Source organism: Cupriavidus sp. FW305-46, assembly GCF_058787075.1.
The window spans coordinates 1-56,049 of record NZ_JBYSZI010000040.1 but is presented as its reverse complement, the minus strand read 5'-3'; the positions used below and the strand labels follow the sequence as shown (position 1 = coordinate 56,049).

Annotated in this window: 53 protein-coding genes and 2 pseudogenes (1 of these 55 only partly in view); 28 read left to right on the top strand and 27 right to left on the bottom strand. The window is 65.6% G+C overall.

Translation table 11 applies throughout. The features are described from left to right. The 3 genes from AC3WON_RS19785 to AC3WON_RS19775 all read right to left on the bottom strand — a co-directional run. Positions 1-575 carry the 5' portion of an HdeD family acid-resistance protein gene (locus AC3WON_RS19785; RefSeq protein WP_492352541.1) on the bottom strand. 874 nt of this gene lie to the left of the window's left edge, so the window shows 575 of its 1,449 coding nt (coding positions 1-575); its start codon is at positions 573-575; the stop codon falls past the left edge of the window. Positions 576-676: 101 nt separating this feature from the next. Continuing rightward, the gene (locus AC3WON_RS19780) at positions 677-1,177 is read right to left on the bottom strand and encodes a potassium transporter Kef (protein ID WP_010814410.1); all 501 of its coding nucleotides are present in this window, start codon (positions 1,175-1,177) and stop codon (positions 677-679) included. Positions 1,178-1,356: 179 nt separating this feature from the next. Next, entirely contained in the window at positions 1,357-2,388 is a 1,032-nt protein-coding gene (locus AC3WON_RS19775) for a collagen-like protein (RefSeq protein ID WP_492352540.1), read from the bottom strand. A 487-nt stretch (positions 2,389-2,875) separates the two neighbouring features. On the opposite strand from AC3WON_RS19775, the gene AC3WON_RS19770 reads away from it, so the two are divergent. Then, the gene (locus tag AC3WON_RS19770) at positions 2,876-3,124 is read left to right on the top strand and encodes a PA2433 domain-containing protein (RefSeq protein WP_492318996.1); all 249 of its coding nucleotides are present in this window, start codon (positions 2,876-2,878) and stop codon (positions 3,122-3,124) included. An 85-nt stretch (positions 3,125-3,209) separates the two neighbouring features. Here AC3WON_RS19770 and AC3WON_RS19765 read toward each other — a convergent pair whose 3' ends face one another. After that, positions 3,210-3,548 (bottom strand): RcnB family protein, encoded by a 339-nt coding sequence (locus AC3WON_RS19765; RefSeq protein WP_492352539.1) that lies wholly within the window; start codon positions 3,546-3,548, stop codon positions 3,210-3,212. 398 nt (positions 3,549-3,946) lie between these two features. Here AC3WON_RS19765 and AC3WON_RS19760 point away from each other — a divergent pair, with 398 nt between their 5' ends. Continuing rightward, positions 3,947-5,119, top strand: coding sequence for a GGDEF domain-containing protein (locus tag AC3WON_RS19760; protein ID WP_492352538.1), 1,173 nt, complete (start codon positions 3,947-3,949; stop codon positions 5,117-5,119). A 27-nt stretch (positions 5,120-5,146) separates the two neighbouring features. Here AC3WON_RS19760 and AC3WON_RS19755 read toward each other — a convergent pair whose 3' ends face one another. Further along, positions 5,147-5,755 (bottom strand): BMP family lipoprotein, encoded by a 609-nt coding sequence (locus AC3WON_RS19755; RefSeq protein ID WP_492352537.1) that lies wholly within the window; start codon positions 5,753-5,755, stop codon positions 5,147-5,149. Positions 5,756-5,935: 180 nt separating this feature from the next. Here AC3WON_RS19755 and AC3WON_RS19750 point away from each other — a divergent pair. The 3 genes and pseudogenes from AC3WON_RS19750 to AC3WON_RS19740 all read left to right on the top strand — a co-directional run. Further along, positions 5,936-6,214: pseudogene (locus AC3WON_RS19750) on the top strand (NAD(P)H-binding protein); the annotation flags it as partial. Positions 6,215-6,380: 166 nt separating this feature from the next. Continuing rightward, positions 6,381-6,896, top strand: coding sequence for a flavodoxin family protein (locus AC3WON_RS19745; RefSeq protein WP_492352536.1), 516 nt, complete (start codon positions 6,381-6,383; stop codon positions 6,894-6,896). Positions 6,897-7,212: 316 nt separating this feature from the next. Beyond that, the gene (locus tag AC3WON_RS19740; RefSeq protein ID WP_492318991.1) at positions 7,213-7,992 is read left to right on the top strand and encodes an IclR family transcriptional regulator; all 780 of its coding nucleotides are present in this window, start codon (positions 7,213-7,215) and stop codon (positions 7,990-7,992) included. 39 nt (positions 7,993-8,031) lie between these two features. Here AC3WON_RS19740 and AC3WON_RS19735 read toward each other — a convergent pair whose 3' ends face one another. The 6 genes from AC3WON_RS19735 to AC3WON_RS19710 all read right to left on the bottom strand — a co-directional run bounded on the left by AC3WON_RS19735 (position 8,032) and on the right by AC3WON_RS19710 (position 13,209). Next, a complete protein-coding gene (locus AC3WON_RS19735; RefSeq protein WP_492318990.1) occupies positions 8,032-8,835 on the bottom strand; it encodes an IclR family transcriptional regulator in 804 nt (267 codons plus the stop codon). Between the two features lie 70 nt (positions 8,836-8,905). Next, positions 8,906-10,072: an acyl-CoA dehydrogenase family protein gene (locus AC3WON_RS19730; RefSeq protein WP_492352535.1), complete on the bottom strand. Its 1,167-nt coding sequence runs from the start codon at positions 10,070-10,072 to the stop codon at positions 8,906-8,908. A gap of 24 nt (positions 10,073-10,096) precedes the next feature. Continuing rightward, positions 10,097-10,558: a MaoC family dehydratase gene (locus AC3WON_RS19725; RefSeq protein WP_492352534.1), complete on the bottom strand. Its 462-nt coding sequence runs from the start codon at positions 10,556-10,558 to the stop codon at positions 10,097-10,099. Between the two features lie 26 nt (positions 10,559-10,584). After that, a complete protein-coding gene (locus AC3WON_RS19720) occupies positions 10,585-11,460 on the bottom strand; it encodes an HpcH/HpaI aldolase/citrate lyase family protein (RefSeq protein ID WP_375790502.1) in 876 nt (291 codons plus the stop codon). 180 nt (positions 11,461-11,640) lie between these two features. Continuing rightward, positions 11,641-12,111, bottom strand: a complete 471-nt coding sequence (locus AC3WON_RS19715; protein WP_492318988.1) for a MaoC family dehydratase — start codon at positions 12,109-12,111, stop codon at positions 11,641-11,643. Between the two features lie 162 nt (positions 12,112-12,273). After that, positions 12,274-13,209: a LysR family transcriptional regulator gene (locus AC3WON_RS19710; RefSeq protein ID WP_492352533.1), complete on the bottom strand. Its 936-nt coding sequence runs from the start codon at positions 13,207-13,209 to the stop codon at positions 12,274-12,276. 429 nt (positions 13,210-13,638) lie between these two features. Between AC3WON_RS19710 and AC3WON_RS19705 the strand changes: the two genes are divergently transcribed. Both AC3WON_RS19705 and AC3WON_RS19700 read left to right on the top strand, forming a co-directional pair. Beyond that, complete coding sequence (locus AC3WON_RS19705; protein ID WP_492318987.1) at positions 13,639-14,982, top strand: MmgE/PrpD family protein; 1,344 nt, start codon at positions 13,639-13,641, stop codon at positions 14,980-14,982. An 81-nt stretch (positions 14,983-15,063) separates the two neighbouring features. Next, positions 15,064-15,765: a nitroreductase gene (locus AC3WON_RS19700; RefSeq protein ID WP_492352532.1), complete on the top strand. Its 702-nt coding sequence runs from the start codon at positions 15,064-15,066 to the stop codon at positions 15,763-15,765. 81 nt (positions 15,766-15,846) lie between these two features. Here the strand turns inward: AC3WON_RS19700 and AC3WON_RS19695 are convergent, their stop codons facing one another. Next, positions 15,847-16,830 carry a Bug family tripartite tricarboxylate transporter substrate binding protein gene (locus tag AC3WON_RS19695; RefSeq protein WP_492352531.1) on the bottom strand — a complete coding sequence of 328 codons (984 nt, stop codon included), beginning with the start codon at positions 16,828-16,830 and terminating at the stop codon, positions 15,847-15,849. Continuing rightward, positions 16,827-17,981 carry a CaiB/BaiF CoA transferase family protein gene (locus AC3WON_RS19690; protein ID WP_492352530.1) on the bottom strand — a complete coding sequence of 385 codons (1,155 nt, stop codon included), beginning with the start codon at positions 17,979-17,981 and terminating at the stop codon, positions 16,827-16,829. The genes AC3WON_RS19695 and AC3WON_RS19690 overlap by 4 nt, the downstream gene beginning before the upstream one ends. Before the next feature lie 299 nt (positions 17,982-18,280). Here AC3WON_RS19690 and AC3WON_RS19685 point away from each other — a divergent pair, with 299 nt between their 5' ends. Further along, positions 18,281-19,252 (top strand): Bug family tripartite tricarboxylate transporter substrate binding protein, encoded by a 972-nt coding sequence (locus AC3WON_RS19685; RefSeq protein WP_492352529.1) that lies wholly within the window; start codon positions 18,281-18,283, stop codon positions 19,250-19,252. A 61-nt stretch (positions 19,253-19,313) separates the two neighbouring features. Here AC3WON_RS19685 and AC3WON_RS19680 read toward each other — a convergent pair. Further along, positions 19,314-19,895: pseudogene (locus AC3WON_RS19680) on the bottom strand (LysR substrate-binding domain-containing protein); the annotation flags it as partial. 45 nt (positions 19,896-19,940) lie between these two features. Between AC3WON_RS19680 and AC3WON_RS19675 the strand changes: the two are divergent. Next, the gene (locus tag AC3WON_RS19675; protein WP_492352528.1) at positions 19,941-20,165 is read left to right on the top strand and encodes a hypothetical protein; all 225 of its coding nucleotides are present in this window, start codon (positions 19,941-19,943) and stop codon (positions 20,163-20,165) included. A gap of 74 nt (positions 20,166-20,239) precedes the next feature. On the opposite strand, the gene AC3WON_RS19670 is transcribed toward AC3WON_RS19675, so the two are convergent. The 5 genes from AC3WON_RS19670 to AC3WON_RS19650 all read right to left on the bottom strand — a co-directional run bounded on the left by AC3WON_RS19670 (position 20,240) and on the right by AC3WON_RS19650 (position 26,954). After that, a complete protein-coding gene (locus tag AC3WON_RS19670; protein WP_492318982.1) occupies positions 20,240-21,205 on the bottom strand; it encodes a tripartite tricarboxylate transporter substrate binding protein in 966 nt (321 codons plus the stop codon). Positions 21,206-21,303: 98 nt separating this feature from the next. After that, positions 21,304-22,548 carry a CaiB/BaiF CoA transferase family protein gene (locus AC3WON_RS19665; protein WP_492318981.1) on the bottom strand — a complete coding sequence of 415 codons (1,245 nt, stop codon included), beginning with the start codon at positions 22,546-22,548 and terminating at the stop codon, positions 21,304-21,306. Between the two features lie 230 nt (positions 22,549-22,778). Further along, on the bottom strand, positions 22,779-23,963 hold the full coding sequence (locus tag AC3WON_RS19660) for a CaiB/BaiF CoA transferase family protein (protein ID WP_492352527.1): 1,185 nt from the start codon (positions 23,961-23,963) through the stop codon (positions 22,779-22,781). A 131-nt stretch (positions 23,964-24,094) separates the two neighbouring features. After that, positions 24,095-24,925 (bottom strand): enoyl-CoA hydratase/isomerase family protein, encoded by an 831-nt coding sequence (locus AC3WON_RS19655; protein ID WP_492352526.1) that lies wholly within the window; start codon positions 24,923-24,925, stop codon positions 24,095-24,097. A gap of 88 nt (positions 24,926-25,013) precedes the next feature. After that, positions 25,014-26,954 carry an AMP-binding protein gene (locus AC3WON_RS19650; RefSeq protein WP_492352525.1) on the bottom strand — a complete coding sequence of 647 codons (1,941 nt, stop codon included), beginning with the start codon at positions 26,952-26,954 and terminating at the stop codon, positions 25,014-25,016. A 331-nt stretch (positions 26,955-27,285) separates the two neighbouring features. Here AC3WON_RS19650 and AC3WON_RS19645 point away from each other — a divergent pair, with 331 nt between their 5' ends. The 4 genes from AC3WON_RS19645 to AC3WON_RS19630 all read left to right on the top strand — a co-directional run bounded on the left by AC3WON_RS19645 (position 27,286) and on the right by AC3WON_RS19630 (position 32,182). Next, complete coding sequence (locus AC3WON_RS19645) at positions 27,286-28,374, top strand: porin (protein ID WP_492318977.1); 1,089 nt, start codon at positions 27,286-27,288, stop codon at positions 28,372-28,374. A 355-nt stretch (positions 28,375-28,729) separates the two neighbouring features. Next, the gene (locus tag AC3WON_RS19640; RefSeq protein WP_492318976.1) at positions 28,730-29,698 is read left to right on the top strand and encodes a Bug family tripartite tricarboxylate transporter substrate binding protein; all 969 of its coding nucleotides are present in this window, start codon (positions 28,730-28,732) and stop codon (positions 29,696-29,698) included. 72 nt (positions 29,699-29,770) lie between these two features. Continuing rightward, positions 29,771-31,198, top strand: a complete 1,428-nt coding sequence (locus tag AC3WON_RS19635) for an MmgE/PrpD family protein (protein WP_492352524.1) — start codon at positions 29,771-29,773, stop codon at positions 31,196-31,198. 540 nt (positions 31,199-31,738) lie between these two features. Then, entirely contained in the window at positions 31,739-32,182 is a 444-nt protein-coding gene (locus AC3WON_RS19630) for a YybH family protein (RefSeq protein WP_492318974.1), read from the top strand. 170 nt (positions 32,183-32,352) lie between these two features. On the opposite strand, the gene AC3WON_RS19625 is transcribed toward AC3WON_RS19630, so the two are convergent. Next, a complete protein-coding gene (locus AC3WON_RS19625) occupies positions 32,353-32,907 on the bottom strand; it encodes a single-stranded DNA-binding protein (RefSeq protein WP_492318973.1) in 555 nt (184 codons plus the stop codon). Positions 32,908-33,090: 183 nt separating this feature from the next. After that, a complete protein-coding gene (locus AC3WON_RS19620) occupies positions 33,091-34,341 on the bottom strand; it encodes an MFS transporter (RefSeq protein ID WP_492318972.1) in 1,251 nt (416 codons plus the stop codon). 366 nt (positions 34,342-34,707) lie between these two features. On the opposite strand from AC3WON_RS19620, the gene uvrA reads away from it, so the two are divergent. Beyond that, positions 34,708-37,572: an excinuclease ABC subunit UvrA gene (uvrA, locus tag AC3WON_RS19615; protein ID WP_492318971.1), complete on the top strand. Its 2,865-nt coding sequence runs from the start codon at positions 34,708-34,710 to the stop codon at positions 37,570-37,572. Between the two features lie 4 nt (positions 37,573-37,576). Here the strand turns inward: uvrA and AC3WON_RS19610 are convergent, their stop codons facing one another. Further along, a complete protein-coding gene (locus tag AC3WON_RS19610; protein WP_492318970.1) occupies positions 37,577-38,170 on the bottom strand; it encodes a histidine phosphatase family protein in 594 nt (197 codons plus the stop codon). Positions 38,171-38,311: 141 nt separating this feature from the next. On the opposite strand from AC3WON_RS19610, the gene AC3WON_RS19605 reads away from it, so the two are divergent. Beyond that, positions 38,312-38,797, top strand: coding sequence for an adenosine-specific kinase (locus tag AC3WON_RS19605; RefSeq protein ID WP_010814398.1), 486 nt, complete (start codon positions 38,312-38,314; stop codon positions 38,795-38,797). A gap of 9 nt (positions 38,798-38,806) precedes the next feature. Here AC3WON_RS19605 and AC3WON_RS19600 read toward each other — a convergent pair whose 3' ends face one another. The 3 genes from AC3WON_RS19600 to AC3WON_RS19590 all read right to left on the bottom strand — a co-directional run bounded on the left by AC3WON_RS19600 (position 38,807) and on the right by AC3WON_RS19590 (position 41,916). After that, positions 38,807-40,486 (bottom strand): Na/Pi cotransporter family protein, encoded by a 1,680-nt coding sequence (locus AC3WON_RS19600; RefSeq protein WP_492318969.1) that lies wholly within the window; start codon positions 40,484-40,486, stop codon positions 38,807-38,809. Between the two features lie 202 nt (positions 40,487-40,688). Further along, the gene (locus AC3WON_RS19595) at positions 40,689-41,300 is read right to left on the bottom strand and encodes a LysE family translocator (RefSeq protein WP_492352523.1); all 612 of its coding nucleotides are present in this window, start codon (positions 41,298-41,300) and stop codon (positions 40,689-40,691) included. Positions 41,301-41,343: 43 nt separating this feature from the next. Continuing rightward, a complete protein-coding gene (locus tag AC3WON_RS19590) occupies positions 41,344-41,916 on the bottom strand; it encodes an adenine phosphoribosyltransferase (protein ID WP_010814395.1) in 573 nt (190 codons plus the stop codon). 216 nt (positions 41,917-42,132) lie between these two features. On the opposite strand from AC3WON_RS19590, the gene AC3WON_RS19585 reads away from it, so the two are divergent. Together AC3WON_RS19585 and AC3WON_RS19580 are read left to right on the top strand one after the other, a co-directional pair. After that, complete coding sequence (locus AC3WON_RS19585; protein ID WP_010814394.1) at positions 42,133-42,711, top strand: DJ-1/PfpI family protein; 579 nt, start codon at positions 42,133-42,135, stop codon at positions 42,709-42,711. 101 nt (positions 42,712-42,812) lie between these two features. Then, positions 42,813-43,187 (top strand): ribbon-helix-helix domain-containing protein, encoded by a 375-nt coding sequence (locus AC3WON_RS19580; RefSeq protein WP_492318967.1) that lies wholly within the window; start codon positions 42,813-42,815, stop codon positions 43,185-43,187. Positions 43,188-43,205: 18 nt separating this feature from the next. On the opposite strand, the gene AC3WON_RS19575 is transcribed toward AC3WON_RS19580, so the two are convergent. Next, complete coding sequence (locus AC3WON_RS19575) at positions 43,206-45,185, bottom strand: monovalent cation:proton antiporter family protein (protein WP_492318966.1); 1,980 nt, start codon at positions 45,183-45,185, stop codon at positions 43,206-43,208. A gap of 141 nt (positions 45,186-45,326) precedes the next feature. On the opposite strand from AC3WON_RS19575, the gene AC3WON_RS19570 reads away from it, so the two are divergent. The 11 genes from AC3WON_RS19570 (at position 45,327) to AC3WON_RS19520 (ending at position 54,849) form a co-directional block, all read left to right on the top strand. Beyond that, positions 45,327-46,310, top strand: coding sequence for a KpsF/GutQ family sugar-phosphate isomerase (locus AC3WON_RS19570; RefSeq protein WP_010814391.1), 984 nt, complete (start codon positions 45,327-45,329; stop codon positions 46,308-46,310). A gap of 42 nt (positions 46,311-46,352) precedes the next feature. Further along, the gene (gene lptC / locus AC3WON_RS19565; protein WP_492352522.1) at positions 46,353-46,982 is read left to right on the top strand and encodes an LPS export ABC transporter periplasmic protein LptC; all 630 of its coding nucleotides are present in this window, start codon (positions 46,353-46,355) and stop codon (positions 46,980-46,982) included. A 67-nt stretch (positions 46,983-47,049) separates the two neighbouring features. Continuing rightward, entirely contained in the window at positions 47,050-47,700 is a 651-nt protein-coding gene (lptA, locus tag AC3WON_RS19560; protein WP_492318964.1) for a lipopolysaccharide transport periplasmic protein LptA, read from the top strand. Between the two features lie 68 nt (positions 47,701-47,768). Further along, entirely contained in the window at positions 47,769-48,569 is an 801-nt protein-coding gene (gene lptB / locus AC3WON_RS19555; protein WP_492318963.1) for an LPS export ABC transporter ATP-binding protein, read from the top strand. 134 nt (positions 48,570-48,703) lie between these two features. Further along, on the top strand, positions 48,704-50,185 hold the full coding sequence (locus AC3WON_RS19550; RefSeq protein ID WP_439671233.1) for an RNA polymerase factor sigma-54: 1,482 nt from the start codon (positions 48,704-48,706) through the stop codon (positions 50,183-50,185). Between the two features lie 48 nt (positions 50,186-50,233). After that, complete coding sequence (gene hpf, locus AC3WON_RS19545) at positions 50,234-50,584, top strand: ribosome hibernation-promoting factor, HPF/YfiA family (RefSeq protein ID WP_010814386.1); 351 nt, start codon at positions 50,234-50,236, stop codon at positions 50,582-50,584. 456 nt (positions 50,585-51,040) lie between these two features. Further along, on the top strand, positions 51,041-51,496 hold the full coding sequence (gene ptsN / locus AC3WON_RS19540; protein ID WP_010814385.1) for a PTS IIA-like nitrogen regulatory protein PtsN: 456 nt from the start codon (positions 51,041-51,043) through the stop codon (positions 51,494-51,496). 81 nt (positions 51,497-51,577) lie between these two features. Continuing rightward, complete coding sequence (hprK, locus tag AC3WON_RS19535) at positions 51,578-52,549, top strand: HPr(Ser) kinase/phosphatase (RefSeq protein WP_010814384.1); 972 nt, start codon at positions 51,578-51,580, stop codon at positions 52,547-52,549. Between the two features lie 162 nt (positions 52,550-52,711). Next, positions 52,712-53,104: a PsiF family protein gene (locus AC3WON_RS19530; protein WP_492318961.1), complete on the top strand. Its 393-nt coding sequence runs from the start codon at positions 52,712-52,714 to the stop codon at positions 53,102-53,104. 118 nt (positions 53,105-53,222) lie between these two features. After that, entirely contained in the window at positions 53,223-54,107 is an 885-nt protein-coding gene (rapZ, locus tag AC3WON_RS19525) for an RNase adapter RapZ (RefSeq protein ID WP_010814382.1), read from the top strand. 82 nt (positions 54,108-54,189) lie between these two features. Beyond that, entirely contained in the window at positions 54,190-54,849 is a 660-nt protein-coding gene (locus AC3WON_RS19520; RefSeq protein ID WP_492318960.1) for an LON peptidase substrate-binding domain-containing protein, read from the top strand. A 31-nt stretch (positions 54,850-54,880) separates the two neighbouring features. Here AC3WON_RS19520 and mutY read toward each other — a convergent pair. After that, a partial coding sequence (mutY, locus tag AC3WON_RS19515; protein WP_492352521.1) for an A/G-specific adenine glycosylase occupies positions 54,881-56,049 on the bottom strand: 1,169 nt, incomplete at its 5' end.

Sequence of the window (56,049 nt, the reverse complement as noted above, 5' to 3'; positions counted from 1 at the left end):
GCATCGTCCATGCCGGGGTTGCGGTCCAGCCGGCGCAGGCGTGAGGCCAGCAGCAGCATGTTCCAGCCGCCGAAGATCAGCCCCAGGGCCAGGCAATAGGGCACGGTGCCGACATAGTGGGTCGGGTACGGCTGGTAGAAGAAGATGGCCAGCGCGATCTCGAACACGCCGACGGCTACCGCCAGGCGCCAGGTGCGGAACCGTATCACCCGGGCGGATACGACCTGCAGCAGCCCGTCCGCCAGGAACAGCGTGCCGAAGATCATCGACAGCACGAAGTTGCCGTGATGATGGCCGGCCAGGATCAGCACCGCGGCAAAGCAGAACGACACGCCCTTGACCTGCCGCAGCGTGCGCTGCCCGCCGATGCCGGTGCGCGCCACCACCAGCGTTGCCAGCCCTTCCAGCAGCAACACCACCGCGAACGGCGTCATCGGGAAATAGATGGCGTTGTCCAGCGCATCGACAAACATGGCCAGCCCCAGCAGCACGCTCAGGCAGCCCAGCCGCAGCAGGCCGCGCCAGCGCGTGCGCAGGTAGTCTACGCCCAGCAGGATCATCACCAGTCTTGCCATGTCCGGTCTTCCTCCTTCCGTTGCCGGCCGCCGCCGAGGGCGGCCCGTGGTTGGGCCACAGGACAATACGGCCAACAGCAAGCTGTGGCGCGGAGATTCCGCTAGGGCGCGCGGCGCCCGCCGCCCTCGTCGCGCTCGAGCTCCCAGTCGCGGCGCATCATGACATAGGTGAACGAGGTGGACCAGCCGATCAGGATCAGGCCGACCAGAGGCTCGATGCTGGCGATCAGGCGGCTGGCGCCCACCGGGACGATGTCGCCCAGGCTCTGCGTGGTGAAGGTCTCCAGCGCAAAGTAGGCGTAGACCAGCGCGCCTGGCTGCGTGTGGACGCCGGACACGCCGGCAACGCCCATCGCGGTCAGTCCGCCCAGGCCCAGCACCTGGTCGGCGAACCAGAAACCCAGCGCGAACACCAGCGCTTCCAGGCAATGGACCACGATGATGCAGACGATCAGCACGCCGATGTTCATGCGCCCGCTCCAGCGCCGGGGGTGTATCGCTGACAGCAGCCGCAGCGCCTCGTAGTGGATGCCGACCACGGTCACGGTCAGGACGGCGGCGCACAGCAGGGCAAGCGAATAGTGTTCGGCGGAGGTTTCCATGCGCAGCGGCAGGCCTGGTCGGTGTCCGTGACGATCGGGAACAACGCGGAAAAAAAAGCCGCCCTCCAAAATAACACTGGAAGGCGTGCAGGAAAACCAGGGAGCGGGTGCGGCTGGCGCGCGGCCGTGCTCGTAGCCCTGGCAGAGGGTCGGTGGCGGCCGGGTGGCCGCCGCATGGATCAGCTGCTGCTCTTGCAGGAGAGGTTGACGTACAACCCGCCGCCCCATTTGAAGTTGCGGTTGCCACTGACCTGCACCTGGACAATGTCGTTGGCCGCCACCGCCGTCGTGGCCGGCGCCGAGCAGGTCCGCACGGTGGCGCCGAGCGAGCAGGCGGACGCGTCGGTGATGGCAAGCGGGGCGATCGTTTCCAGCGCCGCGCCGCTGGCGACACGGTATGCCACCAGGGCGTACTTGACCTCGTCATCGGGCACGGGGCCCGCCAGGCTCGCGTTCAGGGTCAGGCCGCCGCTGCAGCCCACCGGCATCACCGCGCCGAAATTCGGATCGTTGCTTTGCCGGTCCAGCGCGGTGCCGGTCATGACATAGGTGCCATTGCCATCCGGCGAGTCGTACACAGCGAAGTTGGCGGTGTAGATCGTCGCTCCGGCGCCTGTCTCTCCTTGCTGGCCCTGGGGGCCGGTGGCGCCAGTTTCGCCGGTGTCGCCCTTTTCGCCCTTCTCGCCCTGCGGACCTTGCGCCCCGACCGGACCAGTCAGGCCAACCACGGAGACCCCGGCCGGCCAGCCCTCGGCCGTCTTCGGGCCGAACAGCGTATTGGTGGCCGTATTGAGGTAGAAGCTGCCTTCGCTGCCATCGGCAGCGGTGGGATCTGCCGCGCCGTGCAGCAGCACGGCGCCGGGCGCCCCGGCCACGCCTTGCGGGCCGACCAGCGACACGCCGGCAGGCCAGGCCCCGTCAGCCTTGGGTCCGTAGAGCGTCGAGGTCGAGGCATTGAGGTAGAAGTCGCCGTCCGTGCCAGCGTCCGCCGCGGGCGCATTGGCGCCGGACAGGATGGTCTTGCCGTTCGCGCCGGCCGGGCCGGCCGGGCCGGCCGCGCTGGCGGATGGCGCGGCGCTGGCTGGCGCGGAATCGCCGCCGCCGCCACCGCATCCTGCGAGCAGGATGGCGAGGCAGGCGAGCGGGATCGCCGCGAGTTTCAGGTCGATGTGTTGCACGATGGAAGCCCCCCGGTTTCTCACGAATGGCATGCCCGGATCCGTGCCGGGTGAGTTCAATCTAGAGATCGCGGCGATTCCGATAAATCGTGCATTTGCACGGGCTGTTTCATTAATGAAGCGCGTTTCCCGGAGCAGCGAAAAGCTGCCACCGCCCTAATAGCGTCAACGCCCGTTTGAAATCCCGGATGACTCGGGATAATGATTATGAAAGTACCCGGGTTGCCGCGCCTGGCGGTAACACGGCGGGCACCTGGCCCGATTCAGAGCGGGCGAATTCAAGCACCACACAACCGCATCCGTGCGCGCCGGTGCGGCCAGGAAATACCGGCAATATCTCGCCCAAACGGTTGATTTGCGGATGGGATAGCATGGCTCCGGGCTGTTCAAAGGAGAAACGAATAATCGCCATTTACCCCTTCGTGGGGGGGTATGCGCGGCACCGGCAAACGGCCAGGCGCAGCATGGCGCGGCGATGGACTATGCTGGAAATCCCAACAGCGTCCTCGCGGAGGCCATCGTGCGCAAACCTGTCCTTGTCCTTACGGCACTGCTGCTGGCCGGCGCCCCCGGCCTGGCGCTGGCCCATAACTGCCCCAACGAGATGAAGGCGATCGACGCCAAACTGTCGACCAAGCCGGCGCTGTCGCCGGAAAATTCCGCCAAGGTTGCCAAGCTGCGCGCCGACGGCGAGGCCTATCACAAGGCCGGCAAGCATGACGAATCGATGAAATCGCTGCTCGAAGCGAAAAAGATCCTGGGTATCTGACACCCATCGCAAAGAAGAGCCGCCACGCGCCCAGGCGTGGCGGCTTTGTTTATTTTTCCCGCGGTCGTCGCCGCTGCAGGCCGGGTCAGGACCCCGATCCGACCTGCTGGACCACACCGTTGGGCGCCACCAGGTAGTATTCGGCGCCAATCCCGACCCAGCGCGTGCCCTTGCGCGGCGCGGGCAGGTTGTATTGCTTGTAGTCGTCGACCACATACTGGCGGTCCCTGAACTCGGTGGGCAGCCGGTCACCCTTCTTCCACTGCTGCACCTGCATATAAGGCGAGTTCTGCGCCGCCGGCGCGGAGGCGGCCATGGGATCTGCCATCGGCTTGGACTTGGCACCACCCTGCGCCATCGCAAACGGCGCCGCCAGCACGCTTGCCGCCAGCAACAGTGCCGGCATCGCTTTCTTGGTCTTCATCGTGATCTCCTTGCGTACGGGAAAACCGAACTGCCGGAGGATCCGGACAGCATCTACCAGATTAGTCACAAATGCGGACAACTGCGGCATCCGCCGTCCATGCGCCGGCACTCGATATGACCGACGGGGCATTCGCGCCCTGACAGATTGTTCACAATTGTTTGCCGGTTCGCACCCATTGGGGGGGAGCCGCCGACGCCACCCGTGACTAGAATGGGTCCTGACAGAAACAATTTGTTACGGGCGGCCGCTACTCAGTCTGTCAGCGGGCCGCGGCCCCGCGGCCCGCGCCGCGGGCGCGTACCGCCCTCGATGTTCCCTGGCTTACGCCCTGTTCACGGCGCTTCGCACGCGGGCACCCGTCCCTGCCAGAGAACCATAAAAACTGGGGACTCTCCGTGTTGCACGATACTGGTCAATTCCTGGCCCTGGTCAATCCCGCCATGGCCATCCTGCTTTCGCTCTGCTTCCTGCTGGCCTGGAACCAGGGGCGCACGCGGCACTACCTGCTGGAGCTAGGTGCCTGCTATTTGCTGTACGCGGTTGCCATCACCGTGCAGATCATCTGGCAGCCGCGCAACGGCGGCGGCAACGCCACCGTCACCGGTGCGCTCTACCTGGGCAGCGCCGTGCTGATGCTGCGTGGCATGCTGGCGCGCATCGGCGCGCGCGTCGATACCTGCGCGCTGGTGTCGCTGCCGCTGGCCCTGTTTGCTGCGCTTGCCTGGTTTGATTTCATGCAGCCCCAGCTGGTCGCCCGCATCTACATCCTGAATGTCGGCATCGCGCTGATCCTGCTGCTGGGCATCGCGCCGCTGGCCCGCCTGCGCACAGGCAGCACTGCGGACCAGGTGCTGTTCTGGGTCTTCCTGCTGTTTGCCCTCCATTTCCTGCCACGCACCGTGCTGACCATTGCTCCGGTCATCGGACAGGACGCTGCCGCCCTCACCCGCTCGGCCTACTGGCTGTGGCTGCAGGTCACCATGGCATTGCTGCTGCTCACGCTGGCGCTGGCGCTGCTGGCGGCGACCACGCTGGACGTGATCGACGGCCTGCGGCATGAACGCGACACCGATCCGCTGACGCAGCTGCACACGCGCCGCAGCCTGGAGGCGCTGGCCGCGCGGGAAATCCCGCCACCTCAGGGCAAGCCGCTGAGCGTGCTGCTGTGCGACCTCGATTTCTTCAAGTTCATCAACGACAACTACGGCCACAGCGCCGGCGACGCGGTGCTGGCGCAAATCGGCCGGATCATCGCCGCCGGCATCCGCCGGCGCGATATCGCCGCGCGCCTGGGCGGCGAGGAGTTCGTCGTGCTGTTGCCCGATACCCCGCCCGATGCAGCCTTGCATCTGGCCGAACGCTTGCGCCAGACGCTGGAGAGCACGGAAATGGACGTCCTGCCGGGCATGCACACGGTGACCGCCAGCTTTGGCGTGGCCACGCTGCGGCCCGGCGAAGGCCTGGAAGCGCTGCTGATGCGCGCGGATAACGTGCTGTATGCGGCCAAGAACAAGGGCAGGAATTGCGTGGAGTGGGAACGGGAGGCCGGCTTGCCGGTGCTGGCATGATGCTGCCGTGCCTCCCATCCGGCGCGGCTAAGCAACCGTGGGCGTGCCCGCCACCGCAAACTCCGGCCCGTCATAGCCCTGCGCCACGGACACGCCGCCATCGAGCAACCGCTGGCTCCAGTGGTCGATCGCCGCGCGCGCGGCCTGGCTGACATCGCGGCCCAAGGCAAGGCGGACGGCCGCCGGCGCTTCCAGCCCGAAGCTGCGGGTGGTTCCCCACGCAATTTGGTCCCGTTCGAAATCCCCGATCGCCTGCTCGACGCACAAGCCGCTGTCGGCCACCGCGGAAGCCAGGAAGACATCGGGATGCCTGCTGGTCCAGTCGACCACGTTGCCGATCTGGCGGATGCCCGCGGCACGGCAGGCGGCGATGGCGCCGTCGCGGCCGCCGTCGATCATCGCAAAGACGATATCGGCACCGGCGCGGGCCTGCGCGGCAACCGCGTCGGCGGCCAACGCCGGATCGTGCTGGTTGCCGCAGAAGGTCGTGAGTGCCGGCAGGCCAGGCACCACGCTGCGCACGCCATGGAGAAACGCCGCGCGCCCCTTCAGCCCGGGGCGCACCTTCTCGCCCGACAAATGGGCGACCACGCCGGTGCGCGAATCCGTCGCCGCCAGCACGCCGGCAAGCGCCATGGCGTGACTGCGCCTTGTGTTCTCGGACTTCACGCACCACCCTCCGTTTTGCATACAAATTAAGAATGCAAAATATAGGGTGTGGCCGCACATCCGCATACGAATGTGTGCGCATGAGGAAATACGGTTTGCGCGGAAAATGCGGACGCAAAAAAAGCCCGCTTATGCGGGAACCGGGCCACCGTCGGTGAAGACCTCAAGCCGTTCCGCCGCGCCGCCGACGCCATCGAAGCCTCGGGCCTGGATTACACCATCCTGCGTCCGGCCTGGCTGACCGACGAGGATGAGGTGGACTACGAGTTGACTGAGCGCCATGAGCCTTTCAAAGGTACCGTGGTGTCGCGCAAGAGCGTAGCGGATCTGATCGTGAAGGTCATCGAATCGCCCCAGTTGCATTCCGGCGCCAACCTCGGCGTGAGCAAGCCAGACAGCGATAGCGACAAGCCATATTTCATGTAAGCCTGTACGGATGAAATCCTGTCACGATGGCCGCAAATGTGAGAAAACCGATGTCCATCATGCAATGGCTATTCACCGCACTGGGGCTGGCCCTGGTCGCTGCGGCACTGGTGCCGATCACGGTCACCTGGATCGAGAATCGCCAGGCGCGCCACAGACTGCGGTGGTGTACTTCTCTCGCTCGGGCAACACCGGGCTGGCCGCACGCCATGTGGCGCAGCGGCTGAACGCCCGACTTTTCCAGTTGCATTCGACCGACTATGCACTTGGCCTGGCGGGTTGGGTACATGCGATGAACGACGCGCGCGGGCACGTGGCGGACATCACGCCGCGCACCATCGACTTGACGCAATTCGACACGGTCTATCTCGGCTCGCCTGTCTGGCTCTACAGCCCGGCTCCGCCCATGTGGGCCTTCGCGGAAAACAACCGCTTCGACGGCAAACGCGTCGTCCTGTTCAACACCTTCAACAGCCATTTCGGCCCTGAGTACATCGAAGCCTTCCGCGCGACGGTGATGCAGCGCGGCGCCGGCTCCTTCGAGCACCGTTACATCCTGCGAGGGCGCATGGGCCAACAGATTACGCATGGCGAGATGCTGAAGGCGATCGATGCCGAGTGGTTTTCGGATGGAATCACCGCCTCGAGCACGGAGTCGGGATACCAAATGCAACGTCCCTAGCCCACTGCTCCTTATTGGTCGCGGCGGCGGATGCCATCGCGATAGACGGGCGGCCCGGCACCAGGGCAGGACGGATACTGGACTCGGATAAGCCGTACCGCATCGCATCAAAGGATAATCGGCGAAACCATGATTCGCTCCCCGCGAATACCGTTCGCGTTCCGGCAATCGCCGGCTCGTGAATTGGCATTTGAGCCGTGCGGTTGCCGCCTCTACCATCGATTCCAGTGGTATGGAAAACGCCGCGCACGACGGCGCCGACAAGAGATCAGACAAGCACCCTCCCGGACTGGTACGCTGAAAGGGCAACACATTCATGACACGTCCCGCACAGATCACGATGACCTTGGAACGGGGCCTTCATGTGCTTCGCGCCTTCCGTGCCGAGCGTGCCTCGCTCACAAACAGTGAGATCGTCAAGCGCACCGGCCTGCCAAAAGCGACGGTGTCGCGCCTGACCACCACCCTGATCGCGCTGGGCTTCCTGCGCCGCGTTGCCGGCAGCACGCAGTTCGAGCTGGCCCCGGCCTCCCTCCACATCGGGGACACCTACCTGGAAACCAACCCAGTCACCGATCGCGTGAATCCCTTACTGCAGGAGCTGGCGGACCGGCTTAATGTGTCGGTCGCCCTTGCCGTGCCTGATCAGCTCGACATGCTCTATATCGCACATCGAACCAGTTCGCGCATTGGAACGCTACGCCTCGGCGTTGGCTCGCTGCTGCCGATGGGCTGGACGGCGACCGGCCGCGCCTGGCTGTGGGGCTTGCGCCCAGAAGCTCGCCATGGATACCTGGAATCCCTCAAGCGCGTGGACGGCGCGCGCATCGCCGAACTCGAACGCGGCATCGCTGGGGCCTTCCAGGAACTTCAGACCCTCGGGGTCTGCACTTCCCTGGGCAAGTATCAGCGCAATGCTTACGGGATTGCCCTCCCTGTCACGGTGGGACGTTCGGCCACACTGATGTCGCTGAGCTGTGGCGCTGTTGAGTTGGAGCCAGACATGGCAGCCATCACCGAACGCCTCGCGCCTGTGCTGAAGGCCGCAGCTGCCGATCTCGTGGAACTGCTGCGGGATGTTGATACGCAGATCTGACGGTCAATCCGCGGCGCCTTTGAGGGCGCCACTGCGGCACTAGTGATGGGTGCTCAAGCGCTCCTCCAAGGCATGTGCCGTCGCAGCGAGCCTCGGACCCAGTTCCCGCTCCATCCTGGCGCGATTCATACCCGCGCTGCGGCCAACGCTGGCAAGCACCACCGACGGATGTCCCGGCACGCTGACAGGCACCGCAACCGAAGCCAGTTCGCGCCCGCATGGCGACATGCAGAACCCGTACTGGTGGAGCTGTGACATGCCCTCGGCCATCTGCCTGCGCAGCAAAGGCCAGTCACGGCCGCTCTTGCGTTCGACGTTGCTCTGGAGGTAGAAACGCTCCCGTTCCGGCAATGCTGCGAGCAGCGCCCAGCCCATCGGGGACGAAGCGATCGGCACGCGGATCCCGGCAGCAAGGTGGGTATCGAGACAGGCGTTCTTGCCAACCTGCGATTCGCTGACAATGACATCGAGCCGGTCGCGCGCACCCAGGATGACATGGGTATCGCTGGCGTCGGCAAATTTCTGCATCTCGATGCGGGCGGCGCGTTGCACGCTGTCGCTCGAGACGGCCGCGTAGCCCAGGGTCAATGCGGCCGAGGCAAGCCGGTACTTGCGCCGGCTCCCGTCGTAGCGCAAATAGCCCAGTGCTGCCAGAGAATGCAGCATCCGGGACACGGTAGGCGCCGGAATGTCGGTCTCCGCGGCAATCTCCTGGTTGCCCATCCACGGATGCTCGGCGCTGAACGCAGCCAGCACGGCCAGGCCGCGGGCCAGCGGCACCACCCGCACGTCATCCTTGTGGATATCACGGTTCGATTGCTTCACCGCCTGAATGGTTGCCATGGCTGTCTCCATCTTTTCCGGCCCGGCCTTCATTGGGCCGAGCCGTTATTCCAACTGCCTGCCCGGGACCTCAGTACGACTTTGGCAGTCCGAGCTTGCGCTCGGCAATGTTCGAAAGGATAAGCTGCGGGGTGACGGGCGCAATGTAGCCAATCCAGGCTTCGCGCATGAATCGCTCCACGTGATACTCCTTCGCGTAGCCGAAGCCGCCATGCGTGAGAATCGAGGTCTGGCAGGCATTCATGCAGGCTTCGGATGCCAGCAGCTTCGCCGCGTTTGCCTCGGAGCCGCAGGAGATTCCTTTGTCGTAGAGGTCGGCAGCGGCGAGCAGCATGTGGTTGGCAGCCTCGAGCTCCGCCCAGTTGCGGGCCAGCGGATGCTGGACACCCTGGTTCTTGCCGATCTGACGTCCGAAGACGACGCGCTCCTTGGCGTATTGCGTGGCAAGCTTGAGCACGGCGCGGCCGATACCGACCTGCTCGGCGGCAACAAAGACACGCTCGGCGTTCATGCCGTGGAAGATATACTTGAGGCCCTTCCCTTCTTCACCGATCAGGGAGTCCTTGGACACCGGCAGATCGTCGATGAACAATTCGTTGGTGTCGACAGCGGCACGGCCAAGCTTGTCGATCTCCCGGATTTGGACATATTTCCGGTCAAGCTTGGTGTAGAACAGGCTCAATCCTTCGCCGTGCTTCTTGACGTCCTCGATCGGCGTGGTGCGCGCGAGAATCAGCATGTGGTCGGCGACCTGCGCGGTCGAGATGAAGACTTTCTTGCCCGAGAGCAGGTAGTTTCCATCGGGCTGCTTCTTCGCCACAACCTTGAGCTTGGTGGTATCAAGGCCGGTGTCCGGCTCGGTGACCGCGAAGCAGGCCTTGTTCTCGCCACGGCCAAAGGCCGGCAACCAGGCCTTCTTCTGCGCCTCGGTACCGAAATGCACCACCGGCTGCAAGCCGAAGATGTTCATGTGGATGGTGGAAGCTGCCGCCTGCCCGCCGCACTCAGCCACGGTACGCAGGAAGAGCGCGGCTTCGGTTACGCCAAGGTTCGCGCCGCCGAATTCCTCGGGCATGCAGATTCCGAGCCATCCGCCGCTGGCAACGGCCTCGAAGAATTCGTGCGGAAACTCGTGATTCTTGTCCTTGTTCCGCCAGTATTCGAGCGGGAAGTCCGCGCAGATCTTTTCCGCTGCATCGACAATGGCGAGCTGATCGGCGCTGAGTTGGTAGTCCATCGCAATACTCCTGCAGGTATGAAATCAGGCCCTGTCGGCAGGACGCAGCATCATCAGGCCGGTGCGCACGGCAGTGCAGACGATTTCATCGCGCTGATTCCTGGCAACGTGCTTGAAGGTGACGATGCCAGAGTCTGTGCGGCTCTTGGAGATGCGGGTTTCGATGATCTCGGTTTCGACGCGGATGGTGTCGCCGTGGAAGGTGGGCTTGGGGAAAGCAATCTCGCCAAAGCCCAGGTTGCCCAGTGTGGTGCCCAGCGTGGTCTCGTACACCGTGATGCCGGCCACCAGCGCCAGCAGGAACATGCTGTTGACCAGGCGCTGGCCGTAGAACGTGTTCTTGCTGTATTCGGCGTCGATGTGCAGCGGTGCACAGTTGTAGGTCATGGCCGAGAACAGGACGTTGTCGGTCTCGGTTACGGTGCGGCGGATGGCGTGCTCGATCACCATGCCTGGCTTGAATTCTTCGAAGTAAAGGCCTGCCATTTTTCTATCTCCTTGAGTGGTCGCAATCAGCTGTTGAACGAGCGTGCGAGCTCGATAATTTCGCGCGCCGTCTTCACATGTGCGATGTCGATGTGCTCGCCGTCATAAATGCACGAGGCACGGCCCTCGGCCTGGGACTTTTCCAGTGCATCGATCATTCCCTGGTAGAAGGCCACTTCTTCCTCGGTGGGACTGTAGGTCTGGTTGACGATCTCGACGTTGGAGGGGTGCAGCACTAGTTCACCGCTCATGCCCAGTTGGCGGTCGTTGGCAGACGAGACCTTTAGCCCTTCCAGGTCATGCACCTGCTGCCATACGCCGCCGATGGGCAGCTTGCCCGCGGCGCGCGCGGCCATGACGATGCGCGATTTCAGGTACAGGGTCTCGCGTCCTTCGAGCGACCAGACTGTCTTGAGGGCACGGGCCACGTCAGCGTTCTTGGCCGTGGCGCCGACGATGGCGGGCACGCGCTCGTGCTGGGCGATCTCGTAGGCGTATTGCAGCGAGCGGGCGGTCTCCAGCAGCGGAATCACCCGGGTGTGGCCGACCGGCACGCCGGCGCGGTACTCTGCCTCAGCCAGCATGGACGAGACGGTATGGATGTCCTCGGGCCCGCAGGGCTTGGAGATCACGATGCCTTCGACCACAGGATTGACGATGGCCAGGATGTCATCGAAGTCATATAGATGTGCGCTGCGATTGATGCGCACCCAGATGCGCGGTTTCTGCCCTGCCAGCCAGTCCAGCCTGGACTTGACGATCTCACGCGCCTCGGCCTTCTGGGCCGGCGGCACGCTGTCCTCCAAATCCAGGATCAGCGCATCCGCTTTGGCTGCCACCGATTTTTCAATCCAGCCCGGCTTGTTGCCCGGTACGAACATCATGGATCGCATCGGTTTCATGGCACTCATACTCATCCTCGTCTCCTGGTAATGATTGTGGCCTTACAATCGTTAGATAAACAGCAAAAAATTTTTGGGAATCCCGTGGCCTTGATGCTAGGTGGGTCAGACGGTTTCACTCAAGTGGTGACTGGCGAACCACCGATTCGCGTTGCGCGAATCGGCGATGCATGGGTGGGTTCAGCCTGCCGGATAGCGTCTCGGCAACCGTTGCAGGCAGCGAAACTTGGCCACCACCTCGTTGCGCTGGTTATAGGCGCGACGCTCCAGCTCGACCAAGCCGGCGTCGGCGCGGGCGGGATCGTCGTGCTTGTCCAGCACCTCGCTTTCAACATGGATGGTGTCGCCGATGAAGACTGGCCGCGTGAATCGCACGTCGCTGAAGGCAATGGTGCCTGACACCAAGCTCCGTTCCAGTCCGGCCGCACAGATGCCGCTTGCCAGCCCCAGCAGGAGGATGCTGTTGACGGCACGCATGCCATATGCCGCGGCTTCGGCATACGCCTGGTCCACGTGCAATGGCTCCATGCCATAGGTCAGCGTGCTGAACAGAAGGCTATCGGCCTCCGAGATGGTCTTGCGGATGGCATGCCGGCAGGCGCTGCCAATGACAAAGTCCTCGAAATAACGGCCGCTCGCGGCGTCGGGCATGGGTGCATTCCCTTGAAAGACGGGACTTGCATGTGCATGCCACGACGCAGCGTCCCATTACGCTTCAAGGGTAATCAGCAGGCGGCGATGCGCCAAGTGGTGTTCCGCGACGGGGCGCTTCGCCATCCGCGATCCGGCATTCAGGTGTGCCGGACGGCGGACTCAGGATGACGCCGGCTCAGGCTGCTCGGTCAACTGGCGGATCAGCGCGCGTGTCGCCGCCGTGATCGCCTTGCCGCGGCGCGTGCCGATCCGCACGCTGCGGATCGTCCATGGTTCGGGAATCCGCAGCACCGTCGAGCGTGTACTGGCTTCTAGCGAGACCATGCACTCCGGCAGGATTGTCACGCCAAGGCCCGCCTCAACCAGGCTGCGCGCCGCCTCGGGACCATTGATCGTGAACTTGGGATGCACTACCTGGCCGATCTCGCGCGCCGCGCGGTTGACGTCGGACATCAGCGTGGTGTTCGGGTGCATGGCGATGAACGGCTCGCGGATCAGGTCTTCCAACGCCACCTCGGGTTGCTCGCCAAGCGCGTGGCCATGGGGTACCAGCGCGACCAGACGGTCGACGCGATACGGGAGGCTGTCCAGCGGTCCATCATCGATATCGGGGCTGACGATATACACCGCCAGGTCGACATCACCCGCCAACACAGAACGCACCAGATTCGTGTTGGCGTCCTGTTTCAGCTCCAGCTCGACCAGCGGGAAGTTGCGGGAAAACTCGCCGATCTCGCGCGCCAGGTACTGGATGATGACGGCGCCTGTAGTGCCCACAGTGACGTGGCCACGAACGCCTTCGGAGAACTCGCCGAGTTCCCGGCGCATGTCCTCCAGATTATCGAACAGCAGGCGCAGATGGCGCGCGAGGACTTCGCCGGCCGCACTCGGCGCCACGCCGCCGGGATTGCGCTCGAACAACTGCACGCCCGCGATATCTTCCAGGTCCTGGATGCGCTTGGTTGCCGCGGAAGCGGCAATGTTCTCGCGGATGGCGGCGCGGCGGATCTGGCGCTCTTCCACCACGGTCAGGAACAGCCGCAGGGTAAACAGGTCGACCCGCCGGGTCAGGCCATGCACGCTCAGCGTGCTCATGGTGTCTCCTTTATTTCTGGCGCCGGTCTGCTGCCGGGCCGGGCGGCATGCGCATGCTGCGCAGCAGCATCGCGCTACTCAGGCCGAATCCCCCCGCGAGTATACCGTCATGTCCGGTGAGCCGGCACTGCCGCGGCCCAGGCGCGTACACGCTTGATGCAAAGGCTCTTGTTTTCGATTTCCGGAACCATCCGGCGAATAACCCCGTCACCCGGGGCGCGGCATCCGCTCAGTGTACGGAACCGGAGCCCGCCTCGAATTGACACGCCCGATGCTTGCGAGGAATCTGGTCGCCAAGCCAATGCACATCGCTCGTCAAACGAGCGATGCATCCACGACAATTTCCTCAGGGACGCTTCTGTGACTACCAGCCAACCCGATTCCAGTTCGCCGGCCAACTGCCCACCCCTTGAGCAGGCAGTGGTTCGCATGATTCTCGAGCTGACCTCCGATCAGCTCGACGCGCCGGCGCATGCCGGGGTAAGCCGCCTCATGCGCGACCAGCTCGCGCTGCAGATCGGCACCTCGCAGATGCCCTGGTCGCAACAGGTGCTGGCCTTCGCCACCGCGCAGCAACGACCCGGGCGCAGCCGGGTTGCCGCCAGCACCGCCACAATGAGTGCCGCGGACGCCGCCTTCATCAATGGCGCCTATGGTCATGGTTTCGAGTACGACGACGCCCACGGCGCCAGCGCCAGCCATCCCGGCAGCTGCGTCATTCCCGCAGCGATCGCGATCGGTGAGGAACTGGGTTCGACCCTGGAGGAAGTCATTACCGCGATCGTGGCCGGCTACGAGGTCTACACCCGGATCGGCGTGCTGGCGGCGCCGGACCTGCTCAAACGCGGCTATCACCCACATGCCGTACTGTCCAGCTTCGGCGCCGCGGCAGTCTCGGCCAAGTTGCGCAAGTTCGATGCGGAAACCACCCTGCACGCGCTCTCCATCGCGCTGAGCCATGCGGCCGGCACCACCGAATACACCTCCACCGGCGGCTCGGTCAAGCGCGTGCATGCGGGCATTGGCACGCGCAGCGGCATGATCTCCGCGGACATGGCGCAAGCTGGCATCACCGGACCGCGCGCGTTCCTGAGCGGCAACAAGGGCTTCTTCCGCACCTTCCTGCAGCGTGGCCCTGGCGATCGGGCCGAGGAACGGTTCCGCCTTGACCAGCCGTTCGAAATCGGCACGGTCTGGCTCAAGGCGTACTGCGCCTGCTATTGCACCCATGCATACATCGACGCGATCCGCCCGTTCGCCGGTCGCCGCGCCGACATCGCCGATATCCAGGCCCGCATCCACCCCGCCTTCAACGTGGTGGTCGGCACCGCCAACGCCAACGCGTACGAGCCGAAGAACATCGAGCACGTCCAGTTCAGCCTGCCAACGCAGATGGCATTCGCCGTGCTCGGCATGGGCAATGGCTACAAGGTGCATCGCGACTACCTGGACGGCAAGCTCGACATGGGCCTCGTGAAGGAAGTGGCGCGCGGCATCGGCATTACCGAGGCGCCGGAACTCGAGCAGCGCTACCCGGGCAAGTTCGTTGCCGATGTCACCGTGACCTTCCGCGATGGCACGTCCGAGCATGTGTTCGTGGAAGATCCGATCGGCTCCCTGGCGAACCCCATGTCGGAAGCCGAGCAGGACACGAAATTCATGGAGCTGACGGTTGACGTGCTTGGCGAAACCCGGGCGCAGACGCTGTTGGCCACGCTCAGGAAGATGGATCCGCGCATCAAGGCTGCAGATCTGATGGCGATGACGCACTAAGTAGTCATGGCATTAGGCAGTAAGCGCGCCGACCCGGCACAGTGGGCCAGGTCGCCGCTCATGATAGTCAGGAGATCAGCAATGCAGCAACACCCCGCCAGCAGCCCGCCCGGGAGCGACGTCGACACCCTCGCAAGACTGATGTCCGAGCGCTTCACGTGCCGCGCATACCTCGACAAAGCCGTGCCGGATGCGATGATCCGAAGCATCGTCAACGTTGCCAAGAAGAGCGCATCCTGGTGCAACGTGCAGCCCTGGCATCTGGTCATCGGCTCGCAGGCGACCACGGAGCAGTTTCGCAATGCGCTGGTCGAGCACGCCGCCGGCTCACCCGAGGTCGATTCGGACCTGCCATTTCCTGAGGAATATCGCGGCGTCCACGCTCAGCGCAGGCAGGAAACGGGTTACCGGCTCTATGAAGCGCTGGGCATCGAACGCCACGACCGGGAGCGCCGCGCCAGCCAGGGCTTCGAGAATTTCAGGCTGTTCGGGGCGCCGCATGTGGCGATTGTCACGATGGCCGCGGATCTCGGGCCGTACGCCGCTGTCGATTGCGGCGGGTTTATCGCATCGTTCCTGCTGGCCGCGCACGCGCATGGTGTTGCCACCACGCCGCAGGGGGCGCTGGCACGGCATGCCAGGTTCGTGCGCTCGCACTTTGGCATTGGCGACGACCGGAAGATGATCTGCGCGATTTCGTTTGGCTACGCGGATCCCGATCATGCGGCGAACAGCTTCAGGACGAGCCGGGCGCCTGATGAGGAGATCCTGCGACTGGTGTAGCCACCGGCGTTTTCGTCATAAGGCAAGCGAGCCGACCCTGGCTCGGCTCGCTCTCCTTGTCGGAGACTTATCGGCCGGCTTTCAGCCGGCCTTTGACTTGGCTTCCGTCAGGGCCACCAACTTTTTCCAACGTTCCAGTTCAGCCGGCGCACTGGCGCGCACCGCAGCGGCATCCGCGATATCGACCTCCAGGCCCTGCCCGATGCAGTAGGACTTGAAAGCGGGCGTCGCAGCCGCCGCGGTCATGGCCCTGGACAACTGCGAGACTATGGCAGGCGGCGTGCCCCGCGGCGCCATGACCCAGATCGGCGAGATCAGCTTATAGCCCTTTAGCCCGGCCTCGTCCATCGTCACGACAGCCGGTAGCTGGCTCGAGCGCTGCAGGCTGGTGACAGCTAGCACACGCAAGCGTCCCGCCTTGACCAGAGCCAGCGACGAAGCCACGCCCCCGATGCCGATGTCGATTTGGCCGCTCGCCGTATCGACCGCGACCTGCGCCGGCCCCTTGTAAGGGACGTGGGTCATCTCAATGCCGGCCATGCTGCTCATCAGCGCCGCGGCCATGTGCGACGTGGTGCCATTTCCGGAAGACCCGAATGACACGCTCCCGGGCTTGCGCTTCGCCGCCGCGATGACATCCTGCACCGTGCGGAACCGCGAATTGGCCGCGGTCGTCAGCAGCAGCGCCGACATGCCCAGCCGCGCGACCGGCTCGAAGTCCCTGACCGCATCGTATGGCGTCTTCTCGACCCACTGGTTCGAATAGTGCGCGGCATAGGTGCACAGCAGCGTGTAGCCGTCCGGTGCCGCCTTGGCCACGAAATCCGTTCCGATGATCCCGCTCGCGCCAAGGCGGTTCTCCACGACAAATGCAGAGCCCAGGGCCTTCGTCAGCTCGGCGCTCATATAGCGCGCCACGACATCGCTGCCCGAGCCAGGGCTGACGGGCACGATGATTCGCACGGGGCGGGAGGGATAAGCCTGTGCGAGCACTGAAGCCGGAAATGATGCCGGGATAGCCGCCAGCGCCGGCAGCGACTGCAGGAAGGTACGGCGTGTCATCATCGCGTTGCCCCCTTCTGGACGAGGCCGACGGTAAACTTTTCGAGTTCCTCTTTGGAAAGCCATTCCGCCAGCGCCAGTGCAGCGTTCTCCGGGGTGGCCGCAGCCGGGGGAACCGGATCAGCCGGTCTGGTACGCGAAAAACGCGGCGCCGGGCGCGGCTGCACTACGCCATCCACCTCGACAAAGGTGCCGCGCGCCTTCAGGTGCGGATGTTCAAAGGCCTCCTCCTGGTCGAGCACTGGTGCGAAGCACACATCGCTGCCTTCGAGCAGTTCGGTCCACTGCGCGCGGGTCCGCGTCCTGAACTGCGCTGCAAACACGCGGCGAGCGGCGGGCCAGTCGGCACGGTCCGCCTGCTTGCCCAGCGCGGACGCATCCAGTTCAAGCCGTCCGAGCAGTTGCTGGTAGAACTTGGGCTCGATCGGGCCGATCGACACGTACTTGCCGTCGGCACACTCGTAGACGTCGTAGAAAGGCGCGCCCGAGTCCAGCAGGTTGGTGCCTCGCTCAGATCCGGTCAGGCCGGCCGCGCGCAGCCCGGTATGTACAGTCAGCAGCGACGCCACGCCGTCGACGATTGCCGCGTCGACGACCTGACCCTTACCGGAGGTACGCGCCTCCAGGATGGCGCTCACGATGCCGAGTGCGGCATAGACCGAGCCGCCGGCATAGTCGCCGACGACATTGAGCGGTACCGTCGGCGGCTGACCCTCACGCCCGATCGCATTAAGCAGTCCGGTGATCGCGATGTAGTTGATATCGTGCCCCGCCGTCTGGGCCAGCGGGCCGTCCTGGCCCCAGCCTGTCAGCCGGCCGTACACCAGTCTCGGATTGCGCGAGAGGCATGCATCAGGCCCCAGTCCGAGCCGCTCGGTGACGCCGGGCCGGAATCCCTCGATCAGTGCGTCCGCCTTGTCGATCAGCGTGCGAACCAGCTCCAGCTCAGCTGGGTCCTTCAAATCGACCTGGATCGACTTTCGGTTGCGCAGCACTAAGTCAAACTGCAGCGGCCGTGACAGGCCGAGCCCTGATGGCTCTTTGCGGTCGACGCGGATGATCGTCGCGCCGAGATCGGCGAGCAACATGGCGCAAAAGGGAGCCGGCCCGATGCCTGCCAGCTCCACGATGCGCACTCCAGCAAGTGGTCCCACGATGGTCTCCTGATAGTTATGCCCGGTTTCCGCGCGCCACCTATATTGGGCGCGAGAGCGGTCCGAATTGTCGGGGGGCCGATCCGCCTGACTCGGGCTCGCGGATGCCCGCGGCGCGTACTTCCGCCACATGCCGATCGTGCGCGCCCTCTCCGTGGAACTCAACTCGCCAGCCCATGCCGTTCCGTGCTTTGAGAGGTGAACCCTGCGCCTGCTCTCAAAGCACGGAACGGTGCACCGGCGCCGATTGCCCAGTCCACCTGCCGCGCCTATCTTCGAGACATAAGAGAGGAGGCATTATGTTTAGCAGAAGGCATTTCCTGAAATCACTGGCGTCACTAGGGGCAATCGCCTGCGCGCCAGCAGCGTTTGCGCAGCAATATCCGTCGCGGCCGATTCGAATCGTCGTGCCAGCCTCTCCAGGCACAGCGGTCGACATTACTGCACGCTTTGTTGCCGAAGCACTGGCAAAGAACCTGAAAACCCCGGTCATGGTGGATAACCGTGCTGGTGCCGGCGGGCTCATCGGCACGGACACCGTCGCCAAGGCTCCCGGGGACGGCTACACGCTGCTGTTCGCCGGTGTTCCCCACCTGACCACGCGGTGGTTCGCAGATGGTCCGGTCACGTTCGATCCGGTCAAGGACTTCGTGCCGATTGCCAAGGTGAGCAGCTCCGCGCTTGGCATCGTGGTCAAGGCCGACTCGCCTTACAAGACCCTGAGCGACCTGGTCGCGGCAATGAAGCGCAAGCCGGGCGAGATCACCTACTCATCCGGCGGAGCGGGCAGCACCTCTCATCTTTGCGCAGTGATGCTGAACGACCTGACGAAGACGCGCGCGCGGCATATCCCTTACAAGGGCAACGGCCCGGCCGTGACCGACGTCATTGCCGGCCAGGTGGACTTTACATGCCAGGGTGCACCCAGCGTGGTGCCGATGATCAAGGCGGGCAAGCTGCGCGGTCTGGCCGTCACGAGCGCCGGGCGGTGGGGCGAGATTGCCGATGTCCCGACATCGGCGCAAGCGGGGGTTGCGGGCTTTCAGGTCGCGTCGTGGATCGGCGCCCTGGCACCCGCTGCGACACCGGCCCCCATCGTCGAGCGCCTGTCCGAAGAACTGGTACGAATCGCCCAGTCGCCCGCGTTCGAGGAGTTCTGCGCCCATCAGTCGATGTACGTTGATATCGCGGATCGCCGCCAGTTCCTGGCTGACTTGCCGAAGGAGGACGCGCACTGGAAGCGCATCGCGCAACTGTCGAAGGAGTCCTGAGTTCGCGTCTGCACTGGTCGCGACCTCACCTACTCTCAGCTGTGGGGCATCTGGGTGCCCTTCAGTCCTGCCGCCCGACGCCATCTTCGACCAGCAGGTCCACCAGCTTGCGCGCAAACAGCGGCAATGCGCCGAGGTCCGCGACGCATATCTGCAGCTTGCGCTCGGCCCACTCGTCGTTGAGTTGGACGATCCGCAGCGCCATCGTACCCGCGTGACGGGCGGCAGTGCTCTCCGGCAGCACGCCGATGCCGACATTCGCCTCGATCATCCGGCAGGCGGTCTCGAAGTTGCTGACCTGGACGCGCCAGCGCAACTCACGCTGCAAATCCGCGGCGGCCCGCTTGAGGAAACTGTGGATCGCGCTTGCTTCTGGCAGGCCGATGAAGTCGTAGTCCAACGTCTCGATGAAATCCACGCTGTTGTGCTCGGCCAGGGGGTGGCTCAGCGCGGTGGCAAGGACCAGGCGGTCGCGCCGGTATGGCATGACCTCCAGCCCTTCGGTACGCACGTTGCCGGCAATGATGCCGATGTCCACCATCCCCTCCTGCACCGCGCGCACGATGTCCGGACTCAGCCGTTCGTGCATATCGATGGTCACGTCCGGATGGTTTACGAGGTAGGTGCGCAGCACGGCCGGGAGCGGCAAATCAAGCGACGGGCCCAGCATCAGGACTTCTGGAACGGCATGCTGGAAGACCTGCGCGCCGAGGGCCGCCTGCGCGAAGACATCGACATCGCCTTGTGCCGGGTCTTTGTCCTGAGCACGATTGCCTCGGTGCAGACCTGGTTCAACCCCAGGAAGGGTTCGCCCGAAAAGGTGATCGACGAACTGTGCACGATCCTGTTTGAAGGGGTGCGGCCCAGGGAGGTGCGCAAGCCAGCGCGGCGGGCGCAGGCCGTGGCTTCGTAAGCCGGCCGCTTCTGCGCCCCCTTGCCGGCTGGGTTCTCTCTCCATTTGCCGGAGAGAACCTCAACCTTGGCGCGTCACCCCGCCTTCACCTGGGAGAGTGCCACGAGCTTCTTCCAGCGCTCGAGTTCGGCCGGTGCATCAGCGCGGGCTTGCGCGGCGGACTGGATGTCGACCTCCAGTCCCTGGCTGGTACAGAACGCCTTGAAGGCGGGCGCGGCGGCAGCCTTGGTCATGGCGCCAGACAATTGCGTGACGATGTCCTGCGGCGTACCGCGCCGGGCAAACGCCCAGATCGGCGTTTCCAGCGCATAGCCTTTCAGGCCAGCCTCATCCAGGGAGGGGGCGTCCGGAAAATAGCTCGACCGGCGTAGGCTGGTGACCGCAAGCACCCGCAGGCGCCCTGCCTTCACCAGTGGCAGCGATGTCGCCACACCGCCGAAGCCGACATCCAGCTGCCCGCCCGCCACATCGACCACGACCTGCGCCGGCGCCTTGTAGGGAACGTGGGTCATCTGGATACCGGCCATGTTGCTCATCAGGGCCGCCGCCATGTGTGGGGTGGTACCGTTGCCTGGCGAACCGTAGGTCAGCCCGCCCGGCTTGCGCCTGGCGGCGGCGATCAGGTCCTGCACCGTGTGCAGCGGCGAATTGGCGGCCGTGACCAGCACCATCGCCGAGGTCGCCAGGCGCGCGATTGGCTCGAAGTCACTGACCGCGTCGTATGGCGTCTTGTCGACGAACTGGTTTGAGTAGTGGGCGGCGTAATTGAACAGGATGGTGTAGCCGTCGGCGGGTGCCTTGGCGACAAAGTCAGTGCCGATGACCCCGCTTGCACCGGCACGGTTCTCGACGACGAACGAGCCGCCCATCGCTTTGGACAGTTCGCTGCTCATGTAGCGCGCAACGACGTCCGTACCCGACCCGGGGCTGAGCGGTACGATGATGCGGACCGGGCGCGCCGGGTAAGACTGCGCGAGCGCCGTAAGCGGTAGCGTGGCCAGCGCTGGCAAGAGCTGCAGGCAAGTACGGCGTGACATCATTGTTCTTGTCTCCTTTATGTTCGGTGAGAAGCAGGCGGTTTGCTCGCCTCGCCCATCAATGGAAGAGGCGAGCAAACAAGCTGCCGTCGGGCGGCCGCTTAGACGACTCCCTCCTCGCGCAATGCCGCAATCTCTGCGCGACTGAGCTTGAGCAAGCCCCCGTAGATCTCTTCATTCGCGCCGCCCAGCGCCATCGCGGGCTTGTCAAACTGCGAAGGCGTGGCCGAGAACCGGATCGGCAAGCCCATGCCCACGGCATCCACCGGGCCGAACTGGGGGTGGGCAAGGTTCATCAACGCGCCGCTGTCATGCAGGCGGCGGTCGTGCAGCACCTCGTTGGGCTTGCGCACCGGCGCGCAGGGTACCCCGCGCTTGTCGAGCAGCTCGGCCACCACATCGGCAGTGCTGCGCTGGCTGGTCCAACCCGCGATCGCCTCGTTCAGCACCGAGGCATTGCGCATGCGCGGCCCACGGCTGCTGAAGCGCGGGTCGTCGAGCAGATCGGGCTGGCCGATCGACTCCAGCAGCCCGCGCAACCAGTCCGGCTGGAACGCCACGATCGCCACATGCCCTTCCTGCGTCGGGTACACCCCGAACGGCGCCAGCCGGTCGTGGTAGTTGCCGGTGCGCGACGGGTAGCCTTCCCGCCCCATGACGTCAAAGTGCTCTTCGGCGACCCACGACGCCAGGCAATCCAGCATCGACACCTGCACGCGCTGTCCCTCGCCGGTGCGGCCGCGGTGGATCAGTGCTGCCAGAATGCCGTTGACGGTATACATCGGCGCCACTAGGTCCGCGATCGGCAGGCCGCAGCGCGTCGGCGGGCCGTCGGCGTAGCCGGTCACTTCCATCAGGCCGCTGAGGGCCTGGACGATGATGTCCATGCCCTTGAGTCCGGGGAAGGCACTGGGCTCCCCCATGGCCTTGATCGACGCATAGACGATGCGCGGGTTCCGCTGCCTGACCTGCTCGTAGTCGACACCGAGCTTGGCGGTGGTGCCCTCGCTGAAGTTCTCCAGCACCACGTCGCATTCCTGCGCCAGCCGCATGAACAGCTCGCGACCCTGTTCGGACTTCAGGTCCAGCGTAATGCTCTTCTTGTTGCGGGCCCGGTTCAGGACCGTCAGAGATACCTCGTCGTCCTCACGCTGGCCGAAGTGGATGCCATGGCTGCCCACGAAAGGCGGGTTGGTGCGTGCAATGTCGCCACCGCCCGGCGCTTCCACGCGGATCACCTCCGCGCCCATCCCGCCAAGCAGCAACGAGCCATACGGCCCGGCAAGCGCCACGGTCAGGTCCAGTACACGAATGCCCTCGAGCGGCCGTGATTGATTTGCTGGCACTACTGTCTCCTTTCTTGTCGGCCCGCCGTCATGCGGCCGGGCCCGTGTCACTTCCATTGCCTTACAACTGTTAGCTAGGTGCCGGCGCCGTGCTTTCCCGGCCTGGCTTGGCTCGGGCAGCCCCCTTTGCTTTGGTTCAATGCTAGTGGAGCCGGCCGGTTGCGCTCAAGTAGTCCCTGGCGAACCACCAGTTCGCATTGTGCGAATTACTCGTGGTGCGGATCGTGCCGTCAGACAATGCCGGCCTTGCGCATGGCTTGTACCTGCGAGCGGTCGTAACCTACCTCAGCCAGCACTTCTTCGGTGTGTTCGCCAACCGTGGGCGGCCGTCGCATAACATCGGGCGGGGTGCGCGACAGGACTGCCGGTGGCGCGACGATCGGTGCCTTGCGCGGCAAGCCGGGGTAGTCGAGCCAGATGTAAGCGCCGGACTCCTGGATCGACGCATCGTCCAGCGCCTCGCGCGGGGAATAGATCGGCGCCGCCGGGATCCTGGCCTTCTCCAGTTCGCACAGCGCGTCATCGCGGGTGCGGCTGGCGCACCATTTGCCCATCACGTCGCTCAGGAACTCGCCGTGCTCGCCGCGCCGCAAGTCGTCGCTGAAGCGGGGATCGTCCACCAGTTCCGGCGCGCCGATCAGGTTGGCCCAGCGCCGGAACAGCGGCTGTCCGATCACCTGGGCGATGATCCAGCCGTCGGCCACGCGGAAGATGTCCGAGGGCCCATAAGAGGGGCTGCGGTTGCCCATCGCCTGCCGGTCGATAGCAAGCGCCGCTTCCTCGATCAGCGCTCCGCTGGAAAGGTTCAGCGCCGTCTGCAGCAGCGACGCCTCGACACATTGCCCGCGCCCGCTGTTGCGCCGCTCGTACAGCGCCATTACCGTGCCGAGCGCGCACGACAAGGCAGTCGAAAAATCGACCACCGGCACCATCGCCTTGGTGGGGCTTTCGGGTGTGCCCGACATGTAGACAGCGCCGCTCATGGCCTGCCCCACCCCGTCGAAGCCGACCCGGTGGCCAGCGCCTTCATGCGAGCCGAAGGCCGTCGAAGCAGTCAGGATGATGGCTGGATTGATCGCACTCAGCGTCGCGTAGTCGAGTCCCAGGTTCGCCAGCGTCTTCGGCGGCATGTTCGCCACCACCACGTCGGCGGTCTCCACCAGGCGGCGGACCGCCTCGCGGCCCTCCTCGCTGTCGATGTCCAGCGTGATCGACCGCTTGTTGCGATTGCACTGGAGGAAAAGTGCCCCCTCCCCCGATTCCGTGACCGGCACGATGAAGCGGTCTTCGCTGCCACCTACGCGGTCGATCCGGATGACATCGGCACCGTAGTCCGCGAGCAATGCTGCGCAGAACGGGCCGGCGATGAAGCGTCCGAAATCGAGGACGCGGATACCTTCAAGCACCTTGGACATCTTGTTCGTTTCCATATTTGACTGGCTGCCGCGCCCGCAGAAGGCGAGGGTTGGAGGAATCGATCGTGACCATCGACCCTGTGCGCCAGTGCACGGGACCGGCTCGCCCGTCCCGCTGTCGGCCTTCCCGCTCAGGCCGTGGTGGTGCGCGGGAACACCGGACCGCGCTTCTCGCGGAACGAGGCCACGCCTTCCTTGACCTCCGGTCCACCGAAGCCAAACATCTCCAGCGCCAGCGAAGCATCGAAGGTCGGTCCCGCCTGGCGCAGCCAGTTGTTCAGCGCATACTTGGTCCAGCGGATTGCTGACGGCGCGCCATTGGCCAGGCGCGTGGCGATCGACACTGCCTTGTCCTGCAGATCCGCTTCATCCACGGCCAGCGACACCAGGCCCATCTGTTCCGCCTTCTCGCCGCTCACCGGTTCGCACAGCAGCAGGTGGTACTTGGCCTTAGCCATTCCGCACAGCAGCGGCCACACGATCGCGGCGTGGTCGCCGGCGGCGACGCCGAGGCGGGTATGGCCATCAACCAACCGCGCGGTGCGCGCCGCCACCGAGATATCCGCCAGCAGCGCGGCAACCAGCCCCGCACCGACGGCGGAGCCGTGGATCGCCGAAACGATCGGCTTGGAGCAATTGATGATGTTGTAAACCAGGTCCTTTGACTCGCGCCAGACGCGGGCGCGGGCGTCGAAGGAATCGATCATTTCTTCGACCATCTCGAAGTCGCCGCCGGCAGAGAAGGCCTTGCCAGCGCCGCACAGCACCACGGCGCTCACGGTCGGATCGGCATCGATATCGCGCCAGACGCGGGCAATCTCGTCGTGACCGCGAGCGTCCAGCGCGTTCAGGCGCTCGGGACGGTTCAGCGTGATGCGCAGGACGCCCTCGCCAGGGCGGTCAAACGCCAGGCTCGAATAGTTCTCATAGGCCGCACCTGCGGCGGCATTGCTTTTCGACATGGAATCTCCTGAACAAAAGTGCGGGGCGTGTGCAGCGAACAAAGGAAATACACACGCTCCCGTCAATCAATGCGCCCTCATGGCGGCGTCAATGTGCGGCAGCGGCGCGAATCTCTTCAAGTGCCGGCGGGTTGTCCAGCGCGGACAGGTCGCCGGGAGGCAGCCCGTTGTAAACGCTGCGGATCACGCGGCGCATGATCTTCGAGCTGCGCGTCTTAGGCAGCTGCGCGACCACGTGGACCACGGAAGGGCGGAACGGGCGCCCCAGCCGGCCGTCGACATGTTTGCTGACAGCGGCCGCCAGCGCCTCGTTCGACTGCGTCATGGCGGCCGATGGCACCAGGAACACGACCAGCTTCTGGCCCTTGACTGGGTCCTCCACGCCGATGGCGGCGGCTTCGGCGATCTCGGGCAATTCGAGCAGCACGTCTTCGATCTCGGCGGGACCAAGCCGCTTCCCGGCCAGCTTGATGGTGTCGTCAGAGCGGCCCATCATGAACCAGGTGCCGTCGTCGCGGCGCAGCGCGAGATCACCGTGCACCCAGATGCCCGGCACGGTGTTCCAGTAGGCGTCCAGATAGCGCTCATCGTCCTGCCAGAACGACTGCGTCATGCCGACGAATGGCCGGCGGATCGCCAACTCGCCCACGGTGTCGGTCAGCGACTTGCCGTCCGCATCCACCACGTCGGCAGCCACCGACGGCGAGGCGGTGTTGAACCCGGCCGGGCTGATCGGCCTGACGATCACGCTGGACAGCAGCGCCCCCGACACCTCCGTGCCGCCGGTGTAGTTGATAACCGGGCGGCGGCCGCCGCCGAACGCCTTCTGGAACCACAGGAAGTGTTCTGGATCGATGCCCTCGCCGGCGGTGATCAGCAGCCTGACCGTCGACGTATCGCCTTGCGTGGCAAGAGCCTCGTTCGCCGCCAGGCCCCGGATCAGCGTCGGCGCCGAGCCAAAGTGCGTCACGCCGTGGCGTTCGACGATGCGCGACATGCGTGACCAGTCCGGGAAATCCGGGGCGCCGTCATAACACACCAGCGTTGCGCCACGCAGCAACGCGCACGACATCACCAGCGTGCCGGCGACCCACCCCATGTCAGCGGGCCAGCAGAACACATCCTTCGGGCTGACATTGAAATGGATGGCCGAATCGTGCGCGATCTTCATCGGGAAGCTGCCGTGCGTATGCACGGTGCCCTTGGGCTTCCCGGTGGTGCCGGAGGTATAGATGATCATGAAGGGGTCGTCCGGCGACATCCGCTCCGGCGCGGCATCCGGCTGCGCGCTGGCCACTTGCTGCCAGTCCAGCACCTTGTCGCCGAAGGCAATCGATTCGCCCGCATGCTTCCAGACCGTGGTGCCGATGTCCGGCAGGCGCGACAGCGCTTCGTCCACCAGGCTGCGCGTATCGACCCACTTTCCCCGGCGGGAGAAGCCGGTCGTAGCGACCAGCGCGCTGGCCGAGCACGACGACAAGCGCGATACGATTGCATCGACACCGAATCCGCTGAACAGGGGCACCGTCACCGCGCCGATCCATGAAATGGCCAGAGAGGTCACGGTCGCTTCGACGCCATTTTCCATCAGCAGGCCAACCCGGTCGCCGCGCTTGACGCCCAGCGCCTTCAGGCCGCCGGCGAAGCCGGCTACCTTGTTTGCCAGTTCGGCATAGGTCAGTTGCTCGATCGCACCGCTCTCTTTCTCCGCCACCACGGCGGTGCGCCACGCCATCGAGGGATCGTCCGCCCACTTGAGCGCGGACTTGACCCAGTTCAGTTGCCCGCCCGGGAACCATTTTGGAAACGGCTTACCCTTGGAGGCATCCATGTACTGCGTGTACGGAACATCCCACACCATTCCGCAGAATTCGATGACGGCGTCCCAGTAGGCGTCGGGCTTCTCGTTGGAGAAAGCCAGCAGTTCGTCGTAGTCCTTCAGGCCGAGGCGGGCGACCAGCGCCGACACGTTCGCCGTGGCGATATCGTCTCCCGTAGGGATCCAGTCATTGTGCAGAGGGTCACTCATCGAAAATCCAGCATGTTGGTTGCACAGTTGCTGCGGCGCGACGTGGTCAGCACAGTTCATGCAGCATCAGGAGCGCCATGGCATAGATCCAGCGTGCGCGACGCACCGAAGCAAGTCAATCCGCGCCGCGGTGTTGTGCCGTACTTTGGAATGCCGTGGCGCAGTCCGGAGCGCCGTTCGTGTCCGTGTATCGAGTGTCGGGGCCAGACGGCGGCGCGGGCGTCCAAGTGCTCTCATTTCATTGCACGGCACAGTTGTCGGATGGGCTTTGACGCCATCACGCGACATCTCACAGACTCCGCACACACACAAGACCACAACGGAGGAGCCCATGAAGAGTCGTTATTACGCTGCAGTGCTGTTGTCCATGACTGCACCATTCGCCACTGCGCAGTCGTCCGTCACGCTGTATGGCGTCGCGGATATCGGGATGGAATACCTGAACAACACCAATGCGGCCGGCGACAAGCTGTTTCGCATGACGTCCGGCAACGTGTCGGGCTCGCGCTGGGGCCTGCGCGGCGTGGAGGACCTGGGCAGCGGCATGAAAGCGGTCTACGCGCTGGAAAGCGGCTTCGATCTCGACAACGGTGTATCGAGCCAGGGCGGCCGGCTGTTCGGCCGCCAGGCCTTCGTGGGCCTGGACCACCAATGGGGCCGCGTCACGCTCGGCCGACAGCAGAACGCGCTGTTCGACTTGCTGATCAACTATGAGCCGATGGTGCTGGCGGCGCGCTATTCGGCGCTGTCGATCGATACCAGCCTTGCGGGTCGCTACGACAACACCGCCAAGTACACCGGCAAGTTCGGCCCGGTCACGGCAACTGCCCTGTACAGCTTTGCGCGCGGTACCAGCATCGCCAGCGGCGGCACTACGTCGTTCGGCACCGAGGTCCCCGGCGACGTCAAGAGCGACCGTGCCTTTGGCGGCGGCCTGGAGTACGCCGGCGGAAAGTTCGGAGCTACCGTGATCTATGACCAGCAGCAAGGTACGCGTGGCATCACCGGGCAGAGTTCGGGCCAGACAGACCGCCGTATCGCAGCAGCGGCCAACTTCAGCTTCGGCAGCTCGACGATACTGGCCGGCTATCGCTGGTTCAATGGCGACATTGGTGTCGCGCCGGGCCAGCCGCAGCGCCGTAACGACCTCTTCTGGCTGGGATACCGTTTCCGGGCTACGCCTGCCCTCACTTTGACCGGTGCCGGCTACTACCTGAATAACCGGCGTAACGGACAGGATCCGTGGATGCTGGTCGCATCCGCCAATTACGCCTTGTCCAAGCGCACTGATGCCTTCCTGAACGTGGGATACGTGCGCAACAAGGACAACTCCAACCTTGGCCTGAACGGCTTCCGCAGCACCATCACGCCGGGCGAGAACCAAACGGGGGTCATGGTCAATATCCGCCATAAGTTCTGACGGATTGGCTCCGGCCGCGTCACTTCAATGCCGCGCGGCCAAGCAGCGAGATAAGAAGCAGAAAAGGGAAGTGGTAAAGGGAACTGGCGCCTGTTCGCGTGACAAAGCGCGGTCAGGTGCATTTTTTTTGGTGAACGCAACTTGCCTGAGCGCGGGCCCCTTTGTGCGCGCGGCGCTCATGCACGCAGACACCACACCCCCGGCGCCAGCACCTTCCGCTCCGCCTTACCCGCTCATTGCACGGAACGCACGCAAGCCGGGCATTGACCTCGCCTGCCTCGCATTCCCACCATGCATACCTGCCCCCTTTCACGCAGGGCTGCCAACAGAGATTACGAAACAGGAGGCCACAGCAATGACCCACTCCCTTCATCACCTGTGCGGCGCGATCATCATGTCGCTGGCAGGGCCGACATTGGCTGTGGACGCCTATCCGGCCAGGCCTGTGCGGATCGTCGTCAACTCGGCGCCGGGAGCGCTGCTCGACGTCACGACCCGCGCCGTGGCGCAGCAGATGGCCGACAACCTCGGCCAGCCTGTGGTCGTGGAAAACATGGCGGGGGCTGCCGGAATGCTTGGCATCCGCTATGTGAAGACCCAGAAGCCGGATGGCTACACCATCCTCGCCACCGCCAACACCCTGGCGCTGGCGCAGGCCACCAAGCTGGAGCCGGGCTATGACCTGGCGCGGGACTTCACCGGCATCGGCATGATGAACAAGGCCCCGCTGATCATGGTGGGCTTCTCCGCCCAGCCGGACAAGACCCTGCCCCAGTTGGTCGCGCATGCGAAAGCCAGCCCGGGCTCGATGTCCTATGCCACCGCGGGCATCGGCACCAGTACCCATATGGCCGCCGCGCTGTTCGTGCACCAGGCCGGCATCAAGATGCTTCACGTGCCTTACAAGGGCAACGCCGGCGCCATGCCGGACGTACTTGGCGGCCGCGTCAACATGATATTTGACGGCGCCAACTCATCGGGCCCATACCTCCAGGACGGCAAGCTGCGCGCGTTCGCGGTCTCCTCCCCCAAGCGCCTGCCGGCATTTCCCGACATTCCGACACTGGCCGAACAGGGCCTGCCCAACTACAGCTTCTATGTCTATATGGGCCTGACGGCGCCGGCCGGTACGCCAACGCCGGTCGTCATGCGGCTGGCGAAGGCATTGAAGGCGGCGCAGGCCAGCGAGGCCGTGCGCGAGCGGTTCCGCAAGGACAGCGCCGAAGCCGGCAACATGTCCCCGGAGGAATTCACCGAGTTCTTGCGCCAGGATCTGCAGCGCAATATCAAGGTCGTGGCGGACCTGGGCATTCCGAAGGAGTAAGTCGGACGACAAGCCGAACTCCCCTGCCAGCCCCTGCCGCAGGGGCGCGACACCTTACCTGGAGAGAATGCAATGGCAACAACCATCGTCGAGCAACTGGCCGGCTTTACACAGCAAAGCACCTACGACACGCTGCCGCCGGCGGTCGTGGACGAATGCAAGCGCATCGTCCTCGATTCGCTGGGATGCGCGCTGGCCGCCGTCGACCAGCCCAAGGGCAAGATCGGGATCGACTACGGCGCACTGATGGGCGGCGCCGCGGGCGACGCCACCATCATCGGCACCGACCAGCGGGTGTCGGTCGTCGGCGCGGCCTTTGCCAACGGCGAGCTGATCAACGCCCTCGACATGGATGCGGTGGTGCCGCCGGGCCATGTGACGCCCTATGTCCTGCCCGGCGCGCTGGCGGTCGGCGAAGCCATGGGCCGGTCCGGCCAGGACCTGATTGCCGCGCTGGCGGTCTCGCATGAGATGTCGTATCGGCTCGGCAAGGCCATGGACTACCTGCGCGACACCAAGGACGGCAAGGTCTCGCCACCGAAGATCTATGGCTACAGCAGCACCGTCTTCGGCGCGACCGCGGCCGTCGCCAAGCTGAAGGGACTGGGCGCGGAGACGACAGCGCATGCGCTGGGGATTGCAGGCAGCATCAGCCCGGTGAACTCGCAGGTCGCCTGGTTCCAGCATGCGCCCAGCTCCACCATCAAGTACCTGCTTGCCGGCGCGCTGACGCAGGCGGCGATGGCCGCCGCGCACATGGCCGAGTTCGGCCACCGTGGCGACCTCCAGATACTTGATGACCGCGAATATGGTTTCCCGCGCTTTATCGGCACTACGCGCTGGGAACCGGACCGCATCCTCGCGGCACTCGGCACCGACTGGCAGTTCCCCACCGAACAGGCCTACAAGCCCTACCCGCACTGCCGCATCCTGCATGCGCTGCTGGACAGCCTCAACGAGATCGTCGACCAGAACGAACTGCGGCCGGACGAGATCGATGGCATCAAGGTCTGGGTCGAGGGATTTGTCGAGCAGCCGGTTTGGCTCAACCGTGAGATCCGGCATGTGCACGACGCACAGTTCAGCATCGCACACGGCATCGCACTGGGTGCGCATCGTGTGCCGCCGGGCAAGGCCTGGCAGGAGCCCGAACTGGTGTTCGGCGAATCCGTGATGCGTCTGATGGATAAGGTCGAACACGCGGTACACCCCGACTATGTGGCCCTTCTGACCGGCCACGCAGCCAGCCGGCCGGCGAAGATCGAGGTGTCGGCGCGCGGCCAGACCTTTGTCGGCGAGCGGCGCTATCCGAAGGGAAGTCCGTCCCCCGACCCGGCCAGCCATATGAGCACGGAAGAGTTGGTGCAGAAGTTCCGCGACAACGCGCGGGACGCCATCCCCGAGGCCAAGATCGATCGCGTCATCGATGCGGTGCGGGACCTGGAGAACGTGGGGAACATTGCGTCGATCCTGGCGGACATGCGACCCGGCGAACGCTAAGACCCGGCATCACCTGGCAGCGGACGTCATGCGCAGCATGGGGGAAAGGCCTTTGGTCGAACGTGGCGCCAATGGCGCAAAAAAGGAAGCCCCGCGGCAAGCCGGTCGGGGCATAAGCTCGCTCGGACGCGAGCATGGAGACAACAGATGCCGTTTCCGGCACGCACACATTCACTATGCCGCAGCTGCGGCAGATGACCAATGGTTTTGCGCCAACTCTCCCGTACTTTGAAACATCTCGGCAAGCACCGCCGTCAAACCGGCGCGCCCGTTATCCTGACAAACGTTAGGTAAATTTCATGAGCCCGATGCAGTAAGTTCATGTGAATAACTCCTGACTTGCTGCCTTCCTCATGCCTACCCGCCTTACTGGAGCCGGTCGCATCCAGACTGCGGGTGCGGGCGCCGGTGCTGCGGCGTTCCAAGGTACGGAACGCCCCGCCTTTTCGGTTGAGCTGGCGACCGTCATCGTCGTAGCATTGCTGCAAAGCCCACAAGGAAGGCATGTATGGGAACGCCCGGGGAGCGCCAGGCAATGACATGGCAATCATGACCGAACACCAAGCCACATGCGAGAACGCCTCGCGAGCGCAGGCCGCCCTGCAAGACGTCGAGCGCCGCTGGAACGCCGCCGCGCTGACATGGAATTCCGACGCGCTGACCGCGCTGTACGCGCCCGAAGCCTTGTTCTTCGGGGGCCGCCCTGGCCACGCCGTGGGCCAAGCGGCAATCCAGGGATACTTCGCCTCGTACGCCGGGACGTTGCGCTCGGCATCGATGTCCCTGGTCGATCAAACGCTGGTCGAGCTTGGCGCGGACACGCTGCTGGCGCAGGGGCACGCCAACTTCCACTTTGTGCTCGCCGACGGGCGCGAAACCGCCTCGGCACTACGGACGACGTGGGTACTGACAAGGCGGCTGGGGGCGTGGCAGATTCTGCAGCACCACTTCTCCGCTACACCAGAAGGGCCCCCTATCCAATAGCCGGCGTTCCCTCATCGAGAAGACCCGATGATCGACGCATGCCAGCTTTTTGCGGCGCTTACCCGCATACGAGAGCATGCAAATACCCCGTGAACGCCAACAGAAAACAAAAAAGCCCGCAATTAAGCGGGCTCCAAGGTGAAACTTTACAAAAGGTCGTAAGGTAGGACCTAGAACGGGATATCGTCGTCCATATCCTCGAAACCATTCGAGGCCGGCTGCTGCGGCCGGCGCGCAGCGCCACCGCCCTGGCCGCCACCCTGGCCGCCCGCCTGACCACCGCGGCCACCGCCGTAGCCGCCGCCCGACGCTTCGCGGCTGTAGCCACCGCCGCCACCTGCGCCGCCACCACCGTAGCCGCCTTCGTCACCGCCACCGCCGCCGCCACCCTGGCGCGAGCCGAGCATCTGCATCTGGTCGGCAACGATTTCAGTGGAGTACTTGTCCTGGCCCGACTGGTCCTGCCACTTGCGGGTGCGGATGCGGCCTTCGATATAGACCGACGATCCCTTGCGCAGGTACTGGCCGGCGATTTCGGCGATCTTGCCGAAGAACGAGACGCGGTGCCATTCGGTGGCCTCCTTCATCTCGCCGCTCTGCTTGTCCTTGTAGCGATCGGTGGTCGCCAGGCGGATATTGGTCACGGCGTCGCCGCTGGGCAGGTAGCGGGTTTCCGGGTCTGCGCCGAGGTTGCCGACGAGAATGACTTTGTTGACCGATGCCATGTGAATGTTCTCCAAAAGCCACGCGCTGTGTTGAAAAGCGTGGCAATACGATGACGGTAAAGCGGATGTAGTGTGACGCGATACTGCGGTGACGTAAACGAACATCGCGCCCCCGGCCAGACGTCGGGTGGCGCGATCATGCTAGGCCTTTTCCAGGCCGGATTCTTTACGATGTGATGCGGATCAGGCCGGCGTTGCCGGTGCAGCTTCCTGCCCGCGCGCCGGCGGCGCCTTCATGCTCCAGGCGATTATAAGCCAGAGCAACAGCACCACCGCGCAACCGACGAACACGGCGCTGCGCCCCTCGTGCTTGAGCAGCCAGCCACCGGCCGCGCCGCCCAGGAACAGGCCCAGCGCCTGCGTGGTGTTGTAGACGCCCAGCGCCGCCCCGCGCGCGGCCGCGGCGTAGCGCGACACCAGCGAAGGCTGCATCGCCTCCAGCACGTTGAACGCGACAAAGAAGAGCAGCAGCACGCCGACGATGGCCCACAGCCCGTGCACGGCGGCAAACAGCAGCTGCACCGCGGTCATCAGCGCGACCGCGCCCAGCAGCACCGGGCGCACGCGGCCGTAGCGCTCGGCCGCCATCATCGGGCCCAGCATCAGCACGAAGGACACCAGCACCACCGGCAGGTAGACCTTCCAGTGCTGGTCCAGCGGCATGCCGGCATCGGCCAGCATGGCGGGCACCACCATGAACATGGCCACCTGGGAAGCGTGCAGCGCCAGCACGCCGACGTTCAGGCGCGCCAGGTCGGGGTTGAGCAGCACCTTGCGGAACGGCAGGCGCACCGGATGCGGCGGCGGCGGGGTCGGCACCAGGAACAGCGTCACGCCGATGGCCACCAGCCCCAGCACCGACATCAGCCCGAAGATGCCGGACATGCCGATGCTGTGCAGCAGCGGCGAGGCGATCACCAGCGACAACGCGAAGGTCAGGCCGATGCTGCCGCCCACCATCGCCATCGCCTTGGTGCGATGGCGTTCGCGCGTCAGGTCGGCGATGCAGGCGGTGATGGCCGCGGAGATCGCGCCCGTGCCCTGCAGCGCGCGGCCGGCGATGATGCCGCTGAGCGTGTCGGAGAAGGCGGCCACCAGCCCGCCGGCGATGAACAGCAGCAGCCCGGCCACCATCACCGGCTTGCGCCCGATGCGGTCGGACAGCCAGCCCAGCGGGATGTGCAGGAATGCCTGCATCAGGCCATAGATGCCCATGGCCAGGCCCACGCGCTGGGCGTCGTGCCCGTCGGGCAGGCTGTGCGCGTATTCGGCAAAGACGGGCAGGATCAGGAACAGGCCCAGCATGCGCAGCGCGAAGATGCTGGCCAGCGACACGGCGGCGCGCAGCTCGACGCGGGTCATGCGTTCGCGGGCGGGGGCCTGGGATGCGTCAGCGGCACCCGCACCCGGGGAAGAAGACTGGATCGACGGCATTGCGATCGTGGGATCGTGGAATCTGTCAGGCTGGCTGCCGTTGCATCGCAACGGCAGTTTCGATCGGGATCGCGGGGGGAAGTTGCCGCCCGGAACCCGGGGCCGGCGGCGGCTTCGCCGGGCGCCTGCATGGCGCGGGCCACCCCGGAAACCGAAGTTGGGTATATTAACAGGTTTGCTCCTTCGCGCTTCCCGGGTCACCTGGCCATGCCAGTTGGCCCCCGGGCGTGTGCCCGGGCGCGCATTCCGGCCGTCGCCAGCGGTCGGAAGTGCCAAATACGGTACTTGTTTCTGGGTTTTGCGATTCCTTCAGACAGCCTTGCCAACCCCGGCAGGGCGGCCTGTCTGGCGACGACTTTTCGGCATATGGAAGAAATCAAGATCCGTGGGGCGCGTACCCACAACCTGAAGAACATCAATCTCGACCTGCCGCGCAACCGGCTGATCGTGATCACCGGCCTGTCGGGCTCGGGCAAGTCCTCGCTTGCCTTCGACACGCTCTATGCCGAGGGCCAGCGCCGCTACGTGGAGTCGCTGTCCGCCTATGCCCGCCAGTTCCTGCAGCTGATGGAGAAGCCGGACGTGGACCTGATCGAAGGCCTGTCGCCGGCGATCTCGATCGAGCAGAAGGCCACCAGCCACAACCCGCGTTCCACGGTCGGCACCGTCACCGAGATCCACGACTACCTGCGCCTGCTGTACGCCCGCGCCGGCACGCCCTACTGCCCCGACCACAACCTGCCGCTGCAGGCGCAGAGCGTGTCGCAGATGGTGGACGCCGCGCTGGCCCTGCCGGAAGACACCAAGCTGATGATCCTGGCGCCGGTGGTGGCCGACCGCAAGGGCGAGCACTCGGACCTGTTCGACAGCATGCAGGCGCAGGGCTTCGTGCGCTTTCGCATCCGCTCGGGCGGTGGCACCGCGCACGAGGCCGAGGCCAAGGTCTATGAGGTCGATGCGCTGCCGAAACTGAAGAAGACCGAGAAGCACACCATTGAGGTGGTGGTGGACCGCGTCAAGGTGCGCGCCGACATCAAGCAGCGCCTGGCCGAGTCGTTCGAGACCGCGTTGCGCCTGGCCGATGGCCGCGCGCTTGCGCTGGAACTCGACAGCGGCAAGGAGCATATGTTCAGCTCCAAGTTTGCCTGCCCGATCTGCTCGTATTCGCTGCAGGAGCTGGAGCCGCGGCTGTTCTCGTTCAACAACCCGATGGGCGCCTGCCCTAGCTGCGACGGGCTGGGCCAGATCACCTTCTTCGATCCCAAGCGCGTGGTGGCTTTCCCCAACCTGTCGCTGGCCTCGGGCGCGATCAAGGGCTGGGACCGCCGCAACCAGTTCTACTTCCAGATGCTGCAAGGCCTGGCAGCGTACTACGACTTCGACACCGAGACCCCGTTCGAGGAGCTGCCGGAAAACGTGCAGCAGTCGGTGCTGCACGGCTCGGGCGAGCAGCAGATCCCGTTCACCTATATCAACGAACGCGGCCGCACCACCGTGCGCGAGCATGTGTTCGAAGGGATCATCCCCAACCTGGAGCGCCGCTACCGCGAGACCGATTCGGTCGCCGTGCGCGAGGAACTGGCCAAGTACCAGAACAACCAGCCCTGCCCCGCCTGCCAAGGCACCCGGCTGCGCACCGAGGCGCGCCACGTCAAGCTGGGCGAAGGCGAGCAGGCACGCGCGATCTTCGAGATCAACGGCTGGCCGCTGCGCGACGCGCTGACCTACTTCCTGACGCTGGACATGCATGGCGCCAAGCGCGAGATCGGCGACAAGATCATCAAGGAGATCTCGGCACGGCTGAACTTCCTGAACAACGTCGGGCTGGACTACCTGTCACTGGAGCGCAGCGCCGATACGCTGTCAGGCGGCGAAGCCCAGCGCATCCGGCTGGCGTCGCAGATCGGCTCGGGCCTGACCGGCGTGATGTATGTGCTGGACGAGCCCTCGATCGGCCTGCACCAGCGCGACAACGACCGCCTGATCGGCACGCTCAAGCACCTGCGCGACATCGGCAACTCGGTGCTGGTGGTCGAGCACGACGAGGACATGATCCGCGCCTGCGACTATGTGGTCGACATCGGCCCGGGCGCCGGCGTGCACGGCGGCATGATCGTGGCCGAGGGCACACCGCGGCAGATCGAGGATTCGCCGGCATCGCTGACCGGGCAGTACCTGTCCGGCCAGCGCCGCATCGAGGTGCCGAAGGAACGCGCCGCACCCGACGATGAGCGCCTGCTGCGCATCGTCAACGCCAGCGGCAACAACCTGCGCAACGTCACCGCCGAGGTGCCGGTGGGCCTGCTGACCTGCATCACCGGCGTGTCCGGCTCGGGCAAGTCGACGCTGATCAACGACACGCTCTACCATGCGGTGGCGCGCCACCTGTACGGCTCGACGCCGGAGCCGGCGCCGCACGACCGCATCGAGGGGCTCGAGCATTTCGACAAGGTCATCAACGTCGACCAGAGCCCGATTGGCCGCACGCCGCGTTCCAATCCGGCCACCTATACGGGCCTGTTCACGCCCATCCGCGAACTGTTCGCCGGTGTGCCGTCGGCCAAGGAACGCGGCTACGATCCGGGCCGCTTCTCGTTCAACGTCAAGGGCGGGCGCTGCGAGTCCTGCCAGGGCGACGGCGTGCTCAAGGTCGAGATGCATTTCCTGCCCGACGTCTATGTGCCGTGCGATGTCTGCCACGGCAAGCGCTACAACCGCGAGACGCTGGAAGTCCTGTACAAGGGCAAGAACATCTCCGAGGTGCTGGACCTGACCGTCGAGCAGGCGCACGAGTTCTTCAGCGCGGTGCCGGTGGTGCGGCGCAAGCTGCAGACGCTGCTGGACGTGGGCCTGGGCTATATCCGCCTGGGCCAGTCGGCGACCACGCTGTCGGGCGGCGAGGCGCAGCGCGTCAAGCTGTCGCTGGAGCTGTCCAAGCGCGATACGGGGCGCACGCTCTACATCCTGGACGAGCCCACCACCGGGCTGCACTTCCACGATATCGAGCTGCTGCTCAAGGTCATCCACAAGCTGCGCGACCAGGGCAATACCGTGGTCATCATCGAACACAACCTCGATGTCATCAAGACCGCGGACTGGCTGATCGACATGGGGCCGGAAGGCGGCGCCGGCGGCGGCCAGGTGATCGCGCGCGGCACGCCGGAGGATGTGGCCAGGAGCAAGGCGAGCTTTACGGGCAAGTATCTGGCACCGCTGCTCAGGCGGGCCTGAGCGTTCAGTCCAGCCCGGCGGCCGGCAGCACGCGCGTGCGCCGGGCCGCGCCGTTCGGCTGCAATTCGATTGCTGCTCCACCGCCGCTGTCGGCGCCATGGCCGGTCAATGCGGTGATCACCACCTGGTGCGTGACCAGCAGGTAAGGCCCGCCGCGCGGATCGAGCCCGTCGATAAAGCGCGAAAGCTGCGCGGTCTGCGCTTCCCGGCGCTGCGCATCCGCGCCAAAAAATGAATTGAGCAATGGCTGGACCCGCACCGGACCCAGGTCGATCAGGCGGGCGGTGTCCTGGCAGCGGCACCAGGCGCTGCTGTAGACCCGCGTCGGCCGGAAGCCCGCCGCCTTCCAGCTGCTACCGAGCCTCGCCGCCTGCTGCCGGCCGTTCGCGTCCAGGTTGCGCTGGGTCGAACAGTCGTCCAGCTTGAAGCCCGGCGGATCGCCGACCCCCGGCGCACTCGCATGCCGCAGCACGACGACGACATTGGGGCGTTTCAGCTCACTGACGGCGATTTCGCCCTGTGATGCCGGAACGACCTGGGCGGCGGCCACGCACGGCGCCATGGCAAGCCATGCGAGGAAGAGGCGAAGAAGCGGCATCGGCGTCTCCGTGACGGGCCAGTCCATCCGGTATAGCAGGTACGCGTGCCATGCGAGGATCCCTGCCCGCTTGCATTCACCACCCCGCGCCCTACCATGAACCGGATGGCGGCAAGCCGCGCCGCCATTCTGGAGCCAGCCATGGAACTGACGGTCGTACCGGTCACCAAGCCGGAAGCCACCAACTTCATCTTCGGCCATTCGCATTTCATCAAGACTGTGGAAGACCTGCACGAGGCGCTGGTCGGCACGGTGCCAGGCATCCTCTTCGGGCTGGCGTTCTGCGAGGCCTCGGGCAAGCGCCTGGTGCGCTGGTCGGGCACAGATGAAGACCTGATCGACCTGGCCTGCGAGAATGCCCGCGCCATCGGCGCCGGGCATACCTTCGTGATCTTCCTCGGCGACGGGTTCTTTCCGGTCAACGTGCTGGCCGCGGTGCGGGCAGTGCCGGAGGTGTGCCGCATCTTCTGCGCAACGGCCAACCCGACCGAGGTGATCATCGCCCAGACCGATGCCGGACGCGGCGTGGTGGGCGTGATCGATGGCGCCTCGCCGCTGGGGATCGAGACCGATGCCGATGTGGCCGAGCGCAAGGCGCTGTTGCGGAAGTTCGGCTACAAGCTCTAGCGTCGCCGCTCAGTGCTGCGCTGCCTGCACGGTCGGCACCGCCGGCAGGTCGTCTTCCTTCATCCGGCTGCGGTTGAGCACCCCAGCCTGCTCCAGCACCGGATAAGCCGTCGCACAGAACAGCGAATTCAGCCGCTTGAGCTCGCTGATCACGTCCAGGTGCAATGAGCTGGTCTCGATGCTCTCGGCGGTCTGCACCGCCACGCGCTGCAGGTGGGTGCGCGCGTACTTGCGCTCCAGCTCGCGGAAGTTCGCTTTCTCGGCCATCAGCGCCTGCGCGCTCTTGAGGTCTCCGTTGAGAAACACCGACAGGCCCAGCCGCAGGTTGGCGACCAGGCGCGCGTGCATCTCTGCGATTTCCTGCATGCCCGCCTCGGAAAACATCAGGTTGTGGGCGATCTTCTTGTCCTTGGTATCGAGCAGGATGCGCTCGATGATGTCGCCCGCGTGTTCCAGGTTGATGGTGAGCGAGATGATCTCGGTCCAGCGCTGGCCGTCGCGCTCGTCCAGCGCTTCCAGGCTGATGCGCGTCAGGTAGAGCTTGATCGCGGTGTAGAGGTCGTCCACCTCGTTGTCGATGCGGCAGGTGGCGTCGGCCAGCTTGGCGTCGTTGGTGCGCAGCACGCGCAGCATGTTGTCCAGCATCTGCTCGACGCGGTCGCCGATGCGCAGCACTTCGCGCGCGGCGTTGGCCAGCGCCAGCGTGGGCGTGGACAGCGCGGCCGTATCGAGGTGGCGCGGCGTGACCTGGCTGTCGCCGGTATTGCGCCCGGGCAGCACCTTCTCGCACAGCCGCGCCAGTGGCGCGGTGGCGCCCAGCAGCAGCACCGCCAGCGCGACGTTGAACAGCAGGTGGAAATTGACGATCAGCCGTTGCGGGTCATGGTCCAGCAGCGCCAGCAGCTCCTCGGCCTGGCCCAGCAGCGGCAGCGCCACCAGGCAGCCCAGCAGGCGCGACAGCAGGTTGCCCAGCGTCACGCGCTTGCCCGGCTGGTTATTGCCCGAGGTGGTCAGCAGCGCCGAGATGCCCGAACCCAGGTTGGCCCCCAGCACCAGCGCCAGCGCCACGTGGATCGACACCACGCCGGCCGAGGCCAGCGCGCCGCAGAACAGCACCACGGCCAGGCTGGAATAGCACAGGATGGTCAGGAAGGCGCCGACCAGCATGTCCAGCCCCGCGTCGCCGGTCAGCGAGGCGAACAAGACCTTGACGCCGGCGGCCTGCACCACCGGACGGGTGGCGATGGAGATCAGCTCCAGCGCCAGCGTGATCAGGCCCAGGCCGATCAGCACGCGGCCGACGTGGCCGGCCCTGCTGCCCTTCCAGGTCAGGTGGCAGATCACGCCGACAAAGATCAGCAGCGGCGACAGCCAGGACAGGTCCAGCGAGAACACCTGCACCATCAGCGCGGTGCCGACGTTGGCGCCGAGCATGATGGCCAGCGCCGGCGCCACGGCGATCAGGCCCTGGCCGACGAAGGAGCTGACGATGACCGCGGTGGCGTTGCTGCTCTGGACCAGCCCGGTGACGCCGAGCCCGGCAAGGAAGGCGGTGAAGCGGTTGGAGACGCTGGTCGACAGGACATGGCGCAGGTTCGCGCCGTAGACGCGCAGGATGCCGACCTTGACGATGTTGGTGCCCCAGACGAGCAGGGCAACGCCTGATAGCAGGTGAAGGAGTACGCCCATGGTGCGCCTTTGTGTGACCGGTGCCGAATACTGACTGGAGGCTCCGCCCGGTCATCGTGTCGTTGTCAAGAGGGCATTATGCGCCCGACACCTGGCACCGGCAACGGCATGGGCCCGCGATGCGGGCCGCAGGCAGCACAGGAACAACACCCTGGAAAGCCACGCCGCGCATGTGGCTGCGCAGCGTTTGGGCGGGCCGGGATCAGGGCAGCGCGACCTTGATCCCCAGCCCGACGAAGATCGCCCCGGCGGCGCGGTCCAGCCAGCGGCCGGTGGCCGGGCGGCGGCGCAGCCAGGCGCCCAGCCAGCCCGCGCACAGCCCGAACAGCGAGAACACCACCGCCGTCTGCAGCATGAAGACCACGCCCAGCAGCAGGAACTGCAGCCCCGGGTGCGCGGCATCGGCGCGCACGAACTGCGGCAGGAACACCAGGAAGAACAGCGTCACCTTGGGATTCATGATGTTGCCGAGCACGCTCTGGCGGAACACGCGCCCCAGCGGCACCGCATCGACGTCACCGCCCTGCGCCAGCCCGCCCCTGACTCGCAGCGCCTGGATGCCGATCCAGATCAGGTAGGCCGCGCCCGCATACTTGATCAGCTGGAACGCCAGCGGCGACGAGCGCAGCACCGCGGCCAGCCCCACCGCCGCAATCACGGTGTGGAACAGGCACCCGACCGAAAAGCCCAGTGCCGCGACCAGCCCCGCGCGCCGGCCCTGTGCCATGCCGCGCGCCAGCACCTGCAGGTTGTCGGGCCCCGGGGCCACAGTCACGGCAATCGAAGTCAGCAGGAACAGCAACAGGTCAGGCATGGGGTCTCCTTGCGTGGAAATCTTGCGGGCCGGTCAGCGTGGCTCAGTGACCTTCGAACTTGCACACGGTGAACAGCGGCAGCCCGCCGTCCTGCAGCAGCTTCGAGCCGCCCAGTTCGGGCAGGTCGACGATGGCGGCGCCCTCCACCACCGTCGCGCCCAGGCGCTCCAGCAGCTTGCGCCCGGCCATCATGGTGCCGCCGGTGGCGATCAGGTCGTCGACCAGCAGCACGCGGTCGCCGGACTTGCAGGCGTCGGCATGGATCTCGACAGTGGCGCTGCCGTATTCCAGCTCGTACTCCTCGGCCACGGTCTGGAACGGCAGCTTGCCCTTCTTGCGGATCGGCACGAAGCCCAGGTTCAGCTCATACGCGACGATCGCGCCCAGGATAAAGCCGCGCGCGTCGATGCCCGCCACCAGGTCGAGCTGCGCATCCATGTAGCGGTGCACAAAGACATCGATCAGCACGCGCAGCGTCTTGGGGTTCTGCAGCAGCGGGGTGATGTCGCGGAACATCACGCCCGGCATGGGCCAGTCCGGCACCGTACGGATGCGCTCGCGCAGGTAGCCGGTGACGTCGCCGAGCTCGGGGGACTGGATGATGGAGTCTGCCATAGGGGTCTGGAAACGGTAGGCGCGCAGCGTGGCGCGCCAATCAGAAAGAGGGGTCGCAGCGGGTCGCGGCAGGATGGCCGCCGGCGCGGTAACCAGTTACCACCCGCGCCATCGGGGCGGCCAGCACAATGGCCCTGCCGGCCCGCTTGGCTAGCCAGGGGCCGGGCTGCCGCGTCCGGCACCCGCCGGACACCCGTAACCATACAGGAGACCGCGATGGCAAAAAAGATTCTGATGCTGGTGGGCGACTACGCCGAAGACTACGAAACCATGGTGCCGTTCCAGGCACTGCAGATGGTCGGCCACACCGTGCATGCGGCCTGCCCGGACAAGCAGGCGGGCGACGCCTGCGCCACCGCCATCCATGACTTCGAGGGCGACCAGACCTACACCGAGAAGCGAGGCCACAACTTCACCCTCAACGCGAGCTTTGCGGAGATCGACCCCGCCGGTTACGACGCACTGGTCATCCCCGGCGGCCGCGCGCCGGAATACCTGCGCCTGAACGCGCGCGTGCTGGAGATCGTGCGCCACTTCGCCCAGGCGGACAAGCCGATCGCCGCGGTCTGCCACGGCGCCCAGCTGCTGGCCGCGGCAGGCGTGCTCGAAGGCAAGACCTGCTCCGCCTACCCGGCCTGTGCGCCCGAGGTGAAGCTGGCCGGCGGCACCTATGCCGATATTCCCGTCGACCAGGCCCATACCGATGGCAACCTCGTCACGGCCCCGGCCTGGCCCGCGCATCCGGCCTGGCTGGCGCAGTTCCTTGCCGTGCTGGGCACGCGGATCGTACATTAGAGCTTTCCGCACGCGGCGCCCCCACGCGTGAAGGCACGGCCCGCCCCATAGCGCGAGCCGTGCACATGCACGCCGGCTGCGCCGCCCGCACGGGAGCATCCATGTGTGAAATCTTTATCCGCGCCAATCCGGCGTCGTACCAAAGCCAGTCGCGCTCGCTGCGCCTGCATGGCGTGGCCACCAGCATCCGGCTGGAGAGCCTGTTCTGGGAAGTGCTGGAAGAACTGGCGCGGCGTGACGACATGACGGTCAACCAGCTGATCACGCGCCTGCACGATGAACTGACCGAACATCGGGGCAGCGAGGCGGTGGCGGGCAATTTCTCGTCCTTCCTGCGCGTGTGCTGCCTGCGCTACCTGATGCTGCAGGGCGAGGGCCGCATCCCGGCCGACGCCAGCGTGCCGATCCGCTCGCTGGACGCGCGCGCCGTGCTCGACAACCTGCCGGAATCCTGGGTCGAAGCGCGTTCCCACTGACGCATCCGGCGGCCCCGCTCAGCCGTTCAGGATGCGCGTCTCTGCCGCTTCCAGCGCCTCGGGCGGGCCGCGCAGCACCACGATGTCGCCCGGTTCCAGCACGGTCTCGGGCTCCGGGTCAAAGGCGCGGATGCCGCGCCGGCGCACCGCGGTCACTTCCACGCCGATCCGCTCCAGCCCCAGCACGCCAAGGCGCCGCCCCACCGCCGTGGATTGCGGCCCGAGCGACACGGAGTGCAGCCGCACCGAATCGCGCTCGACCATGTCCTCATCATCGTCGCGGCCGTGGAAATAGCCGCGCAGCAGGCTGTAGCGCGCGTCGCGCGCCTCCTGCACACCGCGCAGCACATGCCGCATCGGCACGCCAAGCAGCACCAGCGCGTGCGAAGCCAGCATCAGGCTGCCCTCGATGATCTCGGGCACCACCTCGGTGGCGCCGGCCTTCTGCAGCGTGTCGAGCTCTGAATCGTCCACCGTGCGCACGATCACCGGCAGCGCCGGCGCCAGTTCCTGCACGTGGTGCAGCACCTTGAGCGCCGATGGGGTGTTGGCATAGGTGACGATCAGGGCGGCGGCGCGGTGGATGCCGGCGGCGATCAGCGCCTCGCGCCGGCCCGCGTCGCCATAGACCACGGTATCGCCGGCCGCGGCGGCCTCGCGCACGCGGTCGGGGTCCAGGTCCAGCGCCACGTAGTTGATGCCCTCGCGCTCCAGCATGTGCGCCAGGTTCTGCCCGCTGCGGCCGAAGCCGCAGATGATCGCGTGCTTCTCGGTCTGCAGGCTCTGCGCGGCGATGCGGGTCATGTTCAGGGACTGCATCAGCCATTCGTTGGCGGCAAAGCGCAGCACGATGGCGTCGCTGTACTGGATCAGGAATGGTGCGGCCAGCATCGACAGCAGCATCGACGCCAGGATCACCTGGATCAGCACCGGGTCGACCAGGTTCAGGCCGTCGATCTGGTTCAGCAGCACGAAACCGAATTCGCCGGCCTGCGCCAGCCCCAGCCCGGTGCGGATCGCCACCCCCTGGCGCGAGCCGAAGACCCGCGCCAGCATCGCGATCAGCACCAGCTTGAACAGCACCGGCACCACCAGCAGCGCCAGCACCAGCCATACGTGGTCGAGCACCACGCGGATATTGAGCAGCATGCCGATGGTGACGAAGAACAGCCCCAGCAGCACGTCGCGGAACGGCTTGATGTCCTCTTCCACCTGGTGGCGGTAGGGCGTCTCGGAGATCAGCATGCCCGCCATGAAGGCGCCCAGCGCCATCGACAGGCCCAGCCGCTCGGTCAGCGCCGCCATGCCCAGCGTCACCAGCAGCAGGTTCAGCATGAACAGTTCCTGCGAGCGGCGCGCCGCCACCACGTGGAACCAGCGGCTCATCAGGCGCTGGCCCAGGAAGAAGATGACGCCCAGGGCCACCACGATCTTGACCGTGGCCAGGCCCAGCGCCACCATCAGGTCGCCGGGATCGCGCGACAGCGCCGGGATCACGATCAGCAGCGGCACCACCGCCAGATCCTGGAACAGCAGGATGCTGATGATATTGCGGCCCTGCTCGCTCTCAAGCTCCATGCGCTCGGACAGCATCTTGGAGACGATCGCGGTGGAAGACATCGCCAGCGCCCCGCCCAGCGCCACCGACGCCTGCCAGGACAGCGGGAACAGCCAGTTGAAAGCCCAGCTGGCCGGCACCACCGCCAGCATCGACAGCACCACCTGCGAGCCGCCCAGGCCGAACACCAGCCGCTTCATCGAGCGCAGCTTGGTCAGGTTGAACTCCAGCCCGATCGAGAACATCAGGAAGACCACGCCGAATTCGGCCAGGTACTTGGTCTGCGCGGTGTCGCTGGCCAGCCCCAGCGCATGGGGGCCGATCAGGATGCCGACTGCCAGGTAGCCGAGCATCGGCGGCAGCTGCAGCATGCGGAATGCGACCACGCCGAAGACGGCGGCGGCCAGCAGCACCAGGGTCAGTTCCAGCGGAGAATGCATCAGGCGGTCTGGGTGACCGGCCAGGCGCGCGGCCGACCCGGCACGGGCACCCTGCCGGCAAAATACGGCGAGCACGGCAAGCACGACGTGCGCCATGGGTCGGGCCAGGCGCCATCGCATTCGTTGGTATACTTCGTCGCCATGATAGCCAATTTCGATGCGGATCGAGCACTCAGGCTCGCCCGCGACACTCTCCAGACCGAAGCCGATGCGGTTTCCGCACTTTCCGGACGCCTGAACGGCGACTTTGCCCGTGCCGTGCTGCTGATCCTGCAATGCACCGGGCGCGTGGTCGTCTCGGGCATCGGCAAGTCCGGCCATATCGGGCGCAAGGTCGCGGCCACGCTGGCCTCTACCGGCACGCCGGCGTTCTTCGTGCACCCGGCCGAAGCCAGCCACGGCGACCTGGGCATGGTCACGCGCGACGACGTGCTGATCGCCTTCTCCAATTCTGGCGAGACCGGCGAGCTGCTGTCGATCATCCCGATCGTCAAGCGCATCGGCGCGCGGCTGATCTCGGTCACCGGCAACCCCGACTCCAACCTGGCCAAGCTGGCCGACGTCCACCTGGACGCGGCGGTCGAGAAAGAAGCCTGCCCGCTGAACCTGGCGCCGACGGCCAGCACCACCGCGGCGCTGGCGCTGGGCGATGCGCTGGCGGTGGCGGTTCTCGATGCGCGCGGCTTTGGCGAGGAAGACTTCGCCCGCTCGCACCCCGGCGGCGCGCTCGGGCGCAAGCTGCTGACCCATGTGCGCGACGTGATGCGCACCGGCAACGCCGTGCCCGAGGTGCGTGAAAACACCCCGCTGGCCCAGGCGCTGATGGAAATCACCCGCAAGGGCATGGCCATGACCGCCGTGGTGGACCCGGACGGACACGCCATCGGCGTCTTCACCGACGGCGACCTGCGCCGCCTGCTGGAAACCCCGCGCGACTGGAAGACCGTTCCCATCGGCGACGTCATGCACCGCAACCCGCACGTGGTCAACGAGAACCAGCTCGCCGTCGAAGCGGTGCAGGTGATGGAGGCCAACCGCATCAACCAGCTGCTGGTGGTGGATGACGACGGCCGCCTGACCGGCGCGCTGCATATCCACGACCTGACCCGCGCCAAGGTTATCTGAGCGGGCGCGGCCCGGCACAACCGGCACAACGCCAAGGACACCATGCAGGCACTCCTCGCCTCCCTCAGCGGCATCGTCATGCGGCTGCTGCCGCTGCTGCTGATGGCCTTCGTGGCGGGCAGCACGTTCTGGCTGGTCCAGATCAACTCCCCCAAGGAAGACCCGGCCGCGCAAAGCGCCAAGAAGCATGAGCCCGATTACTTCATGGACCGCTTCTCGGCCACCGAGTTGGCACCGGACGGCAGCACCAAGATCCGCTTCACCGGCGAGCGCATGATCCATTTCGAAGATGACCAGACCTACGAGGTGACCCGGCCCGCCATGCGCGCGTACGAGCCGGACCGCCCGCCGGTCACCGCCCGCGCCGATATGGGCCGCATGAACGCCGAGGGCTCGGTGATCGACCTGTACGGCAACGGCTTCGTCATGCGCCAGCAGGGCGTGGACGTGTCCAAGGACCCGCAGCTGACCGCCGCATCCAGTTATTTCCAGCTGCTGGTCAATGACGACATCGTCAAGACCGACAAGCCGGTCAAGCTGACGCGCGGGCCGTCGGTGATGACCGCCAACGGCCTGATCTTCAACAACGTCACGCGCGAAGTACAATTGCTCGGCAATGTACGCGGCACCATCATCACCGGGCCGACCCCGGGCCGCGCGCCGGGGTCCTGAGCCCCGGCCCGGGGGCCGCACCAACCCGCACCAACGTACCCAGACGCCCTCAAGCAACCCTGCCAACATGACTGCTTCCCTGACGACATCGTCCCGTCGACGCACCGCCCCGGCCCTGCTCGCCCTGGCCATGGCCTTCGGCCTGCTGGCCCAGCCCGCCCTGGCCGAGCGCGCGGACCGCGACAAGCCGATGGTGCTGGAGGCGGACAACGCCAGCTACGACGACGTCAAGCAGATCTATACGCTGACCGGCAACGTGGTGCTGACCAAGGGCACCATGATCCTGAAGTCCGACGCCGCCGAACTGCGCACCGATCCCGAGGGCTACCAGTTCGCGGTGGCCACCGCCAAGCCGGGCAAGCAGGCCTACATCCGGCAGAAGCGCGAAGGCGTCGACGAATACATCGACGGCTGGGGCGACCGCATCGAGTACGACGGCAAGCAGGAGTACTCCAAGCTGATCGGCAATGCCCGCATGGCGCGCCTGCAGGGCGCCAAGCAGGTCGACGAGATCCGCGGCGCGGTGCTGACCTACGACAGCCGCAAGGAGTTCTACACGGCTGCCGGCGGCGGCAGCGGCGACGCCGCGGCCGCCAATCCGTCCGGCCGCGTACGCGCGGTGCTGTCGCCGCGCCAGGACCAGAAGGCCGGCGCCACGGGCAGCAGCGGCTCGCCGCTGGACCTGAAGCCAGCGCCCGCGCCTGCCAACAAACCCTGACGCCTGGCGCCGGCTGCGTGCATCGCATGCGGCCGGCGCCGGAAACGCCTGAACGCCAGACTGTGCCAATGACCGATACCGCAACCATCGCCGACAAGCCTTCCGTCGAAGCCTCCACCGTCCTTGCCGGCGGCAGCACCCTGGTCGTGCGCCACCTGAAGAAGCGCTATGGCTCGCGCACGGTGGTCAAGGACGTCTCGCTCGACGTGAAGAGCGGCGAGGTGGTCGGCCTGCTCGGGCCCAACGGCGCGGGCAAGACCACGTCGTTCTACATGATCGTGGGCCTGGTGGCGCTGGACGAAGGCGATATCGTGCTCGACGGCGACCACATCAGCGGCCTGCCGATCCACGAGCGCGCGCGCATGGGGCTGTCGTACCTGCCGCAGGAAGCCTCGGTATTCCGCAAGCTCAACGTCGAAGAGAACATCCGCGCGGTGCTGGAGCTGCAGCTGGACAAGGGCAAGCCGCTGGCCAAGGCCGAGATCGAGCGCCGCCTCGATTCGCTGCTCGACGACCTGCAGATCGCGCACCTGCGCAACAACCCGGCGCTGTCGCTGTCGGGCGGCGAGCGCCGCCGCGTGGAAATCGCGCGCGCGCTGGCGTCGTCGCCGCGCTTCATCCTGCTGGACGAACCCTTCGCCGGCGTGGACCCGATCGCCGTGGGCGAGATCCAGCGCATCGTCAGCTTCCTCAAGGCGCGCAATATCGGCGTGCTGATCACCGACCACAACGTGCGCGAGACGCTCGGCATCTGCGACCACGCCTACATCATCAGCGAAGGCACGGTGCTGGCCGCGGGCCAGCCCGAGGAAATCATCGCCAATGACGCAGTGCGGCGCGTCTACCTGGGCGAGAACTTCCGCATGTGATGCAGCGGCCTGCCATGGAGCGGCAGGCCTATTCGCGGGCGCACGTGGGCCTGCCACAGCCAGCAGCGATCAGACCGCATAAGCGATAGCAATTTCCGTTCCAACAACGGAAAGATGCGCATAGAATAGGTCGCATGAAACCGTCGCTACAGCTCCGCCTTTCCCAGCATCTGGCCCTGACCCCGCAACTGCAGCAGTCGATCCGGCTGCTGCAGCTTTCCACGCTGGAACTGCAGCAAGAGGTCGAACAGGCGCTGACGGAAAACCCTCTGCTCGAACGTGAGAACGACTGGATCGAAAGCCCGCTGCGCGTTGCGGCCGACGGCTCGGTCAACCTGCAGAGCGCACCGGCGCCCGCGCCGGCAGAGCCGCAGGGCAATGGCGAGGCCCGCGCCGATGGCGCGGCTGACGACGACAGCTATGGCGACAGCGGCAACGGCGACGACTATGGCAGCGGCGACTGGAGCCTGGACGACTTTGCCCGCCGCCCCCAGGGCGACGAGGATGAAAAAACGCCGATGCAGCTGCGTGAAGCCGAGCCCACGCTGCGCGAGTACCTGATGGAACAGCTCACGCCGCTGAAGATCTCCGCGCGCGACAAGGGCCTGGCCATCTTCCTGATCGAATCACTCGACGATGATGGCTACCTGAGCGCATCGCTTGAGGAGATCTGCACGGAGTTGCCGGAAGAACTCGAGTTCGAGATCGAGGAAGTCCACGCCATCCTCACGCTGCTGCAGAGCTTCGACCCGCCCGGCGTGGGCGCGCGCAACGCCGCCGAGTGCCTGGCCCTGCAGTTGCGGCGCCTGACGCACCCGCAGCGCGAACTGGCCCTGAACATCGTGACCAACCACCTGGAGTTGCTCGCAGTACGCGACTACACGCGGCTGAAGAAGGCGCTGCAGGTCGATGAAGCGGCGCTGAAGTCCGCACACGAACTGATCCGCTCGCTGGCGCCCTACCCCGGCCATGCATACAGCCGCCCGGAGGCGGACTTCGTGGTGCCGGACGTGTTCGTGCGCAAGGGTGGCGGCGGCTGGATCGCGCAGCTCAATCCGGATGTGATGCCGAGGCTGCGCATCAATGACATGTATGCACAAATCCTGCGTGGCGCGAAGGGTGAGTCCGGCACCGCCGGGCTGCAGCAGAAGCTGCAGGAGGCGCGCTGGCTGATCAAGAACATCCAGCAGAGGTTCGACACAATCCTGCGTGTCTCGCAGGCCATTGTCGAGCGTCAAAAGAACTTTTTCAGCCACGGCGAAATCGCCATGCGCCCCTTGGTTTTGCGGGAGATTGCCGATACACTGGGTTTACACGAGTCAACCATCTCCCGGGTGACGACCAATAAATATATGGCAACGCCGATGGGTACTTTCGAACTGAAGTACTTCTTCGGCAGCCACGTGTCCACCGAAACCGGTGGCGCGGCTTCATCAACGGCCATCCGCGCCTTGATCAAGCAACTGATAGGAGCCGAAGACCCGAGGAATCCCCTTTCCGACAGTCGCATTGCCGAACTGCTGGGCGAACAAGGCTTCGTTGTCGCACGCCGCACCGTTGCCAAGTATCGCGAAGCCCTGAAGATCCCCGCAGTCAATCTCCGCAAGTCTTTGTAGCCGAGCCCACCGCCTGCCTGGTGAGGCTCTTTCAGAAGGAGAAGCGCTATGAACTTCAAGATCAGTGGACACCACCTGGACATCACGCCCCCTCTGCGTGAGTACGTGGAAACGAAGCTGGAGCGAATCGTCAGGCATTTCGATCAAGTCATTGGCGTTAGTGTGCTGCTCTCTGTCGACAACCATAAGGAAAAGGACCGGCGTCAGTACGCGGAAATCAATCTACATCTCAAGGGCAAGGACATCTTTGTCGAAGCGCATCACGAAGACCTGTATGCAGCGATCGACGCACTCGTCGACAAGCTGGACCGTCAGGTGATCCGCTACAAGGATCGCGTGCAAGGCCACGACCGCGAAGCGGTCAAGTACCAGATGGCCGCAGCGCAAATGCAGCAATGACCGTGCCCGGCAGCCCCGCAGCGGGCTGCTGAATCAGGATTGAACAGGCAAGCCGCGCCATGAAGCGCGGCTTTTTTGCGCCCTCGCGTTCCCGGTTGCCGCCGGCATGCCGCGCCCGCACTGGCGGCGCGGCCCGGCTGTGGCGCCGGAGCCAATGCTTTTCACCCGAATGAGCAAGGGTGTTCGCAAGCGCTGCGCCAAGGTGTATGCTGCGCCATACAAAGAGAGGGAATCCTGGCCGTGCCCCGCACCGGTGCACCGGCTCCCCGCCGCGGAGGCACGATTGCATCACCATGTATCGTTCTGCACCGGCTTGCCCCGTTGCGCTGCACAATGCGGGAGTAGTCGCTGCTCTATAATGGGCCGGACGCCTCCGGCCAGGCCAACGGCAGGCCGGAGCCAGCCCACTGCCCGGCGGGGCGGTCCGCCCGCTAACTGAAATCCTGCGCATCGCCCATGAATCGTTTGGCCAAATTGCTGCCACCCGGCAACATCACCCTCGACGTCAGCGTCACCAGCAAGAAGCGTGTGTTCGAGCAGGCCGGGCTCCTCTTCGAGAACAACCATGGTGTGGCGCGCGCCATCGTGACGGACAACCTGTTCGCGCGCGAGTCGCTTGGATCCACCGGCCTGGGCGCCGGCGTGGCAATCCCGCACGGCCGCATCAAGGGCCTGAAGCAGCCGCTGGCCGCGTTCATGCGCCTGGCCGAACCAATTCCGTTCGAATCTCCCGATGGCAAGCCGGTATCGCTGCTGATCTTCCTGCTGGTGCCCGAACAGGCTACGCAGCAGCACCTGGAAATCCTGTCCGAAATCGCGCAACTGCTTTCCGACCGCGACATGCGTGAAGGGCTGGCCACGCTGCCCACGCCCGATGCCGTCCATCAGTTGCTGATCGCATGGCATCCCTGATCCCCTGACCCCTCAAGCGGGCCGGCACCAGACCGGGCAGGCGCCGAGGCGCTTCGCAAACCGCCCCACCAGTCATACCGCATGGAACTCACCGGCGTCACCTCCCAGTCCATCTTCGACGACAACGCAGCCGACATCAAACTCTCGTGGGTGGCCGGCCTGGAAGGTGCGGACCGCGCCTTCGACGTGGAGTTCGCCCGCGAAGCCACCTCCGCCGCCGACCTGGTGGGCCACCTGAACCTGATCCACCCCAACCGCATCCAGGTGCTCGGCAAGCCCGAGATCACTTATTACCAGCGGCTCGACGACGAGACCCGCAAGCGCCAGATGGGCGAGCTGATCCTGCTGGAGCCGCCCTTCCTGGTGATCGCCGACGGCATGGAGCCGCCGCCCGACCTGGAACTGCGCTGCACGCGCTCGTCCACGCCGCTGTTCACCACGCCGGTGTCGTCGGCCGCGGTGATCGACCACCTGCGCCTGTACCTGTCGCGTATCTCCGCGCCGCGCGTGACCATGCACGGGGTATTCCTCGACATCCTGGGCATGGGCGTGCTGATCATGGGCGAATCGGGCCTGGGCAAGAGCGAACTGGGCCTGGAACTGATCTCGCGCGGCCACGGGCTGGTAGCCGACGATGCCGTAGACTTCGTGCGCCTGGGGCCGGATTTCATCGAAGGCCGCTGCCCGCCGCTGCTGCAGAACCTGCTTGAAGTACGCGGCCTGGGCCTGCTCGACATCAAGACCATCTTCGGTGAGACCGCGGTGCGCCGGAAGATGAAGATCAAGCTGGTGGTGCAGCTGGTGCGTCGCAATGACGGCGAGTTCGAGCGGCTGCCGCTCGATTCGCAATACCTCGACGTGCTGGGCCTGCCGATCCACATGGTCAAGATCCAGGTGGCGGCCGGGCGCAACCTGGCCGTGCTGGTCGAGGCCGCGGTGCGCAACACCATCCTGCGCCTGCGCGGCATCGATACGCTGCGCGACTTCATGGACCGGCAGCGCGCCGCGATGCAGGCCGATGCGGTTTCGCGCGGCCAGGGCCGCCTGCTCTGAGCGCCAGCGTTTTCATTTGCTTACAACGACGTTGACGCAGAACGTCAACGTTCTTCAGGCATGCTCCGTTTTGTGCTGTAATGGGCATCGCGCCCGTTACGGAAGCTGCAACGCCGGCAATGGCGCGCGGCCATGAAGTTTTCCACACCCAGGAGAGCAAGCATGAAGAAACTGATCGCGATGTGCGCGCTGGTCACCCCGATGATCGCCGCCAGCGCATTTGCGCAGACCACTGCCACGCCGGCAACCCCCGCCACGCCAGCCAAGCCAGCGGCCACCGCCCCGGCAACACCAGCCATGCCTGCCACGCCTGCCACCCCGGCTAACCCGGACAAGCCCGCAGCCAATTCCCAGCAGGACAAGATGAAGGCCTGCAATACGCAAGCCGCCGGCAAGAAGGGCGACGAACGCAAGGCGTTCATGAAGGAATGCCTGTCCAAGGGCGCATCCAAGACCCAGCAGGAGAAAATGGCCTCCTGCAGCAAGTCGGGCAAGGGCAAGAAGGGCGACGAATACAAGGCCTACATGAAGGAATGCCTGTCCAAGGCAGCCTGAGCCGCAACCAGCTCAGCAAGCTGACGCCAAAAGCATGGCGAACCGCGAGGTTCGCCATGCTTGCTTTTGCGCGTGGTGTCATGACGCCTTCATCACGTGATGCTATGCTTCAGGTGCTATGCGCATCATCCTCATCACCGGCATATCCGGTTCCGGCAAGTCCGTCGCACTGAACGTGCTCGAAGACGCAGGCTACTACTGCGTGGACAACCTGCCGGCTCAGTTCATCCCGGAACTGACCCGCTATCTCGACAGCCAGGGCTATACGCACCTGGGCGTCGCCACTGACATCCGCAGCCGCGAGTCGCTCGACCAGTTGCCCGACACCGTGCGCGCGCTGGCCGCGGAGCACCAGGTCGAGGTGGTGTTCCTGACCGCCAGCACCGATGCACTGGTGCAGCGCTACTCCGAGACGCGCCGCCGCCACCCGCTCTCGGTCCGTACCGACGGCGTGCCGGGCCCGGGCGGTGAACCCGCCTTCAACGACACCGCGCTGATGGAAGCGATCGAGATGGAGCGCGCGCTGCTGAGCCCGCTGGCCGAGGCCGCGCACCGCATCGACACCAGCAATGTGCGCACCAATACGCTGCGCAGCTGGATCAAGGAGCTGATCCGCGACGACAGCCAGCGGCTGACGCTGCTGTTCGAGTCGTTCGGCTTCAAGCACGGCGTGCCCAGCGATGCGGACATGGTGTTCGACGTGCGCTCGCTGCCCAACCCCTATTACGACCTGGCCTTGCGCCCGCTGACGGGGCGCGACACGCCGGTGATCGACTTCCTGCAGGCCCAGCCGATGGTGCTGGCAATGGCCGAGGATATCCGCGCCTACGTGGAAAAGTGGCTGCCAAGCTTCATTGCCGACAACCGCAGCTACCTGACCGTCGCGATCGGCTGCACCGGCGGCCAGCATCGCTCGGTCTATATTGCGGAAAGGCTTGCCAACTACTTCCGGGCGCATGGTAATGTGCTGGTAAGACACCGAGAGCTCGCACCGGCGGGCTGACGCAGGCGGGACTGCCAACTGGCATCTGCGCGCCGCGTTGGCCGGCTGGCCCATTGCTGCGCGATACCCAAGCTGGCACTGCATGTCCTCGACCGACCTCTACCGTCCCACGGGATCAGAAGATCCGCCGCGGACGCTCGACAACCTGCCGCTGTTCCCGTTGCACACCGTGCTGTTTCCCGGTGGACGGCTGCCATTGCGCGTGTTCGAGGCGCGCTATGTCGACATGGTGCGCAACTGCCTGCGCGACAACACGCCCTTTGGCGTTTGCCTGATCGAAAGCGGCGAGGAAGTGGCCCGGCCGGACCAGCCCACCGTGCCGGAACCGGTCGGCTGCCTGGCGGAGATCGTCGACTGCAACATGGAACAGCTGGGCGTGCTCTTGATCCGCGCGCGCGGCCGCGAGCGCTTCCATATCGTCAGCCACGACACCCGCGACGACGGCCTGCTGGTCGCCCGCGCCGAGGTGCTTCCTCCCGACATCATCGACTGCAAGCTGGAGCTGCTGGGCGAATGCCTGGATGCGCTGCGGCGCATTGTCACGCGGCTGCATGCCGAGCAACCCGACCGGCTGCCGTTCGACGAGCCCTACCTGTGGGACGACCCGAGCTGGGTCGCCAACCGGCTGTGCGAGTTGCTGCCGGTGCCGCTCAAGGCCAAGCAGATGCTGATGGCGCTGCCCGATGCCGGCATGCGCATCGAGATCGTGCACCGCTACATGCGCCAGAACCACATGCTCTAGGCGCGGATCCCGCAGATGCGCCTGCCAGGCTTCAGAACAGCCCGCCGCGCGCCTGGTCCTCCAGCAGCCTGCGTACCGGCGCGGGCGTCCCCACCGCATCGAGATCGTCAAGCGAGATCCAGCGCTGCGCGGCTTCCGCGGCGCCGCCCTGCGCCATCAGGCTTGCGCCGTCCGCGCTCACATCGACCCGGATGGCACGGATCAGCAGGCGGAAGTGCGTGAACACGTGGGTCAGCTCGCCGGTCAGCGCGGCGCGCGCGGGCTTGCCGAAGGCGCGGGCATAGTCGAGCGCCGCCGCCTCGGCGGCTTCCGCGTCGAAGGGCACGCTGTCGACCGGCATCTCCGGCAGGCTCCACAAGCCGCCCCAGATGCCGCTGCCCGGGCGCAGGCGCAGCAGCACTTCGCGCTGGCGCCGCACCAGCAGCATTACCGTGCTGCGCTCGGGGATGGCCGCGCGCGGCTTGGGCGTGGGCAGCACGCCGGTGAGCCCGTCGCGGCGCGCCACGCAGTCGGCCGACAGCGGGCACGCACCGGCATCGGCCAGGCAGGCCGGCTTGCCGCGCGAGCACACCGTGGCGCCCAGGTCCATCAGCCCTTGCGTATAGGCGATCATGTCCTCGGCCTGGCGCGGGCCTGCGGCCGGCAAGGCCAGCTCGGCCAGCTGCCACATGCGCGTTTCCACCACGCGCTCGCCCGGATGGCCGTGGATGCCGAAGCAGCGCGCGAACACGCGCTTGACGTTGCCATCCAGGATAGGAGAACGCACGCCGGCGCTGAACGCGGCGATCGCCGCGGCGGTGGAGCGGCCGATGCCGGGCAATGTGGCCAGCACCGCGGGATCGGTCGGGAAACGGCCACCATGCTCGCTCACCACCTGCATGGCGCAGCGGTGCAGGTTGCGTGCGCGCGAGTAATAGCCCAGCCCCGCCCACAGCGCCATGACCTGGTCGGCAGGCGCCGCCGCCAGCGCCTGCACCGTGGGCAGCTGCGAGACAAAGCGCTGGAAGTAGTCGATCACCGCGCTCACCTGGGTCTGCTGCAGCATGATCTCCGACAGCCAGATGCGGTACGGGTCGCGCGTGTTCTGCCACGGCAGGTCGTGCCGGCCATGCTGGCGCTGCCAGTCGACCACGCTGGCGCCGAAGTCGGGCGGCACGCAGATATCGTCGGGGATGGCGGGAACGGCGCGGGGGGCTGGTT

What these genes read in the sequence shown, in the direction of transcription:
- AC3WON_RS19780 (WP_010814410.1), bottom strand. Translation starts at nt 1,177, where the DNA reads ATGGAAACCTCCGCCGAACACTATTCGCTTGCCCTGCTGTGCGCCGCC.
- AC3WON_RS19775 (WP_492352540.1), bottom strand. Translation starts at nt 2,388, where the DNA reads ATGCCATTCGTGAGAAACCGGGGGGCTTCCATCGTGCAACACATCGAC.
- AC3WON_RS19765 (WP_492352539.1), bottom strand. Translation starts at nt 3,548, where the DNA reads ATGAAGACCAAGAAAGCGATGCCGGCACTGTTGCTGGCGGCAAGCGTG.
- AC3WON_RS19755 (WP_492352537.1), bottom strand. Translation starts at nt 5,755, where the DNA reads ATGGCGCTTGCCGGCGTGCTGGCGGCGACGGATTCGCGCACCGGCGTG.
- AC3WON_RS19740 (WP_492318991.1), top strand. Translation starts at nt 7,213, where the DNA reads ATGACACGTCCCGCACAGATCACGATGACCTTGGAACGGGGCCTTCAT.
- AC3WON_RS19735 (WP_492318990.1), bottom strand. Translation starts at nt 8,835, where the DNA reads ATGGCAACCATTCAGGCGGTGAAGCAATCGAACCGTGATATCCACAAG.
- AC3WON_RS19730 (WP_492352535.1), bottom strand. Translation starts at nt 10,072, where the DNA reads ATGGACTACCAACTCAGCGCCGATCAGCTCGCCATTGTCGATGCAGCG.
- AC3WON_RS19725 (WP_492352534.1), bottom strand. Translation starts at nt 10,558, where the DNA reads ATGGCAGGCCTTTACTTCGAAGAATTCAAGCCAGGCATGGTGATCGAG.
- AC3WON_RS19720 (WP_375790502.1), bottom strand. Translation starts at nt 11,460, where the DNA reads ATGAAACCGATGCGATCCATGATGTTCGTACCGGGCAACAAGCCGGGC.
- AC3WON_RS19715 (WP_492318988.1), bottom strand. Translation starts at nt 12,111, where the DNA reads ATGCCCGACGCCGCGAGCGGCCGTTATTTCGAGGACTTTGTCATTGGC.
- AC3WON_RS19710 (WP_492352533.1), bottom strand. Translation starts at nt 13,209, where the DNA reads ATGAGCACGCTGAGCGTGCATGGCCTGACCCGGCGGGTCGACCTGTTT.
- AC3WON_RS19705 (WP_492318987.1), top strand. Translation starts at nt 13,639, where the DNA reads ATGATTCTCGAGCTGACCTCCGATCAGCTCGACGCGCCGGCGCATGCC.
- AC3WON_RS19700 (WP_492352532.1), top strand. Translation starts at nt 15,064, where the DNA reads ATGCAGCAACACCCCGCCAGCAGCCCGCCCGGGAGCGACGTCGACACC.
- AC3WON_RS19695 (WP_492352531.1), bottom strand. Translation starts at nt 16,830, where the DNA reads ATGATGACACGCCGTACCTTCCTGCAGTCGCTGCCGGCGCTGGCGGCT.
- AC3WON_RS19685 (WP_492352529.1), top strand. Translation starts at nt 18,281, where the DNA reads ATGTTTAGCAGAAGGCATTTCCTGAAATCACTGGCGTCACTAGGGGCA.
- AC3WON_RS19675 (WP_492352528.1), top strand. Translation starts at nt 19,941, where the DNA reads ATGCTGGAAGACCTGCGCGCCGAGGGCCGCCTGCGCGAAGACATCGAC.
- AC3WON_RS19670 (WP_492318982.1), bottom strand. Translation starts at nt 21,205, where the DNA reads ATGATGTCACGCCGTACTTGCCTGCAGCTCTTGCCAGCGCTGGCCACG.
- AC3WON_RS19660 (WP_492352527.1), bottom strand. Translation starts at nt 23,963, where the DNA reads ATGTCCAAGGTGCTTGAAGGTATCCGCGTCCTCGATTTCGGACGCTTC.
- AC3WON_RS19655 (WP_492352526.1), bottom strand. Translation starts at nt 24,925, where the DNA reads ATGTCGAAAAGCAATGCCGCCGCAGGTGCGGCCTATGAGAACTATTCG.
- AC3WON_RS19650 (WP_492352525.1), bottom strand. Translation starts at nt 26,954, where the DNA reads ATGAGTGACCCTCTGCACAATGACTGGATCCCTACGGGAGACGATATC.
- AC3WON_RS19645 (WP_492318977.1), top strand. Translation starts at nt 27,286, where the DNA reads ATGAAGAGTCGTTATTACGCTGCAGTGCTGTTGTCCATGACTGCACCA.
- AC3WON_RS19640 (WP_492318976.1), top strand. Translation starts at nt 28,730, where the DNA reads ATGACCCACTCCCTTCATCACCTGTGCGGCGCGATCATCATGTCGCTG.
- AC3WON_RS19635 (WP_492352524.1), top strand. Translation starts at nt 29,771, where the DNA reads ATGGCAACAACCATCGTCGAGCAACTGGCCGGCTTTACACAGCAAAGC.
- AC3WON_RS19630 (WP_492318974.1), top strand. Translation starts at nt 31,739, where the DNA reads ATGGCAATCATGACCGAACACCAAGCCACATGCGAGAACGCCTCGCGA.
- AC3WON_RS19625 (WP_492318973.1), bottom strand. Translation starts at nt 32,907, where the DNA reads ATGGCATCGGTCAACAAAGTCATTCTCGTCGGCAACCTCGGCGCAGAC.
- AC3WON_RS19620 (WP_492318972.1), bottom strand. Translation starts at nt 34,341, where the DNA reads ATGCCGTCGATCCAGTCTTCTTCCCCGGGTGCGGGTGCCGCTGACGCA.
- uvrA (WP_492318971.1), top strand. Translation starts at nt 34,708, where the DNA reads ATGGAAGAAATCAAGATCCGTGGGGCGCGTACCCACAACCTGAAGAAC.
- AC3WON_RS19610 (WP_492318970.1), bottom strand. Translation starts at nt 38,170, where the DNA reads ATGCCGCTTCTTCGCCTCTTCCTCGCATGGCTTGCCATGGCGCCGTGC.
- AC3WON_RS19605 (WP_010814398.1), top strand. Translation starts at nt 38,312, where the DNA reads ATGGAACTGACGGTCGTACCGGTCACCAAGCCGGAAGCCACCAACTTC.
- AC3WON_RS19600 (WP_492318969.1), bottom strand. Translation starts at nt 40,486, where the DNA reads ATGGGCGTACTCCTTCACCTGCTATCAGGCGTTGCCCTGCTCGTCTGG.
- AC3WON_RS19595 (WP_492352523.1), bottom strand. Translation starts at nt 41,300, where the DNA reads ATGCCTGACCTGTTGCTGTTCCTGCTGACTTCGATTGCCGTGACTGTG.
- AC3WON_RS19590 (WP_010814395.1), bottom strand. Translation starts at nt 41,916, where the DNA reads ATGGCAGACTCCATCATCCAGTCCCCCGAGCTCGGCGACGTCACCGGC.
- AC3WON_RS19585 (WP_010814394.1), top strand. Translation starts at nt 42,133, where the DNA reads ATGGCAAAAAAGATTCTGATGCTGGTGGGCGACTACGCCGAAGACTAC.
- AC3WON_RS19580 (WP_492318967.1), top strand. Translation starts at nt 42,813, where the DNA reads ATGTGTGAAATCTTTATCCGCGCCAATCCGGCGTCGTACCAAAGCCAG.
- AC3WON_RS19575 (WP_492318966.1), bottom strand. Translation starts at nt 45,185, where the DNA reads ATGCATTCTCCGCTGGAACTGACCCTGGTGCTGCTGGCCGCCGCCGTC.
- AC3WON_RS19570 (WP_010814391.1), top strand. Translation starts at nt 45,327, where the DNA reads ATGATAGCCAATTTCGATGCGGATCGAGCACTCAGGCTCGCCCGCGAC.
- lptC (WP_492352522.1), top strand. Translation starts at nt 46,353, where the DNA reads ATGCAGGCACTCCTCGCCTCCCTCAGCGGCATCGTCATGCGGCTGCTG.
- lptA (WP_492318964.1), top strand. Translation starts at nt 47,050, where the DNA reads ATGACTGCTTCCCTGACGACATCGTCCCGTCGACGCACCGCCCCGGCC.
- lptB (WP_492318963.1), top strand. Translation starts at nt 47,769, where the DNA reads ATGACCGATACCGCAACCATCGCCGACAAGCCTTCCGTCGAAGCCTCC.
- AC3WON_RS19550 (WP_439671233.1), top strand. Translation starts at nt 48,704, where the DNA reads ATGAAACCGTCGCTACAGCTCCGCCTTTCCCAGCATCTGGCCCTGACC.
- hpf (WP_010814386.1), top strand. Translation starts at nt 50,234, where the DNA reads ATGAACTTCAAGATCAGTGGACACCACCTGGACATCACGCCCCCTCTG.
- ptsN (WP_010814385.1), top strand. Translation starts at nt 51,041, where the DNA reads ATGAATCGTTTGGCCAAATTGCTGCCACCCGGCAACATCACCCTCGAC.
- hprK (WP_010814384.1), top strand. Translation starts at nt 51,578, where the DNA reads ATGGAACTCACCGGCGTCACCTCCCAGTCCATCTTCGACGACAACGCA.
- AC3WON_RS19530 (WP_492318961.1), top strand. Translation starts at nt 52,712, where the DNA reads ATGAAGAAACTGATCGCGATGTGCGCGCTGGTCACCCCGATGATCGCC.
- rapZ (WP_010814382.1), top strand. Translation starts at nt 53,223, where the DNA reads ATGCGCATCATCCTCATCACCGGCATATCCGGTTCCGGCAAGTCCGTC.
- AC3WON_RS19520 (WP_492318960.1), top strand. Translation starts at nt 54,190, where the DNA reads ATGTCCTCGACCGACCTCTACCGTCCCACGGGATCAGAAGATCCGCCG.